This window comes from Limnohabitans sp. Rim11, from assembly GCF_001269365.1.
Taxonomy (GTDB): domain Bacteria; phylum Pseudomonadota; class Gammaproteobacteria; order Burkholderiales; family Burkholderiaceae_C; genus Limnohabitans_A.
This window is the reverse complement of sequence record NZ_CXOM01000004.1, coordinates 1-54943: the sequence shown is the minus strand read 5'-3', so window position 1 is coordinate 54943 and position 54943 is coordinate 1. Positions and strand designations below refer to the sequence as shown.

Here is a 54943-nt window from a genome sequence, read left to right as displayed (position 1 = left end):
ATGGCCAACGTCAAGAAGTTCACAGAACTCACTGGCGTTGAAGTTCGCGTTGACAACGAAGGTTGGGAAGACGTGCGCCCCAAGGCTGCTGTGGCAGCCAACACTGGCGCTGGTCCCGACATCATTTTGTCGACCAACGACGATGCCAACTTGTATCCAGAAAAACTTCTGGACGTCACAGACCTCTGCGAATACTTGGGCAAAAAATACGGCGGTTTCTTCCCTTCATGCCACGCTTACCTTAAGCCCGATGGCAAAAAATGGATTGGTGTGCCCCTGGGTGCAGCAGGCGCCATGATGGTTTACCGTCAAAGCCACCTCAAGGCTGCAGGTTTTGACTCATTCCCCAAAGACACAGACGGCTTCTTGAAGATGCTCAAAGCTCTTAAAGAAAAAGGCACGCCCGGTGGATTCGCCCTTGGCAATGCCACAGGTGATGGCCTTTGGTGCAACTGGCTCGTTTGGGCTTTTGGCGGCAAATTGGTCGATGCCAACAACAAGGTGGTCATTGACAGCCCAGAAACCATCAAGGCTTTGGAATACGCCAAAGAGATGTACGCCACGTTCCCACCAGGCACATTGTCTTGGCTCGACCCCAACAACAACAAAGCATTCTTGGATGGTCAAGTTAGCGTTACCAACAACGGTATTTCCATTTACTACGCCACCAAAACATCTCCTGATGAAAAAGTGCGCGCATTGAATGCTGACGTTCACCACGCTGCTTACCCCGTTGGCCCTGTTGGCACGCCTACCGAGTCACACCTGTTCTTCAACCAAATGGTCATGAAGTACACCAAGTTCCCCAATGCAGCCAAAGAATTCTTGCGCTTCATGATGGAAAAAGAGCAATTCGATCCATGGCTCACAGCAGCCGGTGGTTACATTGCGCCTCCATTGGACTTCTACACCAAGTCTGCCATCTGGACTTCAGATCCAAAGCACACCGCCTATCGCGATTGCGTGAAAAACATGCGTCCTGCAGGCTATGCAGGCAAGCTGGGTTATGCCTCAGCTGGCGCCGGTGCTGACTTCATTGTGGTCAACATGGTTGCTGAAGCTGCCAGCGGTTCTAAAACACCGAAAGAAGCTGCAGAACGCGCACAGAAACGTGCAGAGCGTTACTACAAAGTTTAATCTTTGCTCTTAACTGAAAAGAACCCATGACACCCTTGCTCGAGAGAATTCAGAACAGCCGCAATGTACTCGGCCTGATCTTTATGATGCCGGCAGCGCTTTTGTTGCTGCTGTTTCTGACATACCCTCTCGGCTTGGGTGTTTGGCTTGGTTTTACGGATACCAAAATTGGCCGCGGCGGCCAATGGATTGGACTGGAAAACTATATTTTCTTGTTGGGCGATAGCGTCACCCAGTTGGCGCTGTTCAACACCATGTTCTACACCACTGTGGCCAGTGTGCTCAAGTTCTTCTTGGGACTTTGGTTGGCATTGCTGTTGAACAAAAACCTTCGTTTCAAATCGTTTTTCCGTGCAGTCATTTTGCTGCCCTACATTGTTCCCACGGCCTTGTCGGCCATCGCCTTCTGGTGGATTTTTGACTCGCAGTTTTCCATCATCAGTTGGGCACTGGTCAAAATGGGCTGGATTGACGGCTACATTGATTTCTTAGGTTCACCTTGGAATGCCCGCTTTTCCACTTTGGCTGCCAATGTGTGGCGCGGTGTACCTTTTGTGGCCATTACCTTGCTGGCTGGTTTACAGACCATCTCTCCCTCTTACTATGAGGCGTCTGCCATCGATGGCGCTACGCCCTGGCAGCAGTTCTGGCACGTTACTTTGCCATTGCTCACCCCCATCATTGCGGTCACCATGACCTTCTCTGTGCTGTTTACCTTCACAGACTTCCAGCTGATATATGTGTTGACACGAGGCGGCCCGCTCAATGCAACCCACCTCATGGCCACTTTATCGTTCCAGCGCGCCATTTCTGGCGGCGCATTGGGAGAAGGCGCGGCCATTGCCATCGCCATGGTGCCCTTCCTGTTGGCGGCCATTCTCTTCAGTTATTTCGGACTTCAACGCCGCACATGGCAACAAGGCGGCAGCGACAAATGAGCAAAGACACACAAGACAACGTGGGCATGTCCTATTTGGACAGCAATGCCACCAAGGTTTTCAAAACTTACTTACCGCTATTGCTATTCTTATTCGTCTTGCTATTTCCGTTTTACTGGATGGGCATCACAGCCTTCAAGCCCGACAACGAACTGCTCTCGCGTGATGGCAATCCTTTCTGGATTGTGGCCCCTACCCTGGCTCACGTCGAAAAGCTTCTGTTTAAAACGGCCTATCCACAGTGGATGTGGAACACCGTGGTGGTTTCTGTCACGGCCACCTTCTTTTCTTTGTTTGCATCAGTGTTAGCGGCTTACGCCATTGAACGCTTGCGCTTCAAAGGTGCCAAGCACACCGGCCTGGCCATCTTCTTGGCTTACTTGGTGCCACCCTCTATTTTGTTCATTCCTTTGTCATCGGTTGTGTTTCAGTTGGGCTTGTTTGACACCCGTCTGGCACTCATTCTGACCTACCCCACCTTCCTCATTCCGTTCTGTACTTGGCTGCTCATGGGTTACTTCCGCTCTATTCCATTTGAGCTAGAAGAATGCGCCATGATTGACGGCGCCAATCGCTGGGAAATTTTGGTCAAAATCATTTTGCCTTTGTCAGTGCCAGGCCTTATTTCGGCAGGTATTTTTGCCTTCACCTTGTCTTGGAATGAGTTCATTTACGCACTCACATTTGTGTCGTCCAGTGAAGTCAAAACCGTGCCGGTGGGCGTGGTCACTGAATTGGTCGAGGGTGACGTCTATCACTGGGGCGCCCTGATGGCCGGTGCTCTCTTTGGCTCCTTGCCCGTGGCATTTATTTACTCATTCTTCGTTGAGTACTACGTGTCTGGCATGACCGGATCGGTCAAAGAATAAACCCCAGCCAGTAGTTCCGAATCCGACAGCTTAAGGGCTAGTCGGACGGGCTGGCACACTGACGGCGCGTCCTAGGTGCATGCCAGAGTCTAGCAAGATGGTCTCGCCAGTGACGGTGCGAGCACCATCCACCAACCAAATGATCGATTCGGCCACGTCCTCTGCTGTGCAGGCGCGCGCAAGCGGCGTGGTTTGTTCATACTGCGCTTTGAGTTTTTCAAAGTTTTCCTGACCCACACCGTCTACAAACCAGCGTGTTGTGATCATGCCAGGGCACACGGCATTGACACGCACTTCTGGCGCCAGGGTGCGCGCCAAATGAAGCGTCATGGAATTCATGGCGCCTTTGGAGGCGATGTAAGGAATGCTAGACCCAATGCCCAAGGCGCCCGCAACCGAGGACACATTGACAATGCAACCTTGTGAGGCTTTGAGGTTTGACACACAAGCGCGCACCATTTGAAACGTGCCCAGCACATTCACTTCAAAAATGCGTTGGAAAATTTCAGCATTCAGTGCATCCCAATTGCCTGCGCCCGAAAAAGTGGTGATGCCCGCGTTGTTCACCAGGGCATCCAAGCGTTGCCACTTGGCCATTGTGGCGGCCACTATGTCTTTGCAATCTTGATCATTTGAAACATCGCCCTTAAGCAGCAATGTGTCTGCACCTGCTGCGCGGCACGCAGCTTCAGACGCCAATGCTTCGGTTTCGCTTTTGGAATAGTTGATGACGACGTTGTAGCCGCGCTGTGCTAAACCGAGTGCCGTTGCTGCGCCCACACCCGTGGCCGAGCCTGTGACCAATGCTACTTTTTTGTCAGACATCTGTTTACTTTCAAAAAGCGAAGAACTTGATTTGGATCAAGCCCTTCAAAAATCAACTGTCTAAGATTAAACAACACTTTGAAAGGTTTGTATGAAATTATTGGTCACCACCGATGGCTCAAAAGCTTCAGAAGGCGCCGTCAAATACGCCGCCAGATTGTTCAGTAGTTTTAAAACTGACAGCCACATCACGCTCATCACTGTGCTTGATGACAGCTCCCTTCGTTTGTTTAAAAAACAAACTCCCAAGGGCGCGGTCGAGGATTACCTGCGCGAAGAAGCAGACAAAAACTTGGCATGGGCCATTAAATATTTGAACAAAACAAAGTTGCCGCACGACATGGCCATTCGCTATGGTCATCCCAGTGAGCAAATCCTCAAAGAAGCTCAATCAGGTAAGTTTGACATGATCATCATGGGCACCAAAGGCCGCTCTGCTTGGGCAGATACCTTCATGGGTTCTGTGGCGCAGCGGGTAGTTGGTACTTCTAAAATTCCGGTGGTTTTGGTCAAATCTTAATTGCCCCAATAAGCCCCAGAATCAGAGGATTTGACAGTTGAAGTAAGCTTTGGAAATGACCACTCAAGACTTGGCTTGATTCGTCAGACGAACAAGCCAAGTTCAATCATTGATGAAATTTTCAAGACTTTTCCAACCGCGAAATCCTCTATTCTGGATTTTGGTCGCGCTAAATTTACTGTCTACCGTTTTGTCTCATGTTGCGCTCAATTTTGAACTGAAGACCTTGGGCACTGTCATGGTTGCTTTGACGGCCCTAGTCAATGCTGTGCTGAGTGCTTTTTTGGCCTGGCGCTTGGTCAACTCTTAGTTTTGCGGGACTTCTTTTTCTCTTTGTTCAGGGCTTCTTTTTTGGCAGCGCGATCTGCATCAGCCTTAAGTCCTGAAGCCAGCCAAGCGGCAAACTGGTCGGGTGTTTCTAAAGTCAAGCGACCCAAAGCTGCCGACCTGAAATCGTGAATCACAATTTCTGCAGCCTTGGTAGTATTGACCCTGCCGCCCGATTGAATGGCCCCTCGATATCGAGCCACTGCCTCCAACAGCGTTTCGTCCGTGTGCTCAGACACGTTTTCAATTTTGTAACGCGCCGTGATGACACCGGGGTAATGTTCAATCAAATAGTTCAACAACTCTAGCGCCACCTCTTCATCGTCAAAAGCATTGACACCAATCGCGCCACTGGCGGCCAGGTTGTAGCCACTCTTTTCCACAATGATGCGCGGCCACAAAACACCGGGCGTGTCGTACAAATAAAAATCATCGGCCAAGGTGATGCGCTGTTCTATTTTGGTCACGCCCGCTTCATCGCCCGTCTTGGCTGCTTTTTTGCCTTTGAGGGTGTTGATCAAGGTGGACTTGCCTACGTTGGGAATGCCACAAATGAGCACGCGCATGGGCTTGGCCATGCCGCCTCGGTTGGGCGCCAACTGATGGCAGGCTTCAATCAATGCCTTGGCGGGTGACACCATACTGGTGTCTAGGCCAATGGCTTTCACGTTGGTCATGGCGTTGTAATGCGCCAACCAGCTTTGGGTTTGAACAGGGTCAGCCAAGTCTTGCTTGCTCAGAATCTTCAAGCCAGGCTTGCCCTGAATCAGCTGTGCCAACATGGGGTTGGCGCTGGAGCCTGGCAAGCGAGCGTCCAGCATTTCAATGACCACATCAATGTCTTTGATGCGCTCCTCAATCGCTTTGCGCGTGAGGTGCATGTGCCCCGGGAACCACTGAATTGCCATAAAACTAAAATTAGCCTATAAATGTCTAAGCCGTATTGTCATGCAATTCGGCACGATTGAATTCAAGCGCATTATTTTTGGAGTCGTCATGGAACAAGCCAGCCCGCATTTATCAAGTCTGATTGCCATTCAATGGCTCAAAAAAGGCTGGCAAGACATGGCTGAAACTGGGTGGCGCGGTTGCTTTTATGGCGCTGTTTTTGCCCTGATGGGCTACTTTATTTCATTCATTTATGGCAATCTGTGGCAAGCCACCATGGGGGTCACCGCAGGCTTTTTTCTGATGGGGCCCTTTGTGTGTTGCGGCATTTATGAGTTATCTAGGCAGCACGAACGCGGCGAAGACCTCAGCCTTTTCAAAAGTTTTTTTGCTTTCAAACGCAACTGGAAAGCGGTGGCCTTCTTTGCCGTCTTACTCACCTTCATGATGATCGTGTGGGCCCGCGTGTCCATCGTCACCTTTGCGCTGTTTGCCGAGCACAGCTATCCTACCGTTCAGGCCATGTTTGAACAAATTTTTGCGCTGCAAAACATCGAATTTTTATTTGTGTGGACCTTGGTCGGATTTGTCTTTGCCAGTTTGGTATTCTCCATTGCCTTGGTCACCGTGCCCACCCTGATTGACCAAGACACCGACCTCTTTACGGCGGCCTTTGCCAGCGCCAACGCACTGTGGACCCACACCCTCACCTGCTTTGTGTGGGCCGTCCTCATTGTGCTCATCATTGGGACTAGCCTGCTGGTGTTCAAACCCCTGTTGATCATCACCGCGCCGTGGATAGGGCACGCCACTTGGCATGCCTACCAATCACTTGTAACGCCTATTGAACATGAGCAACATGCGCCGTGCCCATCATGATGGGCTTGACCAATATTTTGTAGGTATCTAGGTCAAACGATTTTTGAACGTTCACGGGGTAGGCACTCGACTTAGAACACGATGTTCCTAAGTAGCGCCAGTTCTGAATGCGATGACGTTGCGTCCAATCGCCCTGCGTTTCAATCAATTCGATGGCATCGGCAAAGGGCCATGCATGGACTTTCATATCGGCCAATGCATTCAACAGTCTGTTGTCGTGTACGGCTCTGGATTCACGCCCCACACATGCGCCTAAGCATGTTTTAACTTGTAGGCCAAAACAGCCACGGGCGCCTATTTTTTCCAATCCCAACAGGCCTAAACACAAGCGGTTCGGATCCGCCAATTCACGGAGTTTATTTTGGGCTGCTCGCACTGAACCAAACAAGCCATAAAGGCCATCAACCTCGCCCACACCCAAGTCTTTACCCGTCACCACAAGGGGTTGAAGAAAGTCAGCGACCTGAGACAGCTGAATGCTGCAAAGATTTCGAATTCGCCTCAAACGAATGTTAAAAAGCGGGCTCATTTGCTTGATTAAATGAGACTCCAACAACAGTGCACCAATTTCGCCAGCGGTTTCAATGAATTCAACGCGGGTGGCCTGCGACATCATTTCCGCTTCGTCTTCGGCGCGCAGGTGCGCCATCACACGACTTCGGATGTCCACGCTTTTGCCAATGTAAAGGGGCAAACTGCCTTCGCCCTTGAACAAATAAACCCCTGAGCTGCGAGGCAATGCTTTCAGCATTGAAGGATCGATGGGCATGTTGATCGACAAGTGCCTTCAAGCTACGATTTTGGCTTTAGCTCAAACACCAAACAAGTCGATGTCGCGTGCGCGTAAAGCGTGCCATCTGGGCCAACCAATCGCCCTTCCGTGGTCGCCAGTTGTCGACCACAATGCACCACGGTGCCAATCGCCCTGAGTCGAATCACTTTGGGCGTAATTGCGCGAACCAAATTAAGACTGAGTTCGGCTGTGGTGTAGCCCCGTCCAACGGGCATCTTGCTGTGAACTGCGCAGCCCATGGCCGAATCCAAGAGCGTGGCATACCACCCCCCATGAACCGTACCCATTGGATTTAAATGCCCCACACTGGGTGCTCCCTGAAAGACGGCCTGTCCATCCTCAACATGAATCATGTGGAAATCCATGGTCTTGCCAATGCCAGCGTAAGGCAGGGTACCGTTCAACATGCCCTGCATGGCCTGTAAACCGGTTAAATGCTTGACCTCTTGAGGATCGGCCACGCCTGGACCTCGGCCATTTTGAAGATTTTTAAATACGACGGCCTCTTCTGCCAACCATTGTTCAAGGATTAAATCTGTCGTCATAGTCATGTTCTTTATATTGATATGACATTGTGGGGCCAATTGATTTGATGACCTGACATACACTGTCACTTGGGTTTATTTAACGGAGCCAGCAGCATGACATTCAAAGTGCCACCCAGCGATTTAGTAGATCGTTTAGTTTATGCCAATCGCATTTTGTACGACCAAGGCATTGTGGATGGCTTGGGCCATGTCAGTGTCCGTCACCCTGATCAAGATGGGGTGTTTTTGCTTTCATGCAATCGGGCACCCGGATTGGTCAAACGCCAAGACATAGTTTGCTACGACCTCGATGGCAATGCCGTCTCAGAAACCACTGAGCGTCCTTACCTTGAGCGCTTTATCCACTCAGAAATTTACCGTGCACGGCCCGATGTGGTGGCCGTGGTTCACAGTCATTCCCCCAGCGTTATCCCTTTCGCAATTACGCACAACCCCCTCAAGCCAGTGTTTCACATGTCTGGTTTTTTGGGTTCTGGTTCTGCTCATTTTGAAATTAGGGAAGCTGCTGGTAATTCAGACATGCTCATAAGAAGCGCCTACTTGGGCGAAGCTTTGGCCAAATCATTAGGCAAGCACAATTGCGTTTTAATGCGGGGCCATGGTTCCACTGTGGTCGGCACATCCCTCGAGCAGGTGGTTTACCGCGCCATTTATGCAGAAGTCAACGCCAAATTGCAATTGGCCGCCAATGGCTTGGGTGCGATCAGTTTCTTGAATGAAGAAGAGGCGAAATTGGCTTCAGACATGAACGATGGACAAATTCCAAGGTCTTGGAATCTTTGGGTCACCCGATTGGGACAAGTGGACATTGGCGCTTGAGTTCAGCATGTCAGACTGGTTAATTTGGGACACTTAGAACCTATTTGGTTAAGAGAACCAACGCAAAGGCTGCAAAAATGACGACCCAAATTATTTTGGAATTGCGGCCAATGAATTTCAGGCCTTTTTCTTCCATTGAAATTTCTCTGGGGCCGGTTGGTTTGAAAGGTACTAGAGATTGAACTTCTGCCGGTGCTTCACCCCAAACTGTGGCTTGAGGGTCTAAAAACTCTTTCACAAGCTGGTTGTTGGGTATTTCTCCAAGCGAGCCGCCCTGAAGCAACATCAGCCTCTGAGTTAGCAAGTAAGCCGCGTAAGGTTGCGTTCGGAAGGCTTCTGCAATGAGTTTGGCGGCCGTTTCGTCATAAATACGGGGCTTGGTTTGAATCATTTCGCGTAAAAACTGCATCAATGCATCGCGCTCACTACCCGTCATATGGCTTCCTTGGCTGCTAAATTAGTTTGCAAGCGTGCACTGAATTGGCTAGAATTTTTACTAGGTCTAACCCCAAGACCTTGCCACCAGCCCTGGGCTTACATGCAACACTTGCAAGGAGACAAGCATGCCACACGTCATGGTCATCATTGACCTGTTTATTTTGGTCGCCATTGTTTGGGCGTTTTCTGAAAACAACCGTCAATTGAAACTGCTCAAAAAAGCAAAAGAAGCAAAGCAACACTGATTTGCAAATTCTTCAAAATGGCTCACTCGTTCAGTGGGCCATTTTTGTTTTCAGACTCTTGTTCCGCCAATTTGCGTTCGCGCTTCTTCTTTTCTTGCTTCAAGTCATGAAATTGATGGATGGCAAACACAAAGACCAGCGCAAATACACCTAATTCAATCCAGATTCCCAATTTGTACTCCTCTAGAATGAAGCAATGACGAATCTCAACACCTCCAAGGTCTTCAAGACCTTTTTCTTAGTGGTACTGGGCGCCCTTGCCTTGTTTGCACTTTACATCTTTATTGCTCTCAACTGGAGCTACTCTACGGGTGAGCGCGCCGGGTTTTTGCAAAAAGTTTCCAACAAAGGTTGGATTTGCAAAACTTGGGAAGGCGAACTTTCACTGGTGGCCATGCCAGGTGCAGCGCCTGAGAAATTTCTATTCACGGTTCGCGATGAAGCGATTGTCCAAAAAATCACAGCTGCTGCTGGCAAGCGCGTGACGCTTAACTATGAACAGCACAAAGGATTGCCAACCTCATGTTTTGGCGATACCGATTATTTTGTAACAGGAGTGACTGAAATTGAATAAGACTCTTTCTAAGCGCAAATTTGCTCAGTGGACCTTCAGTACCATCGCCGCCACTGGTTTGGGCATGACCACCCTGGGCGTTGCTGCACAATCGTGGCCCACCAAACCCGTCAAAGTGGTGGTGCCCGCCCCTGCCGGCAGCTCATTGGACGTCATTGTGCGCGGCATGTCCGAGACCCTCAAAACTCGCTGGGGCCACGCCTTGGTGGTAGAAAACAAACCGGGTGCGGGTGGCACAATTGGTATGGACGCTGTTGCCAAAGCGGCACCGGACGGCTACACCCTGGGCATTGGCTTCAACGGCCCTGTGGCTTTTGGACCCTTCATGTTCAAGAAAATGCCTTATGACCCAGCCAAAGACCTCATGCCTGTGGTCTTAACCAGCTCACAACCCAACGTGTTGGCGGTACCTGCCAATCACCCTGCCCAAAATTTCAAAGAGTTTGTGGCATGGGCTAAATCACAAGGCGACAAGGTCAGCTATGCCTCGGTGGGGCTGGGCAGCTCATCGCATTTGTCGATGGAATTGCTAAAAGGTGCGGCAGGCTTTGAAGCTACGCATGTGCCTTTCAATGGTTCACCGCCTGCTGCCTTGTCTGTGGCACAAAACGAAACACAGGCTTTGTTGGCTGTTGAGCCTGCTTTGTTGTCTTTGGTGCAAGGTGGCCGATTAAAGTTGTTGGCGGTCACCAGCCCACAGCGTCTTAGCGCCAGGCCCGATTTGCCCACTGTGGCTGAGGCGGGTTATGCCGGTTTTGATGCCCTGGCATGGAACGGTTTGTTTGCGCCTGCGGGCACACCGACCGATGTCATTGCCCGCATCAACGCCGATGTCAACGCCGCTATGGCCGACCCTGCCTTCAAACAAAACATGCTAAAGCAAGGCCTGATCATTGGTGGCGGCACGCCAGCTGCCTTCAAGTCATTCATCGATGCCGAAACCCGTAAATGGGGCGCCATCATTACCAAAGCCAACATCAAACTTGATTGAATAAATGGGGTCAGATCAACATTAATTTAGTCAATCAAAGGGGCTAAAGGCTAAGGGGGGCTCAATAAATGGGGTCAGCCCCCTTAGCCTTTAGCCCCTTTGATTGGGAATTAATGTTGATCTGACCCCAATTATTTAAGGGAAACTATGCTCATTCGACTTTTGTACATCAGCCGCGCCACTGGGGCCATCACGACCACGGTCACGGGGTCTATTTTGGAATCGGCCAGGGTGCACAACCGAGTGGCTGGTATTACGGGGGTTTTGTGCCAGGGGCAAGGTTTGTTTATTCAGGTGCTTGAGGGCGAGCGAAGCACCGTCAATCGTTTGTACAACACCATCATTAAGGACAAACGTCACCAAGATGTGGAGTTGGTAGCCATTGATGAAATTCAAGAACGCAAGTTTCCCAATTGGTCGATGGCGCATGTCATCATTTCAGAGAGCGACCCCATCATTCAATTGAAGCACCCAGAGTTTGATCCGTTTGAAGCTTCGGGCGCACAGTTGAGTTCACTGATCGACGATTTGCTCAAGCTGTCTACGCCCATCAACTGACATTGAACTCACGCTGCAAACCGCCAATAATTTGCAGCGTGATGATGAAGCAGGAGTTAGGCAGCCTGCAAGTTCATATAGTTTGACAAATCAAATACCGAGTTGGGTGCCACTGGCATAACGGCTTTGGGCAATGGCTTGAAGTTCATCAACATTTTGTTGATGGAGGCGCCAGGTGTTGGCACTGTGCGCTTCTCCACCAAACGGCTTAGGGGAGATTCTTTGAGGAACTTTTGCTCCATGGCCCAGCAATCATCTAATAGGCTTTGAGCCAACTTGGCCTCGGGGCTGGACAGTTTTTCTTCTTGCTTGGAAGATGCGTCTTCGTAGGCGCTGACCACATCCCAAACCGACAAGCTGTCTAAGGCTTGAGCCAATTGGTAGCCGCCACCAGGTCCACGGATTGACTTGATGAGGTGGGCTGCCTTGGCGTCCTTCAGCAGGCCCTCCACATACGAGACCGAGAACTCTAGCTTTTTGGCAATTTGATCTGCGGTTGCAGGCGCGTGCAGAGGCGCACTCGCAATGTAAGAAACGACCTTCAATCCTTGCATCGAACGCTTATTCAACATGTTGAACCCCTTTATTAAACTGGGGTCAATTTAACACCATTACTCAACAAAACCTATTCTCAATAGAATAAAACAAATATTACCTATTCAAAATCTATTCAGGAATACCATGACTGTCAGCAAAACTATACAAAACCACCCCCACAAAATAGGGGCAGTGTCAAGTTTAAGTGGCGTTCCTACCCCTACCCTGCGAATTTGGGAGTCTCGGTACGACACTTTCAAGCCGCACAAAACAGAGACCAACCACAGGCTCTACACAGAAGACGATGTTTTAAAAGCCATCTTGTTAAAGCGACTGACAGAGCAAGGGCACGCCATTAGCGCCATTGCCCAAATGTCGACCACCGCCCTGAACAACTTGCTGCAGAAGCAACAATCTTCCAACCACACCAAATCTGCAGCCAGCCTGGCTTCTCAGTCTGTCTCTATTGCCATTGTGGGCTTGACGCTAGCAAGTCGAATTGAATCCAAAAAGTTCACGCTCGATTTCAACAATCACGCCATTCGTGTGACGGATATTTTCAGCTCTAACGCAGAAGCAATGGCGGGAAATTTTCAAGAGTCTCCGCAAATCTTGTTGATTCACACCAACTCATTGCATGCCGGCATTCAGTTTGAAATTCACCGCTTGGCTGAAAAAAATCAAGCGCTCCAAGTCATTGTTTTGTACAACTTTGGCCAAGAGCCCGTCATTCAATCGATGAAAGAGTGCGGCATGATTGTGCGCCGTGAACCCATCACCGACAGCGAGTTGGCAGACCTCATCAAGTCTGTCTTGGTGGTGGATACGTCAAGCAAATCGGGGCCCCTCAAATCGGGCACCCTGATACCGCAACGCAAATACAGCGACATGGCGCTTCTGAAGGTTGCTAACATTTCAAGCAATGTTTTGTGCGAGTGTCCTAAGCATGTTGCAGAAATTATTTCTCAGTTGGCAAGCTTTGAGCAGTACAGCCACGATTGCTTGAACAAGTCCAACGAAGACGCGCACTTGCATGCGCACCTGAGTGCCATTTCAGGTTCTGCTCGGGCATTATTTGAATCAGCCCTGGAGATGATTGCCAAACACGAAGGCATTGACCTCGACGCGCTCACCCAATAAAGCTGTGGAAGCACTGCGCGGATGAGTTATTCGGTTGTTTGGTTCAAGCGTGATTTGCGCTGGCACGATCACGCGGTCTTGGCGCGTGCTGCCAAGCATGGCCCCGTCCGCTGTATCTATGTCATTGAGCCATCTGCTGCGCACGTCAATAAATGGGGTCAGATCAACATTAATTTGGTCAATCATTGAGGGCAGAGGCAGAGGGGGGCTTCCTCATACTGGAGTACCAGAAATCGTTCAGCCCCCCTCTGCCTCTGCCCTCAATGATTAGAAATTAATGTTGATCTGACCCAATTTATTCGAAGAGGTCGTCCAGCAAAAAATCGTCTACAAGCAATCCTGCGGCTACGACACCTAAGGTTGTGCCTGCGGCAACTGTGCCTACTTGGGTTAAGAGGCCGGCGCCCCAGTTGGCGGGGTGGGGTTTGGATTGAACAGGTTCTTGGAGGGATTCTTGTTCTTTGAGCTTGTTCAAGGCGGCGTCTAAGGCCAATTGCAGGGCCATGCTTCGCTGCACCAATTGATACAGTGCGTCAGGTTGATGGCCCAGCGCATCACGAATCATGCTATCGGCTAGAACGTCTTTTGACTTGATGGGGGTTTGTCTGAGCGATGCCAAAAATTGCAGCAGTTGATCGCGTTCTTGAACGTTCATGAGCAGATCTTTCTGAATGAAGTAAGGCTTTTATTTTGGATGGCAACACCTAACGGGTCAAACCATTCTGGCTTTGGCCACCGCACTGACGCCCTGCTCATCTAACATCCATTGAACAGGTTGCGAAGCGATTTGCAAAGCCACTCTTCGCGCGTTGGTTTGCAGGCAGCCATCGGGGGTTCTTTGAAGTTTTTGCAATAGCCAATGGGGCATGATGTCAAAAGACGATTTCAGAATCAGGGCAAAGAATGGTTTTTCTGTGATGCCGACAGAATAGTTTTCAATTGACTGAAGTGTTTCGCGCGTGCGTTGGTCAAAACTCAGTACAGGTTCGTATTCTGAAATGGCTTGCAGCACATCTTGCAGGGTGGTGGGCAAGTTGGTCGCACCCAACATCTCCCCTACTTTGTTCATCTCCACCACATAACGGTTGCAGTCGGCAGCGGACAAGGGACGCATAGCCAAGTGTTGATAGGCATTCAGAAAAGACACCGTTTCTATCAAGTGAACCCACCTGAGAAGATCGGGTTCATTGGCTTTGTAGGGTTGCCCAAGCTGGTCGATCCCTTGTATTTTGGCGTGAATGGCATTCACTCGCGCAATGCTTTGGGTTGCCATCTCTACACTGCCGTACGTGGTGGAAGCCACAAACAAAGCCGTGCGCCCTAGCCTGGCTTTTAGCTGCTCCCTAAAATTGGAATGGTCCCAAACGGCGGCCAATGCGCGTGGGTGCAAGGCCTGAATCATCAAGGAAGACAAGCCTCCCACCATCATGGCCGAAAAATCGGCGTGCACTTTCCACACCACCGACTGAGGGCCATACAGGCCGGGGTCGCCCACGGGCATTTTGAATGCGTCCAAAGAAGAGGATGCACCCGTGATATTTTGAAGCCCCTTGCCGATGGCTTCAAAAGCGATAGGTTTGAGGATGGATTGGATGTTTTGCAGCACCAGGAAATTCTACGGTGCAGCGCCACATTGACCCAAACAACAACCCAACTCCATGCAATGACTAAGGTAATTCTTATACTGACCAAAACGCCAGACCCAAGGAATCAAAGCGATGACGACACAATTGAATGTTTTCGGCGATGAGCTCGTTCCCTGTTCGTATGATCCACTCACAGGTTATTACAGAGACGGTTGCTGCAAATTGGATGAACACGACCACGGCAGCCATGTCATTTGCGCCAAAGTGACCCAGGCATTTTTAGATTTTTCATTGAAGCGCGGCAACGATTTGATCACGCCCAGACCTGAATACAGATTTGCAGGATTGGTAGCGGGCGACCGTTGGTGCTTGTGCGCTTTGAGATGGAAAGAGGCTTATGAGGCAGGGGTTGCGCCGCCTGTTATTTTGGAGTGCACGAATCAGAAAGCACTTGAGTTTGTTAGCCTGGCGCAATTACAGCAAGCTCATTGATCAGCCTTAAACTCACTTCAGATTTGTTGATCCATTAAATTCTGCGGGCCAACACCACCGCGCCTGCTGAGCCTGTGCCCACCAGCCAGCACCAAGCTCGGATAAAAAAATGGGAAGCATTGTCAGCCAAACTGGCCGCTTCGTCACGGTGATGGCGCTCGTCAGCTTGGCATTCTTTCAACAAAGCCAGCAACTGGGCGTCGCCGCCATTCAGTTGAATGTGATCAATTTGCTGCTGGTAATGTTGATCCACAAAGGTTTCAACAGAGGCCACCGTGGCATAAGCGGCTTGACTGCCGAACAATGCAGGCAATGCGCCTGTTAACCAGCCTGCAATGCGCCAAGGCACCAACAGCATGCTGCGCTGAGATGCAGGCAGCCATGTTTCAATGGCCGCCAAATGTTTGGCTTCGGTTTCGCCATGGGCTTCAGCAAAAGCCATGAGCGCTTTGTCATTTTTCAACTTGGCAACTTGTTGCATGCCACGATAAATAAAGACCGCGCCCAATTCACCCGCGTGATCTGAGCGGAGTTCACGTTGAAGGTGAATGGACAATGCTGCGGTGGTCATAAAAAAGTCATATCTTGTAGGAAAATCAAAACTTCAAAAAGAAGCTCGCTGAAATGTGCTTTATTTTCAAAAACATACAGCCGAGAAGGTCATTGAAACGGTGAAAGAAATCACACAAGCAAAGCCTCCCGTCATGGCCTTAGTGATTGGCAGTGCACCCGATGCTATGTTGGCCAAAGATTGGAATTTATCGGCATTCAATTACCGCGTCGCCATCAACAATTCGTGGCAAATTACCCCCGAATGGGACCACCTGGTCTACCCCGAAGATCTCTTGCCAGAACGCTTACCTAAGAATCCCCTCAAAGAAAATCAAAAGCTGATTGACGCCGCTCAATTTGTACCAGAGCAAAATAAGTTGGGCGGCTTTGTCTATGCCGGGGGCACTATGGCATTCACGGCAGCCTATTGGACCTTGGGCGCCCTAAATCCAGACCTCATTGCCTTTATAGGATGCGACATGATTTATGGTGCAACAGTGGGCGAAAGCAATCATTTTTATGGACACGGCACATCAGATCCTTTGCGGGCCGATATTACTTTGCAATCGCTAGAGGCCAAGTCGGTGCGCTTCATGGCCATGGCCAATACTCTGAATTGTGCGGTGGTCAATTTGTCTGAATTGCCTGAATCTCGATTGTTGTTTCCCCGAGTTTCAAGGCATGAATTGGTGGGTGCTGATATTTGCAAGAGTTTGCTTGCGCAGCAAAACTCAAGACTCAATTCAGTCAAGGTTGCTGAGGCGTTGTCTACAGAAAAAACCCTTGCATACATGTGTACTTCTGGCAAATACTGGGAGCAGTTAGAAAACTTTGACGCGACCAAATTGAGTCACATTGATGATTTGTGGTTGGCGTCTGTGCAGCCTAACTGACCCGTTTAACGCCTTTCACCGCATGACCGATTCAATTCCCCTTTTTCCGCTCTCACACGGCGTCTTTCCAGATGGCATGTTGCAACTTCAGATTTTTGAGGTGCGATATTTGGATTTGATGAAGCGTTGCCATCAAAATCAAACACCTTTTGGTGTGGCTTGGATAAGGTCAGGTAAAGAGATTCAAGTGCCAGGCGAGGAACCTTCTCTGCACCAGTACGGCTGCATGGCGCACATTCGTGAGTTTGAACAAGTGCAGCCCAATTTTTTCAGGGTGGTGTGTCAAGGGGGCTTGCGTTTTGAACTTGAGTCTGTCGCTCCAGGTCCATTGGGTGTTTGGCAAGGCCGGGTTAAATACCTACCGCAAGACCCAGAAGTTGAGTTGCCACCCCATTTGCAAGCGCATGCCGATCGATTGGGCAAAGTCATTGCTTCTGCCCAAAAGCAAGGCGTGATTGACAGGCTGCCTATTTATGCGCCCTACCTTTTGGACCAATGCGGATGGTTGGCCAATCGCTATGCAGAAGCCATGCCGCTTGAAGCCGAAGTAAAGCTAACCCTCTTGAGCGAATCAGATCCCTTGAAAAGAATGGAAGCAGTTGCCTCGCTGATTGAAGAAAAATAAATGGGGTCAGATCAACATTAATTTGGTCAATCATTGAGGGCAGAGGCAGAGGGGGGCTTCCTCATACTGGAGTACCAGAAATCGTTCAGCCCCCCTCTGCCTCTGCCCTCAATGATTAGAAATTAATGTTGATCTGACCCCATTTATTTGACCTGCAGATTTAAGCCTGTCAGTGGTGTGTCGTAACGGCTTTGCCAGTGTTGTCCTTTTTCTAAAGGCCATGCGTCGGTCCAAGTGCCAGTGGTGATCACATCGCCGGCTTGAACGTCTGGCGCACCAGGGCAGCTTCTGAGGGCTTTCATGAAATAGAGAAGCGCCATCAAGGGGCTGTCTAGTACGTTTGCAGCAGCACCCTTTTCTATGCTCTGGCCAGATTGCATCAGTTCGAGAAACATACCGGACAGCAAGCTGTGCAGATCATCGCCATTGTCAGCAACTTCTTTGATGTTGATTGGCTTGCCCACAACCAGCTTGGCATGCAAGCCGCTGTCGGTAATGGTATCGGCCACTTTGAACTTCCAGTTTTCGGCGTGGGACTGAACCACTTCAAAGCCACTGGCCATCCATTCAATAGACTCATACAAACTTTGAAGCGTTAAGTTTTCGGACGGTGTGCAGCGCATTCCAAAAACCAATTCTGGCTCCAACCTGGGTTGGCACATCTTCGAAATATCCACATGACTTTCACTAGTATCGTTAGCAAAGCTGAGCGTTGTATTCCACACCGTTCCCCAGATAGGTTCAAACACTTGATAACGTTCCCAAATGCTTCGGTTGGTAAAACCAATCTTGAAGCCCTTAGGAATCTCTCCCCTTGCCTCTCTGAGTTTTCGAACCTGCAAGGCCTTTTGGTATGCCAACGCAACGTCATCAGGAATACTCGCCACCTCAGCAACTGGCCAAAGCGTGCCGTGATCGATATGATGCAGCAAAGTCTCGGGGGTCATCTAAACACTCCTTTTTTGCTAGTTTAAATTTAATTGAGGTCAAATCACAATTGTTTTTACTCGACTCAATTGCCCACCTTCGCAACGAACACTGCAACGCCGTCGTGATATCCGGCTCACACGGCGGCCGTTCGGCTGCTGAATTTGTCATCGCTTTAAGCCAAAAACCAAGCTGCGTTTTCTTTAACGATGCTGGTGGCGGAAAGGACAATGCTGGCAAGCTTGCTTTAGAAATGCTGCAAGCGCACAACGTTCCTTGCGCCTGTTATTCCCACTTGTCTGCTCGCATTGGCGATGCCCAAGACGGGTACGACAACGGCGTTGTATCTGGCACCAACGCACTGGCCAAAGCGATGGGACTTAACATTGGTATGCGAATCAACGAAGCCGTAAAATTATTTTGAACGCTAGCATTTTCTTTTCTGCCGTTTTATTGTTTGTAAGCTGCCAACTTCAAGCAGCCACATTGCAAGGCAAGGTTGTCAACGTGGCCGATGGCGACACGGTAACGGTACTGGACGAGCAGAAAACCCAACACAAGATCAGATTACAAGGCATTGATGCCCCTGAAAGGGCTCAAGCTTTTGGCAATCAGTCAAAGCAGTCATTGCATGAAATGGTTCACGGAAAAAAGGTGGCCGTCGATTATCAAAAGAAAGACAAATATGGCCGAGTTGTTGGCAAGCTAATGCTTGACAACACCGATATTTGCCTTGAGCAAGTTAAGCGGGGCATGGCCTGGCATTACAAGCAATATGCCAACGAGCAACCCAAACAAGACCAGGAACAATACGCACAAGCTGAAAAAAAAGCTCAAGCAGAGTCCATTGGAATTTGGAAAGACAAGTCTCCAACGCCGCCTTGGGACTTCAGAAAACAAGCCAATCAAAAATGATAACTTTAGGATGATCTTTTTACAAAGATCCCGATTCGTTTTAATAGACATGCGCCCTGCCTGTGTGGCAACATGATGTGCAATTGAAAGGACCGAAATGATCGAAGAAAACATTGAAATTCAAACCGCCAACGGATCTATGAATACCTTCGTTGTTTTCCCCGAAGAAAACGGTCCGCATCCGGTTGTGTTTTTCTACATGGATGCACCAGGCAAGCGCGAAGAGCTGCACGACATGGCACGCAGACTGGCCAGCGTAGGCTACTTTGTGGTGCTACCCAATTTGTACTACCGAAGAAGCCGCGATTTTTATTTGAAAGAGCGCACACCCGAAGCCATGGAGGTGATGTTTGCACACATGGCGTCTTTAAACGCTACCACCAGCCAAATTGACACGGCGGCCATGCTGAAGTTTGTAGACACTCATGCCATGGCAGATCAATCAAGAATTGGCGCTGTGGGCTACTGCATGAGTGGGCCTATCGTGATGTGGATTGCCGCACAGTTTCCAGACCGGTTTCAAAGCATTGCCTCCATTCATGGTGCCAACATGGCCACCGACGCACCCGATTCACCTCACCTCATGCCACCGCAAATTAAATGCGAAAGCTACTTTGCGTGCGCAGAAATTGACAAATGGGCACCGCCAGCAGATATCCAAAAATTGGAGTCTTCCCTGCTGCAAGCCACGTCAAAATTCAGAATTGAGTGGTATCCCAAAGTGGAGCACGGCTTTGTGTTTCCACAGCGTGCCGGTATGTACAACGCGCAAGCTGCAGAGCGGCACTGGGAGCGACTGTTTGATTTGTTTGGTCGCACCCTGAAATAATTGGAGTCAGATCAACAAACTTCAAGTCGAACTGGCAAGGATCATCAAGTTGCCAGACGTGCGAAGTTAAACTCTGTGCATCCTCACAGCCTGCCATGCAGGCTGTGACCATTTAACACCCAGTTAACGGAGCTTTCATGAACAAACGCTACTTACTCAGTGCCATCGCTTTAGCCACCACTGCCCTGTTCTTGCCCAGCTTGGCCAGTGCGCAAGATTTCCCGCCAAAGCGTCCGGTCACTTTGTTTGTTGGCTTTGCACCCGGTGGCGCCGCCGATGCCGCAGCCCGTTTAATTGCCAAAAAGCTCACAGAAAACATCGGACAAAACGTCGTTGTCGAAAACAAGGCAGGTGCTGGCGGCAACATCGTGCACCAGCAAGTCGCCAACGGCGTATCCGATGGCTCAGTCATTTTGCTGGGTTCGATTGGCCCCATGGCCATTGCACCTCACATGATGAAAATCGGCTATGAGCCCTTCAAAGATTTGGCGCCTATCTCTGGCGGTGTGAACTTTCCCAACATGTTGGTGGTCAATAAAGAATCTGGCATCAAAAATTTGGCTGACTTTGTGGCCTTGGCCAAGAAAGCACCAGACACCGTTTCCTTTGCCTCCACTGGCGCTGGATCAGCCTCTCACCTAACGGGTGAATTGTTTGCCATTCGTACCAACACAGAAATGCTGCACGTTCCCTACAAGGGCGGCGCGCCGGCCATGCAAGATCTTTTGGCCAACCGCTTCTCTGGTTATTTTTCTGCACCTCCCACCTCCATTCCGCACGTTGAGTCTGGCAAGTTAATCGCTATTGCCACCACGGGCCTCACCCGTCCAAGCTATCTGTCCAATGTACCCACCGTGGCCGAGTCGGGCTACCCTGGCTTTGAAGCGCTCAACTGGTATGCCTTCCTAGCGTCTGCCAAAGTGCCCTCGCCCATTTTGGACAAATGGAATATAGAGATTGTCAAAGTACTCAACGATCAAAGCACCAAGGACGCACTCACCAAATTAGGCCTGTCTGGCGCACCTTCAACCAGAGCTGAACTCACCAGCTTCATGCAGAAGGAATCAGACAAATGGGGCAAGCTGGTGCGTGAGAAAAAAATTACGGCCGACTAAGCCGATAACCAAAAAAATGGGGCCCTAGGCCCCATTTTTTATCGGATGAACTGATCGATGTAATCAGCCCCGAGGCCTACCTCGGTGTAGTGTTTTCGGCACATCTCGATCTTGGTAAACACATCTTCATAGCCCGTGGTCTGACCTTTGTCATCAAGGTAAATCATGGCGCCATGAATATTAAATTGAGTAATCATTTCTGGCTCGCCCACCACCTCATCAACCACCAAGGTGTGAATTTCACCTGGCGGCTCATAGACAAACGAGCCGGCCTTGGCCACCCAGTCGTGCTCTAAATAGCGCCAGGCGCCTTTGATGACATAGCCAGTGACCCATGACGGGTGGATGTGTCGTGACAGAACGCCAGACTTGCGCACCCGCAACAGATTGCACCAGCTTCCAGTAACTGTGTTCATGAGCAAGGGTCTAAACCAAACATCGGGGGCTTGAGGCACCCAAACACGTTCGTCGTCTGGAATGGCCTGAACGGCAATTTCAGCTCTGATGCCTGGATGCTGCGTAATGGGAGTCATCGCTCGAATCTTTCTGGTTTAAGAAATTAAATAGCCACCATCTACAGGCAACACAACCCCTGTGACAAACTGAGCTTGCGGGCTGGCCAAAAACAACACCGGCCCTGCTACATCGGCAGGCGTACCCCATCGTTTCATAGGCGTTCGCGCCAATATGGGTGCAGACCGCTGAGGGTCGTCTTGCAAAGCTTGCGTTAAGGGTGTGGCAATCCATCCGGGAGCAACCGCATTGACGCGAATGCCATCATCTGCATACGCAATGGCCAAGGATTTGGTCAGCTGCGCAACGCCGCCTTTGCTAGCGCTGTAACCTGGCACCAAACCACCGCCAAAAAAGCTGAGCATGGATGCCGTATTGATAATGCAACCGCGGCGAGCCTTCAGCCCCTCACGTGCTGCAGCACAAACTCTCATGGTGCCATTGAGGTTGATATCGATGGTGCGGGCAAAAGCTTCGGGCTCTAATTCGACTGAGCGTTGAATGATGCCAGCACAATTGACCACCACATCGATCTCGGCCAAAGAGCCCACTATGCCTTGAACGGCCGAAAGATCGCGAACATCTAGAACCCGAAAATCAATGCCGGCATTGGCAGATTTTTTGGATGCATTTTCAACTTCTAGCTCGGTAGCACCTGTTGCCACAACTTGGGCGCCTTCAGCTTGAAAGGCTTGCGCAATGGCTTCACCGATACCGCTGGTAGCGCCTGTGATGAATACTTGACGGACCATGTGGCGCATTCCTTTTAACTTCAAATTGTTGACCAATCAACTCAAGCAGCAAATTACTCTAACGTGATATTTCGTTCCTTGATCACACGCTGCCAAAGGCTGGATTGCTGATCAATGAATTTCTTGGCTTGCTCGGGGTTGCCTTTTTGAATTTCGCCACCCAGTTGTGCAATTCGCGCTTTGACTTCAGGTGACTCGAGCGCTTGTTGAAATGCAGCCGCCAGTTTTTTCATCGCAGGCTCTGGCGTGTTGGCCGGTGTAAAGACCGCATTCCATTCGTAAATTTCAGTGCCCTTCAATCCTGATTCGCTCAAGGTAGGCACATCGGGCAGGATGGGGGAACGAGTGCCTGAGGTCACGGCCAGCGCTCTGAGCTTGCCAGATTGAACGTGCTGCAACGTAGAAGCCAGGTTGCCAAAAAACAAAGGCACTTGGCCGCCGATCACATCGTTTAGCGCAGGACCGCCGCCTTTGTAGGGTACGTGAACCATGTCGACTTTGGCTGCAGACTCAAACAAGGCACCGGCCAAATGTTGGGCGGAACCATTACCTGAGGATGCAAACGACACTGCGTTCTTTGACTTGCCAGCGGCCCCCATCAGTTCGGCAATGTTTTTAGCCGGGAAATTTGCGTTGACCAGCACCACATTGGGAAACAAAGCAATGACGCCCACCGGCTGAAAGGCCTTGGCGCTGTCGTAGGGAAGCTTGGGATAAAGCGAGGGATTGACAGAAAAAGAAGAGGCATCAAGCATCAGGGTGTAACCATCAGGCGCAGCCTTTGCCACCGCGGCAGCACCAATTTGACCACCCGCACCAGGTTTGTTTTCGATGACGACGGTTTGACCCAGTGCTTCGCCCATTTTGGGGCCTATGAGCCTGGCCATGGCATCTGCACCACCCCCTGGCGGATAGGTCACAACGAGTGTAATTGGCTTGGTTGGGTATGCCGCTTGCGCCATCACAGACGGAGCGCCCACACAAGCGGTAATAGCGGCCAAGGTCATCAGCCGCAAAGCTTGACGATGTGCAAAGTTGATCATTGAAAGTCTCCAGAGAATAGGTGCGGTATGGCGCAGATGTCCAAGCCACCCAACTAGAATGCATTGTATGAATTTCTCAATGTTGAAAAATGGGGTTGATACCCATTTCCACGTCTTTAAAGCGGGTGTAGCCACTGAAGGCGCTAGGTATGTGCCCCGATACAACGCTCTGCTAGCCGACTGGACACAACAATCCCAACAGGTCGGTATCACGCGAGGCGTCTGGGTGCAACCCAGTTTTTTAGGCACTGACAACCAGCTCATGGTCGAAGCACTTAAAGCCCACCCAGACATGTTGCGCGGCATTGCTGTGGTTAGTCCGGATGTCAGCTTAGAGACGTTAACAGTGCTTCACGATGCTGGCGTACGCGGCATTCGTCTGAATTTGGCAGGTACCCCTCACGACATTTCTGAATGGACTCAAACCGATCGCCTATGGCAGGCAATCAACTCGATGGGATGGCACCTTGAGATCCATACCGATCAGGGAAAACTGCCTAGCGTGCTTCAACAACTGCCATCTGACATCGCCCTTGTAATAGACCACATGGCAAAACCGTCAGAGGCCGCATCGGATGACCCGACAATTTTGTCTATCAAACATCGGGCGAACTTAGCCCCTGTTTACGTCAAATTGAGTGGTGCCTATCGCTTAGGCCAAGTAGATTCAACGAAGCTAGCGACGCTGCTGCTAAACGAGTTAGGATCCGAAGCACTGCTATGGGGAAGTGACTGGCCGTGCACCAACCATGAAGCATTCGCTGACTTTAACGCCCTTATTGAGCAAGCACATGCTTGGATACCGGCAAACATCTTTGAACACGTTTTGTGGGCCAACCCTATGAAGCTTTACTGGGGCTAGCTTCAATATGAATTTGCAAGGCACAAAACGCAAGATCACTTACGTTGCCACCTACGAGACACTCGCACTTCTGTTCGGCACACTGGGCTTTTTTAGCTTCAGTGACAGCAGCCTTGAACGCTCCGGTGCATTGGCTGTTTTCGGATCACTCTTTTCTGTCAGCTGGAACTTTGTGTACAACAGCCTGTTCGAGCGCTGGGAAGCCACACGACTGACGCGAGGTCGCGGCTTTGGACGTCGCGTGCTGCACGCGGTTGGTTTTGAGATTGGGTTTTTGGTGGTGCTGCTGCCCATTGCAGCATGGTGGCTTGAGATCAGTTATTTGCGTTCATTCGCCCTCAACCTTGGCTTGAACATTTTCTTTTTAGCCTATACCTTTTCTTTTACTTGGTGCTTTGATCGGGTGTTTGGGCTGCCCTCATCCGCTGCGGCTACAAATGACTCAGCCAAAGTACTTTGACTGACCAAGAACCCACCCTCACCTCCCCCAGCGCTGTTCAACAAGAATTGCGCAATGTGCGTGCGCTCATGCAATTAGAGCAAAAGGAAGACCAAGCCCAATTCAAACTAAAAAATGCCGATGCCAGCATCAAGGAGCGAAGAAAGCGTGGCTTAGCTTGGTATCCCGTCACCATCACGCAAGAGGACATTGGGTTTGGCGGCAAGGTGATGCTGGAACTGGAGCGACCTGCGCACCGACAAGAACTTCACTTGTTTCAAGTGGGCAAGAACGCTTGTCTTTTTGGCGATGCCTCTGGCCATTCGGCAAATGATCGCCCCGCGCTTAGCGGCGTTATTACAAGTATGCGGCGCAATAAGCTCACGCTGACAACCTCCAAAGAAACCCTTCCTGACTGGGTCACGGAAGGAGGTACGCTGGGGATTGATCTCACCTTCGACGAAGTGAGCTACCGCGAGATGAACCAAGCCCTGACAGAAGTCATGGGCGCACACGACAACCGCTTGGCCCATCTGCGCGACGTGCTGATGGGCGCCAAGCAAGCCAGCTATCGAGAACACAAAAGCGACGACCTTTTTTATCCCAGCGCGCTCAACGATTCCCAGCTGGCTGCTGTACGCCATGTGATCACAGCACAAGACGTTGCCATCATTCACGGCCCTCCCGGTACCGGCAAAACCACAACACTGGTACAAGCCATTTTAGAAACAACCCGGCGTGAGCGGCGCGTGTTGGTGTGTGCACCGTCCAACACGGCGGTTGACCTGCTGACAGAAAAGTTAGCCGAGAGCAGTGTTAACGTCATTCGCTTGGGCAATCCCAGCCGTGTCTCAGAACTGCTGCTTAAACACACCCTCGATGCAGGTGTAATGGCCCACCCCAGTTACAGCAAGATGCATGCGATGCGCCAAACCGCCGAACAGCATCGCGAGACAGCCAATGAGTATGTGCGCGACTTTGGCATCGAAGCGCGTCACCATCGTCAATGGCTAAGGGAGGAAGCGCGGACGTTGCGTCAAACTGCCGATGATTTGGAGCGCTTCATTACTGAGGATGTTCTAGAAACAGTGCAGGTCATTACCTGCACGCTGGTGGGCGCAAGCAACCGCAACATCCGACAACTGAGCTTTGAGACGGTTTTCATTGACGAGGCCGCGCAAGCCTTGGAGCCAGGTTGCTGGATTGCGATTGCCAGGGCACAGCGCGTTGTTTTGGCAGGCGATCACCATCAACTGCCGCCTACGGTGAAGTCTGAAAAAGCGGCGCAAGAAGGTTTGCGCGAAACCCTTTTTGAGAAATGCATTCAGCGACAGCCGAACACAGCCCGCATGTTGAATGTGCAATACCGCATGCACGAGCACATCATGGCATTTAGCTCAGACAGGTTTTACGGCAACCAATTGACTGCGCATGCGAGCGTGTGTCATGCAGGATTGGCGGCTTACGATCCGTGTTTCGAAAATGATTTACCTGTTGAGTTTTTAGACACAGCGGGCTGCGGATTTTTAGAGGTCGCCATGCCTGAAACTCGATCGACAGCCAATCCCGACGAAGCCAACTTACTCATCAGTCGCCTTGAACAGTTGTTAGCGCCTTATGCGCATGGCGAACGTCACAACAAACCGCTTACCGTAGGTGTGATTGCACCCTACCGTGCTCAAATTAATTATTTGAGAGATTGCATCGAAGACAACGCTGCGCTTAACGATTTGATATTGCAACGCCATCTGAGCGTGGGTACTGTTGATTCTTTTCAGGGCCAGGAAAGAGACATCATTGCCATTTCATTAACCCGCAGCAACCCATTTGGCGAGATTGGTTTTCTGTCTGATATTCGCCGCATGAACGTGGGAATGACCCGTGCTCGGCGCAAATTGCTTATGGTGGGAGACGCCTCCACACTTTGCAGCAATCCCTTTTTCTCGGACTTGCTGGCTTATGTCAAGCGAACTGGTGGTTACCGGTTGAACGCTTAGCAAGCGATTCAAATGCTTGGTTAGCCTAAAATCTAGGTTCAAATATAAAAACGAGTGATGAAAGTGAACTTCACAACGTTGAATTCCAACACTTTGAAAGTTGATTGGGCAATAATATCAGTCGTTACTTATTTAAAGTGCGGTATGAAACAACATCTTTACTTCGTTTTGGCCTTTTTTCTGGCAATAGCACCTGCAGCAGCCAACGAGAAGGCCAAAATCATCGATGAAATCTCAGCTTACTTAGAGTTTGTCGACTATGGCGGCGGCACCATCTTTGCTGAACAGATTCCAAAAAGTGAGTATGCCAAGATGATGGTTATTGACGTTCGCGAAGGTGCTCAATTTGCAAAAGAGCACATTCCTGGAGCTGTCAACATTGAATGGCGTCAGATCATGGCTCAAAGTGAAAAAATTCCTAAAAATAAACTAGTGCTCATTTATTGCAACACTGGAACCCTTTCAGCTCAGGCTGGTTTTGCATTGCGAGTGTCTGGTTGGGACAATGTCCGCATTCTTCAAGGCGGTATTTCTGAATGGAAATCGAAGGGGGGTCTAGACGCCAATGCCAAAGCTGCAGGTGCCTTGCCTCGACATTGAATTAGCAGTCGAGTGCTGCTACAAACTAGTTAGAAATGTTTTCACTCAGTAACCTGAATGCCAAGGCTTTTGCGCTCAGTTCGGCATTGCACGTTTTGGTATTTGTTCTGCTAGGCAATGTTCAATTTACTAAACTCACCAAGACAAAGCCTCCACTCAAAGAACAGATTGTCTTAGCTCGTCTAATTACATTGCCCGCTGGCGATGTATTGGCTAAACCAAAATCGTTAGCCACGGAAACCGAATCGGCCAAAAAATCTGCCAGCATGGCTGCCCCTCCGCCACCCACAGCAGATGAGTGGGCCTTTGCAGCCCAATACACCAACAGAAATAGCAAAGGCTACCGACACAGTTGGGGCCAGCAAGTGCGCAGCATGATGGGTACAGCGGTGGAAGGACCCGACCAGGGCTTGGTACGATTCAGAATTGAAATTGCACCAGATGGAACCCTAACCAAATTGGAAACACTTTGGTCGACCTCACCTGTCGCTGAGAAACTTGCACGAAAAGCTATTGCAAGCTTGCCAAAGCTGCCAGCAACGCCCACAGGCAAACCCCTCATGTTTGAAAAAACGATTGCGTTCTCGCCCTTCGCATTCAACGACGTGCCAAGCTACAGAGATGACTGCTTGCCAGATCCCCCTGCATTTAGAAATCCATTTGTTTGGGATGGCACTTCGCCACAAACGCGAGAGGAGCCACCCGTTGCGACTAAGTTGGATCCTAAAGAAATGGAAGAATGTTTACGTCAACTGCCTAAAGACTCGATTGATGCCGAAATGGCCAAGGACAGGCGCGCAATGGAGCAATGGGGATGGGGCAAAGACACAAAGTAGCCAAACCATTGACGAAGTTAAGCTGCATTGATTTGAATCTGTTGTCTACTTGCAATTCGTTACATAGAGAGTCATCATTCAAAAAACCAACAGTTCATTCTTAAACCAGACAGCTAAGCACCCATGATTTCAAAGAGAATTAGCAGACGATCGCTTGTTCAATTTTCCGCGGCAGCGGGCTTATTTTCTATGCTGCCACACGTTGAAGGCAACAACCGAGTCAACGGAAAGTTGCTCATTATTGGGGGGGCTGAAGATCGTCAAAATGAGAAGGAGATCTTAAGAAACTTCATCGAATTATCTGGTGGCATCCATGCAAAGCTGAAATTTATTCTTGCAGCAAGCAGTGAGCCAGCTTCAGTTTGGGCAAGTTATTCAAATGCTTTTAAAAATCTTGGTGCAACTAACATTGAACCTATCGCTCTTTTATCTCGAGAAGACGCTCACAACCCCGATGTGGTGTCGAATATTCTTTCAGCTGACGGCATCTTCATGACAGGTGGTGACCAAAATAGATTAATGGCAGAGATTTGGGAGACACCAGCATTTCGCGCAATTCACCAAGTTTTCCACATCAAGGGTATTTGTATTGCTGGGACAAGCGCAGGCGCTGCAGTCATGTCCCGTCAAATGATCGCTCAAGGTCAGGCGCCGATCATCACAGAAAAAGATGTTGTTTCTTTTGATATTGGCTTAGGCTTAGTCAGTATGGCCATCATTGATCAGCATTTTTCTCAGCGAAGGCGCCTTACTAGATTGTTATCTGCGTTGGCCCAAAGACCTGACTTGCTTGGGGTAGGCATTGACGAAAATACAGGACTGGTAATTACGGTCAATGAGTCCATTGAGGTGATTGGTGCCGGCGCTGTCACTATTTTGGATGGCAGAGAAATGATTTCAAATTACGATCAAATTGAAGCCCAAGAAAAGTTGGAACTTCTTGGCGTCAAAATGCATTTACTACCTAGCGGAAGTAGGTACTCTGCAAAAATTCCTAGAGCTGAGGAAAAAAGAATCGCATCACTTATGAATGCCATCAGTTACTTGGTGTTGCCAGGTCCTGCTCGAATTTAAATTTTAAACCTATGAAACATCAGAATCTGCCCTTGCTGCATAAGGTTTCTACTTCTGACTCCTTCGCAAAAGGGGCGCATTACCGATGGACTTCTAAATTTCCACGTCATAGATCAAGGGTCCTACCCTCACCCATTTCCTCATGCGTCTCCCCATCGCGAATGTGATAGATGCGCTTGAAGGTAGGGATAATTTTTTCATCGTGCGTAACGACAATGATGGCGGTATTGGCTTGCTTTGCCATGGCATTCAGAATGCGCATCACCCCCAAAGCTCTTTCACTGTCCAGTGGCGCAGTGGGTTCGTCCGCCAATATGACGGGCGGACGGTTGGCCAACGCTCTGGCAATGGAAACGCGTTGCTGCTCCCCCCCAGACAATTGCGACGGCTCGGCTTTGGCGCGATGCGCCACATCCAACGCGCCTAGCAGCTCTAGCGCGCGTTGACGCGCTTGCGCATTGGAAACACCGGCCAACATCGGCAACAAAGCGACGTTGTCAGTCACATCCAAAAATGGAATGAGATAGGGAGCCTGAAAAACGAATCCAATACGATCTCTTCTTAAAGCACGCAAGTCTGGCAGTGTCCAGCCGTTGTCATAAATAAGTTCGTCACCGAGCGTCATTTTTCCAGAGCTTGGCTCAATGATGGCGCCCAAGCACTTTAACAAAGTGCTTTTGCCAGAGCCAGAAGGCCCCACCAGCCCAACGACTTCACCGGGAGCAACGTACATGTTGACGTTTTTCAAAGCTTCCACAGCCGTGTCGCCATGGCCATAAACCTTGCGCAAATTTTCAATTTTGATACCCCCCTGAGCAGTCGTCATTGTTTGTCCTTAACCAATGGCTTGAGCGGGGTCGACGCTTAGGGCTGCTCGAATTGCCAAGGTACTAGCGAGCGCACAAATGAGCATGGTGAGCGCAAAACCAAGCACGGCATCTTGATTCAAGAGCAACACAAACTTTGGAAAGATGGGTGCCCAAATGGTTGCAGAAATCTTGCCCACAACAAAACCAATAACGCCAAGTCCTAATGCCTGCTGCAAAATCATCCAAGCAATAGTGAGGTTTTGGGTTCCAATTAATTTGAGGACTGCAATTTCTCGGATCTTGCCCAACGTCATGGTGTAAATAATAAAGGCCACAATGGCAGCACTCACAACGGCAAGAATGACGAGGAACATGCCAATTTGTTTTGCTGACGTCGCAATTAGTTTTTTGACTAAAATTTCTTCCATGTCTGCACGGGTATAAACCGTCAGGTGTTTCCAACGTCTGATAGGCTCGGCTACTGAATGTGGGTCCAAGCCTGGCGCAATGCGAACCAATATGGCATTGACATTTCGACTGCTGGTTTGTAAATTTTGCACAGACTCAAGCAAGCCAGGCACTGAAGGACGATTGAAGCTTGGATTGAGAGACGTTCGGAGTCGATCGTTGACGATGGCATCGTTGTCCTTTAAAAACTGCGCTTCTTGTGCGTCTTTCAGTGGAATGAAAACCATAGGATCGCCGCCAGAGGACACCATCCTTTGCGTCACACCTACAACCCGGTAAACATGTCGCCTAATTTGAAGTTGATCACCCACGCGAAAGCCTGTTTTTAAATCAACAACAGCCTCGTAGTGGCTTTGATTCAGATGACGACCATCTACCAAGTGTGTAGGCTGACCGGGTAAAAGTGGCATGCCAGGTTCAATGCCTACCACCATGCTGCGAGTTTCTTGCTCGTTTTGCGCCCATTGCGCCTTCAACGGACTAACTTGCATCGTAAAGTAGGTAATGTTGGCAGCTTGAGACACGCCGGGCATACCAGCCACCCCACGCAATATGTCGTCCTTCAAACTTGAAGATTCAGCATAAGGCCCTTGCGTGTCTTTTTGCACAACCCACAAATCTGCACCGCTGTTTTCGAGCAAGGCTTGTGCATCATCCACCATGCCCCTGAACACCCCAGCCATGGTGAGGGTGACACCGATCAAAAGTCCTAGGCCAATGCCCGTGAGTAAAAACTTAGCCCAGTTGTGCCTGATATCGCGTGCGGCCAAGCTGATCATGACTGGGGCTTCTTGATCAGTGCATCAACAATTTGAAATCGAGTGGTGGCCTTGATTGTTTTTTCACTGTAAACAAGCACCTCATCGCCCTGCTTTAAACCACTGACAACCTGAACCCAACCATCGTGGCTGTATGCGCCCCAAATGACATCGGAAAAGGTAAGTTGCTTGCCATCTACTTTCCAAACACCCGTTCGCCCCTGATACTGCTGCACACTGGCTTGAGGAACGCTTAAAGCTGGCGTGGATGGTTTTAGGCTCAGGGTCACTTCTGCCATTTCACCCATCGATAAATTAGGGGGCAATTGATCAAATGCCACTTGTGCAATTCGCTCTTCTGTCACGGCATCGGACTGCCATTCAACACGCACCACTTTGCCGTTCAAAGACTGGTGCGGATTGGAACGCAAAACAATTTGAGCTGGCACGCCAATGGCCAGGCCTTGCGATCGACCTTGGTCAACTCGCATTTTGACCCATAGGCTGTTGGGCTGCGCCAATCGCAAAACAGCCTGGCCGGCAACCACTGTGCTTCCAGCTTCTGCGTCGCGACTGATGACCACTGCATCTGCAGGGGCTACAAGGCGCATCGAATTTCTTTGTAACAAAGCAGCCTGTTTGTCTGCCTGTATTTTCTGAATATCTTGTGCGGCTGATGCCAGGTTTGCTTTTGTTATTTTCAAGGCTGCATGGGTTGAAATGAGTTCTTGCTCTCGAATTTCGAGTGCCCCTTGGCTGATAAAGTTTTGACGGGCAAGTTCTTTTTGTCGTGCCAAATTGAGTGCTGCAACTGATTGACGCGATTGCGCATCTTCATTTTGGGCCTGTGCATTGTCCAAATAACTGAAAGCTTTGGCCAACGCGGCTTCTTGCGACGCAAGCCGCTGATCGAGGTCCAAGGGGTCCATTTCGGCAAGCAACTGCCCTGCTTTGACATGCTGTCCAACCTTGGCATCAATATGCAAAACTCGACCCGCTGACAGAGGGCCAAGGAGCCATGTTTGTTGAGCTTCTAGAACACCAATACCAAAAATAGAATGGGTTAAAGTTTTGTTTTCTACGCGAATGGTCGTTATTTTGACCGGCGCTAAAGGTCCTAGGCGAAATACGACAAACACCATACCAGCGATCAAAACCAAGGCGCTCAAGAGCACATAAAGCTGTTTTGAGCTAAGCAGAGAGGAAATTTTCATGAGCTTTCACAATACAAATTGAGTCATTCATTTGCTCTTTAAAAGCAAAGACTTATTCTCTGTTTTTACAAAGTGAAACAGTTGACCTATGTCAACTTAGGGTTTAGCTCATGAATTAACTTTAAGCTTCACCAAGCTCGATTGATGTGATCCTGGTGTGGGCCAATCAACAAGTACCTGGACTCATGGAACCAATCGGGTCAACAAGCCATCTGGGGTCAGCATAGCGCGGCGATGACCATTTGCGCTCAATGCCAACCAATCCATCGAAGTGACTTTGAAATTCAAGACAGCCAAATGATGCTCGGACAGAGACTCTGAGGACTTGAGAGCTGAGCCTTCGCAAGTCGATTGAATGTGTCCGGGTGGCAAAGCACTCAAATAGTCCGCACGAGAGGGCGATTGCTTGATGCGCTCCCAAGCGGCATTGACTTGCTCGCCTTCTAGCTCAACGGTGGTTAGCGCAGACACACGCAACTGCCAATTGAGCCGCTTGTTCCAAAAGGTCAATTGAGCCATGGGTTGCGCCACAAGTTCTGCACATTTCGGAGAACGTGCATCTGTGAAGACACGCAGGTTATACGCAGGCGCATCCGCTTGCCTGAGCACCCCACGGTTCGTGCCTGGGGACCATTATTGCCAAGGCCTTGTGTGGCCAGTGTAGGGGCACGCCATTCGTGATGCCTGTCGTGGGGAGCACGCGAAAGTTCTTGCCATAAACGATGAATCAATTGATCGTCAGGTATCTCAAAATTATTCATAGTCATGTAGATTTAGTTATGCATTCCAACATCAGAACCTTCCCTTACTGCGACTGCGTCTTGTCGGTGGATTGAAATCACTTGGTTTGTCCTGAACCCATTGAATGAACTTGGCGATTTCAGGATGTGCTTGAAGGGCTTGTGTGCTGGCGTATTGACGGGCCAATTCGGTTTCTGTGAACAAAGCATGAACTTGCTTATGACAAGCGCGGTGTAAAAAAACTGTCTCAACACCACCCCTGGATTTGGGCGTCAAATGATGTGCGTCTCTTAAAGCTGCAGGGATGGGGCGATCACAGAGCGCGCAGACAGCCAGCTCAGTTGCTTTGTCTGGGTATGAGTGAGTTCTAGCTGCAGACTGCAACCGTTTGATTCGACCTTGAGCCATTGCACTAAAGCTTGAATACTTTGACCAACATAGTCAGCACTTGCAGGGCTTGCATTTGTATAAGCATATTGCAACTGGTCCGCAAGTCGATATGACAAGAATGCCTTGTCCACTATTGTTACCGGGGAATGCTGAAAAACAGTGATCAATCTACCAGAGCAGTGTGGGCGGTTAGTGCTAATCTGAATGTAAAAAAAAGCGCTTACGAATGTTCGTAAGCGCTTTTTGAGGTTTTGGTGGGCAGTACAAGTTTCGAACTTGTGACCCCTGCAGTGTGAAGACTCCTTTAGACCACTACTTTCCTCAATGAATTCATTGACTTAGCTGCGTTCTGGTAACTCAAAGTAGTATAGAAGTAGTATGGTTGTGAAATTAAAATTCAAATCAATTTGCTTGATTCAAGTTTGATTTTTTAAGATTTCTTAACAACTCTTTGAATCGTGTTTGAAAAGTGATCATTCACGGCTTTCTTAATCGCCTTCATGTCGCGCCTTCTAAGGGCCGTCGCAATTTCTTCATGATCTTCTAACGCACCTCGCCAGTTATCTGGTGTGCTGTTGCCACTGTAGCGCAAGCTGCGCATACGCTTACTGAGAATGCTGTGAACCATCATCAACGATTCATTTCCGGACATTTCAACCAACGCGTCGTGTATTTTTTGATTCAATTCAAAATATTCTGGTCGCTTGCCTTTAACAAACAAGGTCTTCATTTTCTCGTGCATGGCAAGCACATGGTCAATGCGCTTTTGATCCGCCTTACAAGCCTTTTGGGCCGCAAAACTTTCGAGCATGCCCATCACCTCCAGCATGTCGGCAGCATCTTTTGGACTAAATGACTTGACCACGGCCCCCCGCAAAGGCAGCAGCTCAACCAAGCCTTCTGAGGCCAAGACCTTCAATGCTTCGCGAATAGGCGTTCTGGAAACTCCGAGTTCCTTGCTGATTTCCAACTCCGGCACCTTTTCACCAGGCTTGATTTGGGATTCCACAATCAAACTTCTCAAACGGGCTGTGACCTCTGAATGCAAAGAGGTTCGGGCGATTGGGTCCATGTTGGCCATTGGCTGCAATTCAAAAACTGAGGGTATTAACGGATATTGTGAATTCTACGAGATTCACTATACTGCAATCCGTAATTACAGATTACCAATTTATTTGATGTCCACCGCAACTGCGCTTCATCCTGCCAAACGATTGATCGTTGACGCCCATCATCACTTCTGGGATCTGTCAAAAAACTACCATCCTTGGCTGCGTGATGAACCGCCTATCGCTTTCAGATACGGCAGCTACGAATCCATCAAGAAGAACTATTTGATGACGGATTACCTTCACGACTCAAATAAATACCAAATACAAGGTTCGGTTTACGTAGAAACAGAATGGGATCCAAGCGATTCAAAAGGGGAAGTTCAATACATTCATGAACTTCGTCAATCACAAGCACTCCCCACCGTTGCAGTCATGCATGTCCGCTTGAATGACATTGATGCGGCGCAGAAATTAGAATTTCAAAGTACCTTCGATTTCGTGAAGAGCATCCGCCACAAACCCAAAGCAAATGCCAAGCCTGGCATGGCTGAAGAAGGCGGCATGATGGACAAAGCCTGGCGTCAAGGGTTCGAAGCACTTAACAAATTTGGCTTGCGTTTCGATTTGCAAACGCCTTGGTGGCATATGCATGAAGCACAGTCATTGGCTCAAGCCTACCCCAATACCGCGATCATCATCAATCACTCAGGATTGCCAGCCGATAGAAGCACAGAAGGTATTGAAGCTTGGTCGAAGGCCATGAAAATGGTCAGTTATTGTCCCAATGTTTCAGTCAAAATTTCAGGCATTGGTGTTCAAAACAGCCGATGGACTGCGCAAGCCAACGGGCATATTGTTAAAACCCTGATCGATTTATTTGGCATTGATCGGTGCATGTTCGCCAGCAATTTCCCGGTTGACAAAATATGTGCAAGTTATGAAGAAATATTCACGGGGTTCGAGGAAATGGTCTCGGACCTGACCGTTGGCGAACAAGACAAACTGTTCAGACTTAACGCCATCCGAACATACGACATGGGACTCGTATGAACAGCCGACCCACTATTGCGTACATCGGCTTGGGCTTAATGGGACTCCCCATGGCCAAACACTTAATAAGCAATGGCTATGAAGTACATGGCTACGACATCCATCCAGACCAGATGGCAAAGGCTCAAAGCGCAGGCGTTGTCACACATTCAAATTTACAATCTGTAGCACAGTCCGGCCAAGTAATTCTGCTTAATTTGCCAACCTTCACAGCCATCAAAGACGTAGTGTTTGGAGAGAACGGTATTGCTAAGGTAGTTGATGCCACACAATGCGTGATTGATTTTTCGACCAATCCTGTAATTGAAGGATGTGAATTAATCAAGAAATTTAGAAACCAAACCCACTGCGCTTGGTTGGATGCACCTGTATCGGGCGGCCCCGCTGCGGCAGCCAGCGGCAACTTAACAGTCATGCTGGGCGCACTGCCCGATGAATACTCAAAAAATGAAGATTTGTTAAAGACAATTTCGGGGCAATTAACCCTGATAGGTCCGCCCGGCAGTGGCTTGGTTGCCAAGACGCTCAACCAACTAATTGTGGGGTGCTTGCATGCTGTGATTGCAGAGTCGGTGTCTATTGCCAAAAAATCGGGCATCGACGCCAATTTAATTCCAACAGCTTTAGCGGGTGGCCATGCTGACGGCGTGTTGATGCAGCAAATTTTCCCACGAATGATGGCTGCCGATTTTGCACCGCGCGGCTATGCCAGGCAACTGCTCAAAGACTTGGAAATGGTCAACAGCTATGCAACCGATTTGAAGGTGCCCGTTCCCATGACATCGCAAGCACTGACCCTCTACCGCATCTTGATTGAAATGGGTCATTCCGAGCTAGACACCAGCGCCATTCTTAAAGTCATTCAACGTTAATTTCTGCAACCCAAAAGGAGACAACTATGAAGTTCAAATTGAAAAGCTCAATGTTCTTGGCACTTGCTTTTGCAAGTTCATTGGCATGTACCTCAGCATTTGCCCAAACAAAACTACGATACGCCCACGTAGGCGTTGCCAACGCGCCGCAAACCATTTATGCAGACGAAGTTGCCAAACTTGTCAAAGAAAGAACAGCTGGTCGAATTGAAATTCAGGTTTTCCCTAACTCTCAATTAGGGGGTGTGGGTGAAATGGTTGACGGCATTAAAGCAGGCGCCATTGCAATGGGCCACCACGATTTTGCGTCATTAGGCAAGATTGTGCCCGCCACCGCGGTATTCAATACGCCCTTTGTTTACCGTGATCCAGAGCATAGCCTGCGAGCCACTGACTCAAGAAGCTCCAAGGCTTTGCAGGAAATTAACAAGCAATTGGTTGACAAAGGCGGCATGAGAATTGTTGGTAGTTTTTTCCAAGGCACAAGGCAACTCACCTCCAAAGAAAAGGTATTGTCGCCCAAGGACATGGCTGGCAAAAAATACCGTGGCGTGCCCGTCAAGCTGTGGTCATCCATGTTGACAGGCATGGGCGCTGTAGCAACGCCCGTTGAAGTGTCCGAATTGGCAACAGCCCTTGCAACAGGCTTGGTGGTTGGACAAGAAAACCCCTTGCCCAACATTTTTAATTTGAAACTCTATGAGGGTCAAAAGTACGTGATGATGACAAGTCACATGCAGTCTGTCTTGTCTGTGTTTGTCAATGAAAAGATTTGGCAAGGTATTTCGGCCGCTGATCGCAAAATTATGGAAGACACCATGGCTGAGGTGGGCCGCAAAACCCTGGACTGGGACAAAGAAACATCAGCGAAATACAGAAAAGATTTGGAAGCCAAGGGCATGATTTTTGTCGAAAGCAAAGATGGCCTTGACTTAGAAGCATTTAGAAGATCTGTACTGGCCCAAGTAAACAAAGATTTTCCTGAATGGACAACTTACATCGAAGAAATTCGTAACGTGAAATAAACAAGATGACGCGACTCCTCGAATTGATCAGAGCCTCCGTACGGGGATTGAGCGTCTTCTTGCTGCTCATGTTGATCCTAACGCCGCTTGCGCAAATTGTGATGCGCGGTGTCTTTGGGGTCCCCATGAGCGGCGCTGAAGAATTGGCCAGATACTTTTTAATCTGTCTGTCTTTTTTAGCGGCTTCTTATGTCACACGCGATGGCGGACAAATTTGCATGGAAGAACTACAAGCCATGCTGCCAGAAAAGCTACGCTGGCTCATTCAAATGCTGATTGAATTTTTAGGCATTGTATTTTTTGGTTCCATTTGCGTAGCATCTATCGTGACAATTTCAAGAAATTTAGAGAATCAAACTGCAACTTTAGAAATGCCGTTTTACATCTTTATGGCCCCTCTGGCATTGGGCATGTTTTTACTTGCGTTGGAAACCTTGATGGTCCTCATTCACCTCGTTCAAACAGGACGAGCCAACGACAAAACAACCAATTTAACCTAAGGAAGCACAGTGGCTGGATATCTCGTAATTGCTTCGTTCTTGACGCTTTTTCTGCTCGGATTTCCGGTTGTTCTTGCGATTGGCCTCCCCTGCTTGGCCTATCTTTTTATCAATGGAATTCCCGTTGATCTTGTTGCGCAACGAATGCTGTACTCCCTGGATTCGTTTCCGCTAATTGCAGTTCCAGTCTTTCTGTTTGTCGGCAGTGTGATGAATTGCTCTGGCATTTCACACTACATCTATCAATTTGCAAATACGGCTGTTGGCCGATTACCTGGTGGATTGGCGCAGGTCAATATTTTTGGAAGCCTGGTTTTTTCTGGCATTTCTGGCTCGGCACTGGCAGATATTGGTGGACTGGGCAGAATTGAAATTGATGCCATGCGCCAAAAAGGATTCAATGTGCCTTTTGCCTGTGCAGTGACCAGTTCATCGGCCATTATTGGTCCCATTTTTCCACCCAGCATTCCACTCATCATTTACGGCACAGTCACAGGAGCATCTGTCTTGCAGCTTTTGCTGGGCGGCATATTGCCGGGACTCATTTGCACAGCCATGCTGATGGGAACCGCGGCCTGGCTGGCCAAACGAAGAAACTATCCAAGGGCTGAAAGGTGGCCAACTGCCAAAGAGTTCTTGACTGACATGTGGCCTGCCATTCCTGCACTTGCGGCGCCTGTTTTGCTAACTGCTGGCATGTTGGGTGGGTGGTTTACACCGACAGAGGTTGCATCGGTTACGGTTGCTTACACAGTTTTTATTGGCTTTTTCTACTACAAAAAACTCACCTTAGATGGATTGCGTATTGCCGCATTTGAGACCATTCGAGCCACCTCGGGTATTTTGATCATCGTCGCTGTTGCAGCACTCTTTGGTTGGATTTTGTCAGTTGAACAAATTCCCCAACAAATTACAACAGCAATGCTTTCAGTATCCAAAGATCCTTATGTATTGCTTTTCATTGTGAACGTGATGCTGTTAATTGTGGGCATGTTTTTAGACAGTACCACCGCCATTTTGGTCATTGCCCCCATCATTGCCAAACCCCTTATTGCCGCTGGCGTCGATCCAGTTCATCTTGGCATGGTGGTTGTGTTCAACCTGATGATTGGCTTGGTCACACCGCCCATGGGTCTGTCACTTTATTTGGTTGCAGACATTGCCAAAGTAAAGATGCGCGATGTCTTAAAAGAAATGCTTCCGTTCTACGTGCCGTTGGTTGGCACCTTGATCTTAATCACGTATGTGCCATGGATCACCACCGTGGTACCACGCTATTTCATTCAGCAATAACATCCTAAGTGTTCAAGTCACTCCTTCATTTAAACTCAATATGACTCAACCCACCATCGCTCTATTTACCGGCGATCCTGCCGGCATCGGCCCCGAACTGGTTCAAAAACTCTTGAATCACAGCACGGCCCAACAAGCCGCCAAAATTATTCTGATTGGCCAAAAAGACAGCGTCACTGCAACGCCCCATGCCAGTTGGCACAATTGGTCAGGCTTCAATTCTCCTCCCTTTCCAAGGGCTGTTTACGATGCCAACAATGGCGCCTATATGATTGCGGCGCTGGCAGAAGGTGCAGCATTGGTCCGTGACGGCAAAGCCGATGCATTTTGTTTTGCACCGCTTAACAAAAGTGCACTTCGAATGGGTGGCATGCATCAAGAAGATGAGTTGCGCTGGTTTGCAGAATTCCTAAATTACGACGGTGTATGCGGGGAACTCAATGTCTTGCAAGACCTTTGGACTTCTCGCGTGACATCGCATGTGGCGCTTAAAGAAGTGAGCAGCTTGCTCAGCAGCCAGAAAGTGTTTGAATCGATTGAAATGATTACAAAGGCTTTAAAGGCCTCGGGCAAAACTTCGCCACGGCTGGCTGTTTGCGGCCTCAACCCCCACAACGGCGACAACGGCAACTACGGTGATGAAGAAATCAAAATCATTGCCCCCGGTATAGAAATGGGCATCAAAGCCGGCATACCCGCCGACGGCCCCTTCCCTGCCGATACCGCCTTTGTACGCGCCATTCGCAAAGAAGGCGGCTACGACGGCGTCGTCACCATGTACCACGATCAAGGCCAAATCGCCATGAAGCTCATGGGATTTGAAAAAGGCGTCACTGTTCATGGTGGCTTGCCCATCCCCATTACAACGCCCGCGCACGGCACCGCCTACGACATTGCAGGCCAAAACTTAGCCAACCCACAAGCCATGTTCAACGCATTTGAATTGGCATGCCGCATGGGTCAGCACCACCGCCAATCCAAATAATCGATCACTTAATCGTTTTTAAATAGAAGGACGGACTTCATGAAAAAATACATTGCTTATTTGCTGACCGCCACACTCTGCAGCTTAAGTAGCCTTACTAGCCTAAATAGCTTTGCACAAAGCACCTACCCCACCAAGCCCGTTAAGCTCATGGTGGGTGCTGGCGCTGGTGGCGGCACCGATATCATTGCACGCATGCTGGCTGAAAAAATGACAGAGTCTCTGAAGGGCTCTTTCATTGTGGAGAATAAACCCGGTGCCTCTAACACCATTGCGGCCGACTTAACTGCCAAGGCTACACCCGATGGACATACACTTTTAGTTGCGACCAATACAGGACAAGCCATTGCGCCGCATTTGATCAAATTGTCGTTTGATCCCATGAAAGATTTAACACCTATCGGATTGGTAGTGACTGTTCCCAATGTATTGGTGGTGGGCTCAAACGTGCCGGCTAACAGTGTGAAGGAATTGGTAGCACTGATGAAAGCAAAACCTGAAGACTTTAAATATGCATCTTCTGGTGTCGGCAGCACTCAACACATCGCAGGGGAAGGCTTTGACATAGCAGCTGGCGTTAAAAGCGTTCACGTACCCTACAAGGGCAGCGCGCAAGCTCACTTAGACATCATTGCAGGCAATGTGCAGATTATGTTTGATACCACCTCATCTGCAATGGGGCAAATCAAAGCTGGAAAATTTAAACCTTTGGCTGTGACCACTGCACAGCGCTCCGCTGAATTGCCCAATGTACCCACATTGTCGGAAGCTGGGGTCTCGGGTTTTGAGATGAGTACTTGGTATGGTGTTTTTGTTACTGCGGGAACGCCACCTGATGTCGTAGCTAAGTTGCAAACTGAACTGGCGCGAATCATTAAGTTGCCTGATGTTCAGACCAAACTCAAGGGTTTGGGGGGAGAACCAGGAAATATGAGCCCAGATGAATTTAGCAAAATGAACAAGCAAGATTTTGAAAAATTCGGAAAGTTGATCAAGCAAGCTAATATCAAGATGTGAGAAGTTCAAAAGGGCAACTCTCGGGATTTTAAAAAAACTCTCTAAGTACTAATTAATTTCAAAAATTTGTACTTTTATAGGGTCAAGCGTAAAGAGTCTTTGCGCTTGTACGTTTTAAATTTTTATCGATGGATCTCCACTGGGTAACTCAGACAATTTTTGATTGAAAACATATTCTTAAAAATTGCATGCACGCACCATGTCTGCGACATGAATTTCAAACCAACCAATTGGATAATTTAATGTAGTCATAGAGGTCACAAGTTTGGGTAACTTGAAATCTGTGTTGCTCACGTAGCGTGAGCATATTCATTTTCGTAAGCGAAAGTTATTCTGTTTTCCCTTCAAAACTGAACTGAAGAATCAAGAAAATTTGAGACGAAAAAAATGCTTCCATGGGAAGCATATAGAAAAGATCCAGAAATGGAAACCTGAAGACTACCTAAGGTATTGATAGTCTTCAGGATTTTGAGTTGTGGTGGGCAGTACAAGTTTCGAACTTGTGACCCCTGCAGTGTGAAGACTCCTTTAGACCACTACTTTCCTCAATGAATTCATTGAGTTAGCTGCTTCTTGGTAACTCAAAGTAGTATAGAAGTAGTATGGTTGTGAAATTTAATTACTGCTGATTTCTCTCGGTAATTTTCAACGCATTTGAAATCAGCAATCCTGTATTGAAGCACAATGAAAATTCTAAAGTTCTAATTAATTTCAAAAATTTGTACTTTTATATGGTCAAGCGTAAAGAGTCTTTACGCTTGTGCATTTTGAATTTTTTATCAAAGCCACCAAAATCGCTCCGATTGGGCCAAAGTATATGGAGTTTTCTCATCCGCCGATAGAGTAATCTGCGTCAAGCCAGTGGAGATTTGTATGAACAATTCCGAATCCAAAAAGCGACTGTTGGCACTTCAGAAGTCCAAATTTTTATCCATAGAAATTCAGGACGCTTTGCGCTTTGCTATCGAGAAGCTTTCCGACGCTGAATACCATGATGCGCAAATTTCAAAGCCTGTCATGGCAAACAAACGATGGAGTCAAGCTGAAGAAAATCAGCTTGTCGAATCTCTGCTAGCTGGAAACTCCATAGAACTTATCGCAACCAATCTATCCCGAAGCACCAACAGTGTCTTCAGCAGGCTACATCTTCTTGGTGTCATTTCGATCAACAGTTCCAAGGCGATTGATATCAAGTATCGCGATGATGGCTCCAAGGAAAAAAACATAGACATTGATCTCAACCGAAAGTGCATTGAATGCGCTGAACTGGTTGGCCCAAAGCGCCTGAAAAAGAATCCAAACTTCTATCGTTGTGAGCCGTGCCAATTGCAGTTTGAGGCAAGTCGAAAAAGTGTATAGAGTTTTCGCTGTAACTTCTATGGAGAACAGCGATGGAAAAAACAAGACAAGAACTATTCGAATTGGTCTGGTCAATGCCCATGACCAAACTCTCCAAACAATTCGAACTTAGTGATGTTGGGCTGAGAAAGATTTGCATCAAAAATCAGATCCCTCTGCCACCTCGAGGTCACTGGATTAGAAAGCAATTCGGTAAAGAGGACCCTACCCCTGACTTACCTAAAAGAAATTTTAATCCTACGATCAAGTTGAACGACGAGTACAAAATTCAGTTCAATCGTGAGATTTCTGAAGCAAAAAAAGTCGCCAAACAATTGGCACTAAATCCTCCAACTACAACTCTTCGAAAGCCTGATCAACTTAACCACGAGAGATGCATTACTGCATATGAAGAGGTAAAAGAATTTATCTTAAGTATGGAAGCAAAACAAAGCATAGTGAAATTTTCTTCAATCAAAGACAAACCACCAAGCTTTCCTCCAACAAATATTTTTTCATTAGCATATTTCCGATCTTCTAAAGAAGGATTCCCGCTTTACGCGACAGCAAGAAACGCAATTCGTGCAATCTGTTGAATGGCAACGCAAAGTGAGCCACTTTGAAGAGAATTTGCATCCAAATTTGAGCCACCCCAATCGCCTATCCTGCTTAATTTTTGAGCAAGGATGGGCAAGGAGTGATCAACGTGGGAACTTTGAGCAAATTACGCAGACTTGTCCTTCGCGACAAGGTCTCCATCCGACAAGCTAGCCGTCAACTTGGCATCTCTCGCAACACCGCAACTCGGTGGCTTCAACAACCAAGGCGGCAATGCGCCCGATCAGCTCCAGAGGTGTGAGGGTGAGCTCGTTTGCCCTAGGGCCGCGCGGATCACTGGCAGGCTCGCTATGCTGTTTGGCACAGCGGTACACCAAATCGTTGCCCGCCTTGCGCAGCCGCTCTATCGAAAACGGCGGCCGGGCGCAATAGCGCAGCAAGCGCTCTAGGCCAGCGCGGTCGTACGCCTCGATGCGCACGCTGGTGACTCTGCGGGCAACTGCCTGATCCGTTACTGGTCAAAAATCAGCTCGCCAAGTTTTGCGCAAAGTTGAGGGTGTACTGAATAAAGTCATCGCGGCGCTCAATTTGTACCCAGTGCCCGCAATTGGCAAAAATGTGCAGGTCTGCGTTCGGGCAGCTGTTTGCAATGCGGATGCCGCACTCCAATGGCACACGCTTGTCGTGTTGCCCGTGCAACGCCAGGATGGGCGTAACAATGGTGCGCAAATCTTCTTCAGGAATGCCCTTGACCTCACGCGTCTGCCCACCCTGAGCCGGCTCGGGAAAGAGCTTGCGATACGCCTCCATGCCACCATCCAGTTGCGTGACCTCGTGTCGCAGACGCACCATTTCGTCGGTGACAAACGAGGTGTCGTAAGGAAAGGTGCGTAGCAGCTCGGCCATGTTATCCAGTGAAGGCTCGTAATACCAGGAGCGCGCCATCGTGGAATTTTGTGTGAAGCTGCCTGCAGGCGTGCCCATCAGTACCATACGGTCAACGCGGTGCGCATTGCGCATCGCCAGCGCCAGCGCCAAAGCACCACCGAACGAATTGCCGACCAGTACGGCTTTCTCAACATTGACTGCATCCATGAAGCCGAGTAGGTGCTGTACCCACAGCTTGATGCTGTACTTTGTTCCTTCAGGTCGTTCCGTGAACCCAAAGCCAATGATGTCCGGTATCAGCACGCGAAAGTGTTTGGCAAAATCGTGCATCACATCATGCCAATTTTCCCATCCAGTCACGCCTGCACCCGAACCGTGCAACAGGATCATAGGATGACCTTTCCCAAGCTCGTGGTAGTTGGTACGCACACCGGCCGCAACAATGGACTTGCCAACGGCCGGGTGATTGCTGGATGCGGTAGTCATCATGCAGTCTCCTCAAATAAGTCAAACCGAACGAGAACCGGTACCACCGTCGCTCATAAAAATTTCGCCCGTCACAGCGCGGGCGTTGGCGGCACTGGCCAGCAACACATAAAGGCCGGTGTGGTCTTCGGGCTGTTGTGCAAAACCGAGCGGTACACCAGCGGCCATTTTTTCGTGGAAAGCCGCAGGATTGGCATTGATACTGCGCTCAGTCTGACCCAATGCATCGGTTCCACTGAGCCCTGTGAGCGTGCCACCGGGGCCGACGCCGTTGACGCGGATGTCGGGTGCCAATTCGAGCGCCAGTTGTTTGACCATGCCGACCACCGCATGTTTACCCATTGTGTAAAGGATGCCGCCGCCTCCTGCGTTGAAGCTGGCCACGGATGCGGTAAAAATGATGCTGCCCCGGCTGGCGATGAGTGCCTCTCGCCCAGCCATTGCCGCATACAGATAGCCCCGGAGGTTGATGGCAAAGAGTTCGTCCATGGTGGCAGCCATTGATTCGCCGGTATAGCTTCGCAGTGGCCGGCGGAAGTCGAACACTCCGGCATTTCCAACAACCGTGTCGAGCCTGCCAAAGAGCGAAAGTGCCAGCTTCACAGCCTCTTCATTGCAAGCGTAGGATCGAACATCACCAGTTACAGTGGCAATGCGGCATCCATACGTTTTGGTCAATGTACTGAGCCCTGACGCATCACGATCCAGTGCAACGATGCCCCTTACGCCTTCTTTCAGATACCGTTCGGCAACCGCACGGCCTATGCCATCTCCTGCACCAGTGATGAAAGCCACCTGTCCGTCAAGCCAACCGCTCATGATTGCATTCGCCTAAAGAAAAACATTGAGGTTCTTCGCCAGAAGCACGGTCTGCGTGATGACAATCTCTCGCGAGGCAATACGTAACGTGCCGTCGTTGCTGCGCCGAAGAATATCGCTTCGCCGTCCTGTTAGCCAGAACTCTTCAGCCTCACCACGGCCACGGCAGTTGATGAAGGCAGAGTACGCCTTGAACTCATCCGGTTTGTCTGTCATCTCCACCTCGATGTTGGAGATGACATGACATGCACGCGTCGGTGGATCTTCTGCCCAGGCAGTCGGGTCCATAAAACGGGTCACACGTCTGCGCAAGTTGAGCATGTCATCGTCAAAAAACGCCATGCGTTTAGGATCTAGCCGTGGCGTCTTGTCCTTGCGGTGTCTGGCCTGTATGCCTGGCATCCAGTAGTGAATATCGTCGGTCATCATGCCTAGCCACTCTTCGTAGCGTTCTTCGTCGAGAATACGCGCTTCTCGATACAAAAACTGGCTGACTTCGAATACCAGCGCCATGCTTGGCATCGGAGCTAGTTGTGGCGCAATGGGTTTCTTGAGAGCAGGCGTTTCTCCCATGGCGAATTTCATGATGCGCCCACCCTTTCGTCGCACATCAGTTCCAGCCATTTGCGGTAGAAGGCCAACTGGTTGGAGTCGTTGTATTTGCGCAGATGTACATTGCCCTTTAGTTCGCCGTGCTCAATACGGCTGTCCATGCCCAAGCCATAGTGCAGTTTTTGCCGCCGTGTGACGACGCCCTGGTTGGTGGAGGTCGCGTTTTCCCAGTTGTCACCATCATCCATTTCCAGCACACCCGATGGTGAGAAACTGCGCATCACGCCCTTCATGTACATGTTTTTCAATGCATCAGGCGCAGACTTGTTGACCAGTACCCACGTGTGCAGCTCAATCTGCGATGGTCCTTTGGGATGCCAGGTGCGAAAAGTGTTTTGCCCTGGAAGAAAGGAAGTATGTGGAAACAGGTTGGCTGAACTGATGGAACCAATCATGCGCGAGCGCAGCTTGCCCAGCCTCAAAGCGACCTTCGCTTCGTTCTCCTTCAGATAATCAAGGATGTCCTGCTCACCAAGCACCATCGCGTTTCCTATCATGTCCAGACCGAACTGCCAGCTGTGGCCATTCATGTTCGCTTGGTAAGCCTTGGTTTGATCCGACTTGGCCACGCCCTGGCCGAAAAGTGCCACCGCGCCCGAGTTGTGTGTCCATGCGGCGTGATAAGAGTCTCCAGCGAAATTTTCAGCGGGGTACTTCCAGTTGCACTGCATGCGTGACTTGATATTGCCAGGTAAAAATTCTGTGCCGCCTACGTCGTTGTCCAGCAAAACATCCAGGTACCAACGGTAGTCACCGAGGAACTGCTCCAGACTTTCTGCCTCCTCGTTGAAGGTAGCAAAAACCAGCCCCTTGTAGCTCTCAACGCGCGCCCTGCGAATGCCCAGTTGCGTCTTGTCGAAGTCTTTACAGGTGTTTTTGTAGACCTCTTCCTGTGGCAGTCCGACCAGCGAGCCGGCACTGTCAAAAGTCCAGCCGTGGTAGTTGCAGGTAAATCGCCGTTTGTTGCCGGCTTCGGCCAGACAGATCTTGTTGCCTCGGTGTGTGCACGAATTGAGGAAGACATTGACCTTGCCATCTTGAGCGCGTGTCACGATCACGCCGTCTTCGCCCATGAATGTGGTGAGGAAGTCGCCGTAATTGGCGACTTGGCTGTCGTGGGCGACAAACAGCCAGGTGCGCGCAAAAATGCGCTCCAGTTCCAAGCCGTAAATCTCGTCGTCCCAATACAGGCGGCGGTCAATGCTGCCGCACTCAAAATCAACAAGCTTGCGTAGGGTCTGCGTATCCAGCGGCTGCTTCTGGATCGACTTTTGCCTCATAGGGATGATGGGAATGGTTGTAGGCATAAATATAAATCCGTATTTGTTTGAGGTCAGACTGCTGTCATTTCCGGTTCACCAAAAACTTCTGCAAAGCCCAGCCCGGTGACCCATTGCGGACCGTGCTCATAGGCAATAACACGGCCTTGGTGGCCGGGTAGTGCGCCCATCATGCAAAGAAAGTTACGTATTTCCCAAGCACCGTTGCCGCCCTGCTCAAAAACTTCGGCGTCGCTCAGTTTCAGCATCGCCTCTGCATTACCGCTTGAGACGCAGCCAAGCACCCACCTGTCAAAGGTTTCATTTACCTTGCCCATCTCAGGCAGGCCAACCCAGTGGCTGATACCGCCCGAGCCTATGACCACAACGCGTTCATCTTCAGGCCAAGCCTCAACTGCCAAGCGGATCATCCGACCCAATTCGTAAGCACGGCGCATGGGCAGAAGAGGTTCGACACCACTGGCCAAGTAAACAGGAACAACGCCCTTCACGTCCGCATTCGGCAAGGCGCACAACCGTGCGGGCACACCTATTGAGTGGTCAACCCGCAGTGTCTTGGCAACTGCCCAGTCAAAGCCATGGGTGCGCCCGTATTGAGCGATGTGCAGGGCGAGCGCGGTGTTATTGGGAATGCTGCCTTGGGAAATGTCGGGGAAGCGTTCATACGGACCGCTGACATCGCCTATGCCGATAAGGTAGCTAGGCAGGCAGCTCGGCCCGAAGAGCACATAGTGGTCAGCGCCGATGACGATCACCGATGTCGCGCCCAGCTCGCCAATGCGGTTGCCGATGTGGTCATAAGCCGCGCGTACGCGTTTTTGTGCGTCGTTCCATTTCTCCTTCGGCATGTAGAACACGCCGGGTTCGTGCGGCATGGTGAAGCCGCCAACAATGTTTGCCATCTTGTATCTTTCCCTGAGTTCAAGCAGTTTCGCGGCTGCGCTCAAGGTAGGCAACGCGAGTCTTGACTGGTGCATTCATCATCCAAAAGCCATAAGTGAGCAGGGGGCTGACACCGGCTTTCAGCAGACCTGCCATGTTGAAGCTGCGGATCATCTCAGATTCTGAAGCATCGACACCATAGCGCTTTAAAAAGGCAGCCGCGTCTTCACCAAATGCCGTACGTGCTTCGCGCTTAACGCCCAAGTCGTACAGCACCAGCTCCATGGCATGTGCGCTCATGCTGTAACCTCAATCCACTTCGACGCCTGCGCCGCGGACGATCTTGCCCCAGCGCTCATGGTCGCGTTTGATGTAGTCGGCAAACTCGGTTGGCGAGAACTTGCGCGGCACAGACCCTTCTGTCGCCATGCGTTCTAGCAAAGCCTTGTCATCCATGGCCTTGTTCAGTGCGGCAGCCAGCGTGGCGATGATATCTGGCGCAGTGCCCTTGGGGGCCGACAGGCCGAACCACGAGGTGGCCACAACTTCAGGCAGGCCCTGTTCGGTGAAAGAAGCGATGCCCGGGGCTGCAGGTGAACGCTCTATCGATGTCACGCCATAGGCGCGCAATTTTTCGGACTTCACGTGAGGCAGGGTACCGGGCATGCTACCAAAGTAAAGCGGCACCTGGCCAGTCAGCAGGTCCTGTAGGGCAGGTGCTTCGCCGCGGTACGGCACGTCGCGGAACTTCGCGCCAATAGCATTGAAGAACATGGCTGCCGTGAGGTGCGAGAAGCCGCCCTTGCCGGTGGTGGCCACAGGCGTTTCCTTGTCCTTAAGGGACCGTACCAGTTCCTGCAGGTTTTTGGCCGACGCGCCGAAGGGTGCCACTAGCACAATCGGTGCTTCGCTGATGAAGCCGATGGGCACGAACTCGTCGATTTTGTAGGGCATCTTTTTGAAGAGATGCGGGTTCACCGAGAAAGTGGTTGCTGTCGCCAGCAGTATGGTGTAACCGTCCGACGGAGCCTTCGCGACTGCATCGACGCCAATGATAGTGGCTGCGCCGCCCCTGTTGTCGACGATAACTTCCTGCCCAAGCAGGGTCGACATGTTGCGCGCGACCTGACGCGCCACTACATCGGTGGTACCACCTGCTGGGAACGGCACAACCAGCCGGATTGGCTTTTCGGGGTATTTGGCCCATAAGGTTGCGGGTGCTGTAAATGCAATTATTGCGCTGGCAAAAGCCATGCAGGCCATCAATCGGCTTTTCATCGCTGTCTCCTAGTTAAGGTTTTCAAATCATCCGGCTGCGTCCGGCCCAGTAAGGGTCGCGCAGCTTGCGCTTCATTAATTTTCCAGAGTCATCTCGCGGCAGTTCTTGCATAAACAAATATTCTTTGGGTACCTTGAGGCTGGCGAGCTTACTGCGCAAAAAAATGTTGATTTCAGTTTGCGATGGCTCTAAGCCGGGTGAGGGTTTGATGAAAGCCAACAGCCTTTCGCCAAACTCCTCATCCGGAATACCTATGACAGCACAGTCGGCCACACCAGGATGCTCAATCAATGCACATTCAATTTCCGCAGGATAGATGTTCACACCACCAGAAATGACTATGTCCTTTTTACGGTCAACCAAGAAGAGGTAGCCTTCGCTGTCGAGGTAACCAACATCACCGTTGGTGACCATGCCCTCGCGGCCAATGTCCACTCGCTGCGATTCGGCATTCTGATATGTGAAGTTGGGCACACCCTGTAGTCCGACATAGATCTCACCGGTCTGGTTGGGACCTAATAGATCTCCGTTTTCGGCATAGATGCAGATGCTCCTTCCGGGCCAGGCTCGCCCCAACGTACCGGGGCGGTCAAGCCAGTCCCGCGTGGAAGCACGGGTAACCATGCCAGTTTCGGTAGCCGCATAGTATTCATGTAGCACAGGGCCCCACCAGTCAATCATGCCCTTTTTAGTCTCAAGGGCGCAGGGAGCCGCACCGTGAATGACGAATTCAAGAGAACTGAGATCGTATCGTTCGCGAACTTCCCTGGGCAAGCGAAGCAGTCTGACCATCATGGTCGGTACTATGTGCAGGTGTGTGATGCGGTCCTGCTCTATCAGTGCGAGCAACTCTTCGGCATCAAAGCGCGGCATGAGAACAATGCTACCGCCTGAACTAAGCACTGAGCGTGTGTAGGTGTTGGGCGCGCTGTGATACATAGGCCCGGCCATGATGGTGCGTACACCGGGCTTGAGGTCAAACCATTGCTTCGACAACTCGCTGAACTTGCGCGCTTCCTCGGGCGGTAAAGCAAAGCGTCGCACACCCTTGGGGCGACCTGTGGTGCCGCTGGTGTAGACGATGCTGCCTCGGCTCCCTACACGCGAGCGGTCATGTAGGGGCTGGGACCCATCGATCACTACATCTATGTCCAGTGCTGTTGCGGGCACAATGCAAGCGTCGACAGAAACTTCATATGCGCTACGGATGGATTCAGGTGTGCTAGCGACGATTGTGGCTACCCCTGTCGGCACCACATGAGCAATTGATCGGTAAAGATCAGCGTGTGCGATCAGGGCTTTGGCACCAGAGTCGCGAAGGATGTATTCGACCTCTTGTGGCATGAGATGCCAGTTGATGGGTACCGCATACGCACCAAGGATAGAGGTGGCAACCATGGCCTCCAGAAACGGAAGGTCGTTCCGCAATAACAGCGCTACGGCGCTGTCTTGCGTGACGCCCTTGTCGCGGAGTGCAGACGCCAGGCAGCTGCCGCGATGCCACAGGCTTTCAATGCTGAGCTTGCGTTTTCCTGCGGAGGCATACCCTGTAGAGGTTTCTGCTTGTTTGATAGCGCTATTCATATTGTCGAGGTTGTGGATCTGTTGTAACATACCGGCCAGTACTGATAACAATTTAACCCTAGCTAACGACATGCGTCAACCCCCGCATAAACCCTTGTTCAAAAATTCAGACTTTGTGGAGCGCCTGCGAATACCCGTGATCGGCTCGCCGATGTTTATCGTCTCTTCAAAAGAGCTGGTGGCCCGCCAGTGCTGCGCGGGCATTGTTGGCGCCTTTCCTGCGCTCAATGCAAGACCGCAGGAAGAACTCGCTATTTGGCTTGATTACCTCAACACGCAAATCGCGACGTGGAATGCCACTTCTCCGCCATGGCCTGCTGCGCCATACGCCGTCAATCTCATCGTGCATCCGTCCAATGAACGGCTGGCGCATGACCTGGATGTGGCGTGCCACTACCGTGTGCCGGTGGTGATCACCAGCCTCAACGCGCCTGGTGAAGTGGTTGATCGTGTGCACTCTTACGGGGGCATCGTCATCCACGATATTTCTTCAATGCGCCACGCACACAAGGCCATTGAAGCAGGCGTCGATGGGCTTATTCTTGTATGCGCAGGGGCAGGTGGACATACCGGCACGCTCAACCCGTTTGCATTCACACAGGAAGTACGCCGCGTATTTGACGGTCTCATCGCCGTGGCGGGATGCATTACGCAAGGACAACAGGTGCTGGCCGTGCAGGCAATGGGGGCAGACTTGGCTTATGTGGGTACTCGTTTTATTGCTTCAAATGAGGCACAGGCCGACCAACGTTACCAAGACATGATCGTGAACGCGGCAGCTAGCGACATCGTCTGCACCAACGCCGTCACGGGACTTCCTGCCAACTACTTGCGTCCCAGCTTTATGGCGCTCGGTATGGACGTTGATGCGTTACCAGCGCGTCAGAGCTCATCGTTTGGGTTTGGCAAGCGTGGTGACGGAACAGAAGCCAAAGCGTGGCGCGATGTATGGAGCGCCGGGCAAGGTGTCGGTGGAATTGAATCAATAATGCCAGTTTTGGAGATTGTGAATCGTCTTGCAACTGAATATGCATCTGCGGTTCATAAGGTTGATCGACATCACTGAAGCCCAAGACTACATAGAATGCCCCGAAAAAAATATCTGATCCAGTGCCGCTTGGCGCATTGCAAGCTTTTGCTTTTCAGGATATGCAAAGATAAGGCGCAAACCAGCAGAGAAACAATAGTGCAAGCAAGCAAGGAGTTCGGGATCAACGCTGGAGCCAACCTGCTGATACAGCTGGGTCAAATAGTTCAAACGCTGACGATCAACATCCGCAACTACTTTTCTGACATCGGGGTTGACTCGCGCCCAGTTGCGGACGGCCAATTCAACTGCACCTCCGAATTCATCAATAGGAGAGTTGGTGCCAATAAAAGCGATCAAACGAATTTTTTCATGCGGAGATACGTCAGCACTCTCCACAATTTCGATAACGCGAAGAGTGGCATGTTGCTTCCATGCCTCTATCAAGCCGTGCAACAATTCTTCACGCGAGGAAAAGTGCCAGTAAAAACTTCCTTTAGTGACGCCAAGCGCTTTGGCCAACGGAGGAATCAACACCATGTCTATGCCTGAGGTGGCCAAAATTTTCATGCCTGCGCGTATCCAGTCTAAGGGCTGTAGATCAGGTTTGGGAAGTGACTTAGCAAAATCGCTAATCGCCGTTTTGCGACGAGAGGATTTTGCAGCCGTGGCTATTTTTTTGGCTGGAGCTATCTTTTTTGAAGCGGGCATATTGCTCTTAATGATCTATGACTAATTCCTGCGATTCAGGCGTACTTTCGGGCATCCGTGTGGTGGACATGGGCCGCTTCATCGCTGGCCCTTATTGTGCAACATTACTAGCAGACCTTGGCGCAGATGTCGTTCGGGTTGAACGTCCAGGCGGCGGCGAAGACCGTTACGTTGTGCCGGTTGCGCCTTCAGGCGAAGGTGGAAGCTTTTTGCAGACTGGACGCAACAAACGCTCGGTATGTCTTGACCTGTCCTCGGACTGTGGCAAGGAAGCGCTGCATGCGCTTATAGCCAAGGCAGATGTACTTGTGGCAAACCTGCCTGCCAGGCAACTACAAAAGCTTGGCGTGGATTACGACACACTTTCGGCTTTGTACCCAGCGCTAATCGTCACCACGGCAAGTGCTTATGGAGAGACGGGCCCGCTCGCAGGAAAGACCGGTTTCGACGGCATTGGACAAGCCATGTCCGGGGCGGCTTTCCTGTCGGGAAAGCCGGGAGCTCCTGTTCGATGGGCTGCAACTTACGTCGACTTTGGCACGGCCATCGCTTGCGCGTTCGGCACAATGGCGGCCCTTCGGCACAGAGACAAAACAGGCTTGGGGCAGCACGTACAAGGATCGCTGTTGCGCACTGCACTGACTTTTTTCAATTCTAATCTTATGGAATCATATGCCCGAGGTAAGGACCGTACACCCAGCGGCAACCGAGGTCAGCAAATGGCACCTTCCGATATATTTGCCGCACTCGATGGTCACGTTCTCATACAGGTTTTAGGTGATGACCAATTTCATCGACTAGCAAAACTTTTAGGCCGTCATGACTGGATTCACGACGCGACGTTGCTTGGCGATGCCGCGCGTGGCGAAAATGCCGAAATGATCTGTGAAGCGGTTAGCTTATGGACAGTAACGCGAAGTTGCGAGGAGGTGTTGAATGCCATGACCATCGCGCGCATCACTGCCGAACGGGTACTCACACCGCTAGAGGCGTTGGCGCACCCACACATGGCAGCAGCTTGTCTGTTTCAACACATGAGCTATCCGTCAATGCCGGGCACGGCACCTGTCGTTGCGCCACAGGTTGAACTGTCACGCTCGCCCGCAAGTTACAGACTTCGCGCACCCACACCCGGCGAACACACGCACGAGATACTTGCAGAGTTAGGCTACAGCGAAATGCAAATTGAGAAGGCAAGCCGCCCACGTCGGTAGCCTAGTTTCTGCACGGGTTGCCCCGTCAAGTCTGTTGTCGCCGACACTAATTTGCCACCTTTACCGATTTTTGCTAACCAGGGTTAGTGATCGTACAAGCGGCATAAGCATTCAGAACTCTCCACACAATGGGTGGCCACCGTTTTTCGGCACGCTTGGTCAACCTGGCGCCGGCGACAACACTCCTGGGAATCTGCGGGCCCGTCTTCTATCAACGACGGCTTTAGGGCACACATCAACCACTCATCGCGAAATTTTTAGTACTTTGCAGCATTCTGACTATTTTTACTATGCCTCTCATCCCCATGACCATGAAATTTAAAAACACAGTATTTCTCGTCATAAATCCACGGTTTTGAGCCGTTAGAAGGGTTTTTGTGCCGAATAAGATTGCCCTGCACCCAGAGCCTGCTGCTGCATGCCATGCAAATCAGCCTGGCTAAAACTACTTGACTGGGTAGGCCTGAGCACGGGTTGGGAGGTGGGTAATTGTGAGGGCCTGCCTGGGGCCACCGATCTTGGTTGAGGGGGTACCGAACTTTTAGCTGGGGGTGGCTTGGGGGTTGGTGGTTTTGGCTTTGGGGCTGGGGGTGCCTTAGGTATGGCTGTTGAATGGCATCCAAAACTGAGCCACTTTGAAGAGAATTTGCATCCAAATTTGAGCCACCCCAATCGCCTATCCTGCTTAATTTTTGAGCAAGGATGGGCAAGGAGTGATCAACGTGGGAACTTTGAGCAAATTACGCAGACTTGTCCTTCGCGACAAGGTCTCCATCCGACAAGCTAGCCGTCAACTTGGCATCTCTCGCAACACCGCAACTCGGTGGCTTCAAGAGGCAGAGGTTACGGTGCCCAGATACCCTAAGCGTCAGCAGACCTTCGGTGTTCTGGATCCCTTCAAGGATCAATTGAGCAATTGGCTCAAAGCCGACAGCTATCGAAACAAGCGAGAGCGCCGCGGCGTCAAAGCTTTGTATGAAGCGCTCCAGGCCATGGGGTACTCGGGCAGCAGCAC

64 protein-coding genes and 3 pseudogenes (1 of these 67 cut by a window edge) are annotated in these 54943 nt (G+C 50.1%); 37 read left to right on the top strand and 30 right to left on the bottom strand.

Annotation, left to right across the window (positions count from 1 at the left end; genetic code table 11):
* The 3 genes in view from AMM03_RS11360 to AMM03_RS11350 are tightly spaced (at most 35 nt apart) and all read left to right on the top strand, a layout consistent with a single transcriptional unit that may run on beyond the window.
* Positions 1-1137 carry the 3' portion of an ABC transporter substrate-binding protein gene (locus AMM03_RS11360; RefSeq protein ID WP_090131717.1) on the top strand. 195 nt of this gene lie to the left of the window's left edge, so 1137 of the gene's 1332 nt are visible here — the last part of the coding sequence; its start codon lies off the left edge, out of view; the stop codon is at positions 1135-1137.
* Between the two features lie 35 nt (positions 1138-1172).
* Entirely contained in the window at positions 1173-2075 is a 903-nt protein-coding gene (locus AMM03_RS11355; protein ID WP_090132103.1) for a carbohydrate ABC transporter permease, read from the top strand.
* A gap of 26 nt (positions 2076-2101) precedes the next feature.
* The gene (locus AMM03_RS11350; protein ID WP_369793710.1) at positions 2102-2944 is read left to right on the top strand and encodes a carbohydrate ABC transporter permease; all 843 of its coding nucleotides are present in this window, start codon (positions 2102-2104) and stop codon (positions 2942-2944) included.
* 30 nt (positions 2945-2974) lie between these two features.
* On the opposite strand, the gene AMM03_RS11345 is transcribed toward AMM03_RS11350, so the two are convergent.
* Complete coding sequence (locus tag AMM03_RS11345) at positions 2975-3769, bottom strand: SDR family NAD(P)-dependent oxidoreductase (protein ID WP_090131714.1); 795 nt, start codon at positions 3767-3769, stop codon at positions 2975-2977.
* Between the two features lie 91 nt (positions 3770-3860).
* Here AMM03_RS11345 and AMM03_RS11340 point away from each other — a divergent pair, with 91 nt between their 5' ends.
* Positions 3861-4289: a universal stress protein gene (locus AMM03_RS11340; RefSeq protein ID WP_090131712.1), complete on the top strand. Its 429-nt coding sequence runs from the start codon at positions 3861-3863 to the stop codon at positions 4287-4289.
* A gap of 299 nt (positions 4290-4588) precedes the next feature.
* Here AMM03_RS11340 and ylqF read toward each other — a convergent pair whose 3' ends face one another.
* On the bottom strand, positions 4589-5524 hold the full coding sequence (gene ylqF / locus AMM03_RS11330) for a ribosome biogenesis GTPase YlqF (RefSeq protein ID WP_090131709.1): 936 nt from the start codon (positions 5522-5524) through the stop codon (positions 4589-4591).
* Between the two features lie 40 nt (positions 5525-5564).
* Here ylqF and AMM03_RS11325 point away from each other — a divergent pair, with 40 nt between their 5' ends.
* Entirely contained in the window at positions 5565-6383 is an 819-nt protein-coding gene (locus AMM03_RS11325; RefSeq protein ID WP_090131707.1) for a DUF2189 domain-containing protein, read from the top strand.
* Here AMM03_RS11325 and AMM03_RS11320 read toward each other — a convergent pair.
* Together AMM03_RS11320 and AMM03_RS11315 are read right to left on the bottom strand one after the other, a co-directional pair.
* Positions 6346-7164, bottom strand: a complete 819-nt coding sequence (locus AMM03_RS11320) for an endonuclease (protein WP_228764684.1) — start codon at positions 7162-7164, stop codon at positions 6346-6348. The genes AMM03_RS11325 and AMM03_RS11320 overlap by 38 nt on opposite strands.
* 11 nt (positions 7165-7175) lie before the next feature.
* Positions 7176-7721, bottom strand: coding sequence for a PaaI family thioesterase (locus tag AMM03_RS11315; RefSeq protein WP_090131703.1), 546 nt, complete (start codon positions 7719-7721; stop codon positions 7176-7178).
* 96 nt (positions 7722-7817) lie between these two features.
* On the opposite strand from AMM03_RS11315, the gene AMM03_RS11310 reads away from it, so the two are divergent.
* Positions 7818-8543 (top strand): class II aldolase/adducin family protein, encoded by a 726-nt coding sequence (locus AMM03_RS11310; protein WP_090131701.1) that lies wholly within the window; start codon positions 7818-7820, stop codon positions 8541-8543.
* Positions 8544-8583: 40 nt separating this feature from the next.
* Here the strand turns inward: AMM03_RS11310 and AMM03_RS11305 are convergent, their stop codons facing one another.
* Positions 8584-8979, bottom strand: a complete 396-nt coding sequence (locus tag AMM03_RS11305) for a DUF2076 domain-containing protein (RefSeq protein WP_090131699.1) — start codon at positions 8977-8979, stop codon at positions 8584-8586.
* A gap of 269 nt (positions 8980-9248) precedes the next feature.
* Positions 9249-9398 (bottom strand): hypothetical protein, encoded by a 150-nt coding sequence (locus tag AMM03_RS14185; protein WP_194942868.1) that lies wholly within the window; start codon positions 9396-9398, stop codon positions 9249-9251.
* 24 nt (positions 9399-9422) lie between these two features.
* On the opposite strand from AMM03_RS14185, the gene AMM03_RS11300 reads away from it, so the two are divergent.
* The 3 genes from AMM03_RS11300 (at position 9423) to AMM03_RS11290 (ending at position 11349) form a co-directional block, all read left to right on the top strand.
* A complete protein-coding gene (locus tag AMM03_RS11300) occupies positions 9423-9800 on the top strand; it encodes a hypothetical protein (RefSeq protein ID WP_090131697.1) in 378 nt (125 codons plus the stop codon).
* Positions 9793-10791 carry a Bug family tripartite tricarboxylate transporter substrate binding protein gene (locus tag AMM03_RS11295; RefSeq protein ID WP_369793701.1) on the top strand — a complete coding sequence of 333 codons (999 nt, stop codon included), beginning with the start codon at positions 9793-9795 and terminating at the stop codon, positions 10789-10791. Before AMM03_RS11300 ends, AMM03_RS11295 begins: the two co-directional genes overlap by 8 nt.
* A gap of 147 nt (positions 10792-10938) precedes the next feature.
* Entirely contained in the window at positions 10939-11349 is a 411-nt protein-coding gene (locus AMM03_RS11290; protein ID WP_090131696.1) for a BLUF domain-containing protein, read from the top strand.
* A gap of 56 nt (positions 11350-11405) precedes the next feature.
* On the opposite strand, the gene AMM03_RS11285 is transcribed toward AMM03_RS11290, so the two are convergent.
* Positions 11406-11921: an Rrf2 family transcriptional regulator gene (locus AMM03_RS11285; RefSeq protein ID WP_090131693.1), complete on the bottom strand. Its 516-nt coding sequence runs from the start codon at positions 11919-11921 to the stop codon at positions 11406-11408.
* A gap of 109 nt (positions 11922-12030) precedes the next feature.
* Between AMM03_RS11285 and AMM03_RS11280 the strand changes: the two genes are divergently transcribed.
* Both AMM03_RS11280 and AMM03_RS11275 read left to right on the top strand, forming a co-directional pair.
* Positions 12031-13026, top strand: coding sequence for a MerR family transcriptional regulator (locus AMM03_RS11280; RefSeq protein WP_090131691.1), 996 nt, complete (start codon positions 12031-12033; stop codon positions 13024-13026).
* Positions 13027-13047: 21 nt separating this feature from the next.
* Positions 13048-13215 carry a deoxyribodipyrimidine photo-lyase gene (locus AMM03_RS11275; RefSeq protein ID WP_090131689.1) on the top strand — a complete coding sequence of 56 codons (168 nt, stop codon included), beginning with the start codon at positions 13048-13050 and terminating at the stop codon, positions 13213-13215.
* 106 nt (positions 13216-13321) lie between these two features.
* On the opposite strand, the gene AMM03_RS11270 is transcribed toward AMM03_RS11275, so the two are convergent.
* The gene (locus AMM03_RS11270) at positions 13322-13681 is read right to left on the bottom strand and encodes a DUF2076 family protein (RefSeq protein ID WP_090131687.1); all 360 of its coding nucleotides are present in this window, start codon (positions 13679-13681) and stop codon (positions 13322-13324) included.
* Between the two features lie 57 nt (positions 13682-13738).
* Positions 13739-14632 carry an oxygenase MpaB family protein gene (locus AMM03_RS11265; RefSeq protein WP_090131685.1) on the bottom strand — a complete coding sequence of 298 codons (894 nt, stop codon included), beginning with the start codon at positions 14630-14632 and terminating at the stop codon, positions 13739-13741.
* A 112-nt stretch (positions 14633-14744) separates the two neighbouring features.
* On the opposite strand from AMM03_RS11265, the gene AMM03_RS11260 reads away from it, so the two are divergent.
* Positions 14745-15104, top strand: coding sequence for a DUF2237 family protein (locus AMM03_RS11260; RefSeq protein ID WP_090131684.1), 360 nt, complete (start codon positions 14745-14747; stop codon positions 15102-15104).
* A 34-nt stretch (positions 15105-15138) separates the two neighbouring features.
* Here the strand turns inward: AMM03_RS11260 and AMM03_RS11255 are convergent, their stop codons facing one another.
* Positions 15139-15675, bottom strand: coding sequence for a demethoxyubiquinone hydroxylase family protein (locus AMM03_RS11255; RefSeq protein ID WP_090131682.1), 537 nt, complete (start codon positions 15673-15675; stop codon positions 15139-15141).
* Between the two features lie 55 nt (positions 15676-15730).
* Between AMM03_RS11255 and AMM03_RS11250 the strand changes: the two genes are divergently transcribed.
* Both AMM03_RS11250 and AMM03_RS11245 read left to right on the top strand, forming a co-directional pair.
* Positions 15731-16549, top strand: a complete 819-nt coding sequence (locus AMM03_RS11250; protein ID WP_228764683.1) for a hypothetical protein — start codon at positions 15731-15733, stop codon at positions 16547-16549.
* Positions 16550-16571: 22 nt separating this feature from the next.
* Positions 16572-17174: an LON peptidase substrate-binding domain-containing protein gene (locus AMM03_RS11245; protein WP_194942866.1), complete on the top strand. Its 603-nt coding sequence runs from the start codon at positions 16572-16574 to the stop codon at positions 17172-17174.
* A gap of 143 nt (positions 17175-17317) precedes the next feature.
* On the opposite strand, the gene AMM03_RS11240 is transcribed toward AMM03_RS11245, so the two are convergent.
* A complete protein-coding gene (locus tag AMM03_RS11240) occupies positions 17318-18121 on the bottom strand; it encodes a 2-keto-4-pentenoate hydratase (RefSeq protein WP_090131678.1) in 804 nt (267 codons plus the stop codon).
* 50 nt (positions 18122-18171) lie between these two features.
* Here AMM03_RS11240 and AMM03_RS11235 point away from each other — a divergent pair, with 50 nt between their 5' ends.
* From AMM03_RS11235 to AMM03_RS11220, 4 genes are all read left to right on the top strand, one after another.
* On the top strand, positions 18172-18525 hold the full coding sequence (locus AMM03_RS11235) for a hypothetical protein (protein WP_090131676.1): 354 nt from the start codon (positions 18172-18174) through the stop codon (positions 18523-18525).
* Complete coding sequence (locus AMM03_RS11230; RefSeq protein WP_228764682.1) at positions 18522-19016, top strand: thermonuclease family protein; 495 nt, start codon at positions 18522-18524, stop codon at positions 19014-19016. Before AMM03_RS11235 ends, AMM03_RS11230 begins: the two co-directional genes overlap by 4 nt.
* A gap of 97 nt (positions 19017-19113) precedes the next feature.
* Entirely contained in the window at positions 19114-19845 is a 732-nt protein-coding gene (locus AMM03_RS11225; protein ID WP_090131674.1) for a dienelactone hydrolase family protein, read from the top strand.
* A 137-nt stretch (positions 19846-19982) separates the two neighbouring features.
* Positions 19983-20960, top strand: a complete 978-nt coding sequence (locus AMM03_RS11220) for a Bug family tripartite tricarboxylate transporter substrate binding protein (protein ID WP_090131672.1) — start codon at positions 19983-19985, stop codon at positions 20958-20960.
* A 38-nt stretch (positions 20961-20998) separates the two neighbouring features.
* Here the strand turns inward: AMM03_RS11220 and AMM03_RS11215 are convergent, their stop codons facing one another.
* From AMM03_RS11215 to AMM03_RS11205, 3 genes are read right to left on the bottom strand one after another with little or no spacing between them, the layout of a single operon-like run.
* Positions 20999-21493 (bottom strand): 2,4'-dihydroxyacetophenone dioxygenase family protein, encoded by a 495-nt coding sequence (locus tag AMM03_RS11215; RefSeq protein WP_090131670.1) that lies wholly within the window; start codon positions 21491-21493, stop codon positions 20999-21001.
* A gap of 18 nt (positions 21494-21511) precedes the next feature.
* On the bottom strand, positions 21512-22225 hold the full coding sequence (locus tag AMM03_RS11210; protein WP_228764681.1) for an SDR family NAD(P)-dependent oxidoreductase: 714 nt from the start codon (positions 22223-22225) through the stop codon (positions 21512-21514).
* Between the two features lie 53 nt (positions 22226-22278).
* The gene (locus AMM03_RS11205) at positions 22279-23268 is read right to left on the bottom strand and encodes a tripartite tricarboxylate transporter substrate binding protein (RefSeq protein ID WP_369793700.1); all 990 of its coding nucleotides are present in this window, start codon (positions 23266-23268) and stop codon (positions 22279-22281) included.
* Between the two features lie 67 nt (positions 23269-23335).
* Here AMM03_RS11205 and AMM03_RS11200 point away from each other — a divergent pair, with 67 nt between their 5' ends.
* From AMM03_RS11200 to AMM03_RS11175, 6 genes are all read left to right on the top strand, one after another.
* Positions 23336-24130 carry an amidohydrolase family protein gene (locus AMM03_RS11200; protein ID WP_228764680.1) on the top strand — a complete coding sequence of 265 codons (795 nt, stop codon included), beginning with the start codon at positions 23336-23338 and terminating at the stop codon, positions 24128-24130.
* 13 nt (positions 24131-24143) lie between these two features.
* Positions 24144-24590, top strand: a complete 447-nt coding sequence (locus AMM03_RS11195; RefSeq protein WP_090132095.1) for a PACE efflux transporter — start codon at positions 24144-24146, stop codon at positions 24588-24590.
* Positions 24587-26566 carry an AAA domain-containing protein gene (locus tag AMM03_RS11190; RefSeq protein ID WP_090131664.1) on the top strand — a complete coding sequence of 660 codons (1980 nt, stop codon included), beginning with the start codon at positions 24587-24589 and terminating at the stop codon, positions 26564-26566. Before AMM03_RS11195 ends, AMM03_RS11190 begins: the two co-directional genes overlap by 4 nt.
* A gap of 57 nt (positions 26567-26623) precedes the next feature.
* Complete coding sequence (locus AMM03_RS11185; RefSeq protein ID WP_228764679.1) at positions 26624-27166, top strand: rhodanese-like domain-containing protein; 543 nt, start codon at positions 26624-26626, stop codon at positions 27164-27166.
* Positions 27167-27201: 35 nt separating this feature from the next.
* The gene (locus tag AMM03_RS11180) at positions 27202-28002 is read left to right on the top strand and encodes an energy transducer TonB (protein WP_090131659.1); all 801 of its coding nucleotides are present in this window, start codon (positions 27202-27204) and stop codon (positions 28000-28002) included.
* A gap of 189 nt (positions 28003-28191) precedes the next feature.
* On the top strand, positions 28192-29076 hold the full coding sequence (locus AMM03_RS11175) for a cyanophycinase (protein WP_194942864.1): 885 nt from the start codon (positions 28192-28194) through the stop codon (positions 29074-29076).
* Between the two features lie 106 nt (positions 29077-29182).
* Here the strand turns inward: AMM03_RS11175 and AMM03_RS11170 are convergent, their stop codons facing one another.
* The 6 genes and pseudogenes from AMM03_RS11170 to AMM03_RS14405 all read right to left on the bottom strand — a co-directional run.
* Complete coding sequence (locus AMM03_RS11170; protein WP_090131655.1) at positions 29183-29902, bottom strand: ABC transporter ATP-binding protein; 720 nt, start codon at positions 29900-29902, stop codon at positions 29183-29185.
* A 9-nt stretch (positions 29903-29911) separates the two neighbouring features.
* On the bottom strand, positions 29912-31132 hold the full coding sequence (locus AMM03_RS11165; RefSeq protein ID WP_090131654.1) for an ABC transporter permease: 1221 nt from the start codon (positions 31130-31132) through the stop codon (positions 29912-29914).
* Positions 31129-32325: an efflux RND transporter periplasmic adaptor subunit gene (locus AMM03_RS11160; RefSeq protein ID WP_090131652.1), complete on the bottom strand. Its 1197-nt coding sequence runs from the start codon at positions 32323-32325 to the stop codon at positions 31129-31131. The genes AMM03_RS11165 and AMM03_RS11160 overlap by 4 nt, the downstream gene beginning before the upstream one ends.
* Positions 32326-32508: 183 nt before the next feature.
* A complete protein-coding gene (locus tag AMM03_RS11155; protein WP_194942863.1) occupies positions 32509-32844 on the bottom strand; it encodes a hypothetical protein in 336 nt (111 codons plus the stop codon).
* Positions 32845-33886: 1042 nt separating this feature from the next.
* Positions 33887-34351 (bottom strand): GntR family transcriptional regulator, encoded by a 465-nt coding sequence (locus AMM03_RS11145; protein WP_228764677.1) that lies wholly within the window; start codon positions 34349-34351, stop codon positions 33887-33889.
* Positions 34352-34375: 24 nt separating this feature from the next.
* A pseudogene (locus AMM03_RS14405) lies at positions 34376-34453 on the bottom strand (GntR family transcriptional regulator); the annotation flags it as partial.
* On the opposite strand from AMM03_RS14405, the gene AMM03_RS11140 reads away from it, so the two are divergent.
* The 10 genes and pseudogenes from AMM03_RS11140 to AMM03_RS11095 all read left to right on the top strand — a co-directional run.
* Positions 34416-35558, top strand: coding sequence for an amidohydrolase family protein (locus tag AMM03_RS11140; RefSeq protein WP_369793709.1), 1143 nt, complete (start codon positions 34416-34418; stop codon positions 35556-35558). The pseudogene AMM03_RS14405 and the gene AMM03_RS11140 sit on opposite strands and share 38 nt — an antisense overlap.
* Complete coding sequence (locus tag AMM03_RS11135) at positions 35555-36430, top strand: NAD(P)-dependent oxidoreductase (RefSeq protein WP_090131644.1); 876 nt, start codon at positions 35555-35557, stop codon at positions 36428-36430. Before AMM03_RS11140 ends, AMM03_RS11135 begins: the two co-directional genes overlap by 4 nt.
* Before the next feature lie 26 nt (positions 36431-36456).
* Entirely contained in the window at positions 36457-37455 is a 999-nt protein-coding gene (locus tag AMM03_RS11130) for a TRAP transporter substrate-binding protein (RefSeq protein ID WP_228764675.1), read from the top strand.
* A 5-nt stretch (positions 37456-37460) separates the two neighbouring features.
* The gene (locus AMM03_RS11125) at positions 37461-37955 is read left to right on the top strand and encodes a TRAP transporter small permease (protein WP_090131641.1); all 495 of its coding nucleotides are present in this window, start codon (positions 37461-37463) and stop codon (positions 37953-37955) included.
* Positions 37956-37964: 9 nt separating this feature from the next.
* Entirely contained in the window at positions 37965-39248 is a 1284-nt protein-coding gene (locus AMM03_RS11120; RefSeq protein ID WP_090131639.1) for a TRAP transporter large permease, read from the top strand.
* Between the two features lie 40 nt (positions 39249-39288).
* Complete coding sequence (locus AMM03_RS11115; RefSeq protein ID WP_090131638.1) at positions 39289-40233, top strand: 4-hydroxythreonine-4-phosphate dehydrogenase PdxA; 945 nt, start codon at positions 39289-39291, stop codon at positions 40231-40233.
* A gap of 39 nt (positions 40234-40272) precedes the next feature.
* Positions 40273-41250, top strand: coding sequence for a Bug family tripartite tricarboxylate transporter substrate binding protein (locus AMM03_RS11110; protein ID WP_090131636.1), 978 nt, complete (start codon positions 40273-40275; stop codon positions 41248-41250).
* An 873-nt stretch (positions 41251-42123) separates the two neighbouring features.
* Positions 42124-42609, top strand: coding sequence for a hypothetical protein (locus AMM03_RS11105; RefSeq protein WP_090131635.1), 486 nt, complete (start codon positions 42124-42126; stop codon positions 42607-42609).
* Between the two features lie 32 nt (positions 42610-42641).
* A complete protein-coding gene (locus AMM03_RS11100) occupies positions 42642-43184 on the top strand; it encodes a hypothetical protein (RefSeq protein ID WP_090131634.1) in 543 nt (180 codons plus the stop codon).
* A gap of 110 nt (positions 43185-43294) precedes the next feature.
* A pseudogene (locus AMM03_RS11095) lies at positions 43295-43444 on the top strand (helix-turn-helix domain-containing protein); the annotation flags it as partial.
* Here AMM03_RS11095 and AMM03_RS11090 read toward each other — a convergent pair.
* From AMM03_RS11090 to AMM03_RS11050, 9 genes and pseudogenes are all read right to left on the bottom strand, one after another.
* Positions 43407-43625: pseudogene (locus tag AMM03_RS11090) on the bottom strand (transposase); the annotation flags it as partial. The pseudogenes AMM03_RS11095 and AMM03_RS11090 overlap by 38 nt on opposite strands.
* Before the next feature lie 46 nt (positions 43626-43671).
* The gene (locus AMM03_RS11085) at positions 43672-44523 is read right to left on the bottom strand and encodes an alpha/beta fold hydrolase (protein WP_228764674.1); all 852 of its coding nucleotides are present in this window, start codon (positions 44521-44523) and stop codon (positions 43672-43674) included.
* Between the two features lie 18 nt (positions 44524-44541).
* Positions 44542-45339, bottom strand: coding sequence for an SDR family NAD(P)-dependent oxidoreductase (locus tag AMM03_RS11080; RefSeq protein WP_090131632.1), 798 nt, complete (start codon positions 45337-45339; stop codon positions 44542-44544).
* Between the two features lie 12 nt (positions 45340-45351).
* On the bottom strand, positions 45352-45924 hold the full coding sequence (locus AMM03_RS11075; protein WP_228764673.1) for a 3-phenylpropionate/cinnamic acid dioxygenase subunit beta: 573 nt from the start codon (positions 45922-45924) through the stop codon (positions 45352-45354).
* The gene (locus AMM03_RS11070; RefSeq protein ID WP_228764672.1) at positions 45921-47258 is read right to left on the bottom strand and encodes an aromatic ring-hydroxylating oxygenase subunit alpha; all 1338 of its coding nucleotides are present in this window, start codon (positions 47256-47258) and stop codon (positions 45921-45923) included. Before AMM03_RS11070 ends, AMM03_RS11075 begins: the two co-directional genes overlap by 4 nt.
* A gap of 26 nt (positions 47259-47284) precedes the next feature.
* Positions 47285-48133 (bottom strand): DODA-type extradiol aromatic ring-opening family dioxygenase, encoded by an 849-nt coding sequence (locus tag AMM03_RS11065; protein WP_090131630.1) that lies wholly within the window; start codon positions 48131-48133, stop codon positions 47285-47287.
* Between the two features lie 19 nt (positions 48134-48152).
* A complete protein-coding gene (locus AMM03_RS11060) occupies positions 48153-48413 on the bottom strand; it encodes a hypothetical protein (RefSeq protein WP_090131628.1) in 261 nt (86 codons plus the stop codon).
* A gap of 9 nt (positions 48414-48422) precedes the next feature.
* On the bottom strand, positions 48423-49391 hold the full coding sequence (locus AMM03_RS11055; protein ID WP_090131626.1) for a Bug family tripartite tricarboxylate transporter substrate binding protein: 969 nt from the start codon (positions 49389-49391) through the stop codon (positions 48423-48425).
* A 22-nt stretch (positions 49392-49413) separates the two neighbouring features.
* The gene (locus tag AMM03_RS11050) at positions 49414-51006 is read right to left on the bottom strand and encodes an AMP-binding protein (RefSeq protein ID WP_228764671.1); all 1593 of its coding nucleotides are present in this window, start codon (positions 51004-51006) and stop codon (positions 49414-49416) included.
* Positions 51007-51046: 40 nt separating this feature from the next.
* Here AMM03_RS11050 and AMM03_RS11045 point away from each other — a divergent pair, with 40 nt between their 5' ends.
* Positions 51047-52042: an NAD(P)H-dependent flavin oxidoreductase gene (locus AMM03_RS11045; RefSeq protein ID WP_090131625.1), complete on the top strand. Its 996-nt coding sequence runs from the start codon at positions 51047-51049 to the stop codon at positions 52040-52042.
* A 9-nt stretch (positions 52043-52051) separates the two neighbouring features.
* Here the strand turns inward: AMM03_RS11045 and AMM03_RS11040 are convergent, their stop codons facing one another.
* Entirely contained in the window at positions 52052-52714 is a 663-nt protein-coding gene (locus AMM03_RS11040) for a TetR/AcrR family transcriptional regulator (RefSeq protein ID WP_090131623.1), read from the bottom strand.
* A 17-nt stretch (positions 52715-52731) separates the two neighbouring features.
* Here AMM03_RS11040 and AMM03_RS11035 point away from each other — a divergent pair, with 17 nt between their 5' ends.
* Together AMM03_RS11035 and AMM03_RS11030 are read left to right on the top strand one after the other, a co-directional pair.
* Positions 52732-53928, top strand: coding sequence for a CaiB/BaiF CoA transferase family protein (locus tag AMM03_RS11035; protein WP_090131621.1), 1197 nt, complete (start codon positions 52732-52734; stop codon positions 53926-53928).
* 722 nt (positions 53929-54650) lie between these two features.
* Positions 54651-54943, top strand: a 293-nt coding sequence (locus AMM03_RS11030; RefSeq protein ID WP_194942861.1) for a helix-turn-helix domain-containing protein, incomplete at its 3' end; no start/stop codon positions are given.

Bases quoted from the DNA above. Each gene is read 5' to 3' on its own strand.
- AMM03_RS11350 (WP_369793710.1), top strand. From the start codon at position 2,102: ATGTCCTATTTGGACAGCAATGCCACCAAGGTTTTCAAAACTTACTTA.
- AMM03_RS11345 (WP_090131714.1), bottom strand. From the start codon at position 3,769: ATGTCTGACAAAAAAGTAGCATTGGTCACAGGCTCGGCCACGGGTGTG.
- AMM03_RS11340 (WP_090131712.1), top strand. From the start codon at position 3,861: ATGAAATTATTGGTCACCACCGATGGCTCAAAAGCTTCAGAAGGCGCC.
- ylqF (WP_090131709.1), bottom strand. From the start codon at position 5,524: ATGGCAATTCAGTGGTTCCCGGGGCACATGCACCTCACGCGCAAAGCG.
- AMM03_RS11325 (WP_090131707.1), top strand. From the start codon at position 5,565: ATGCAATTCGGCACGATTGAATTCAAGCGCATTATTTTTGGAGTCGTC.
- AMM03_RS11315 (WP_090131703.1), bottom strand. From the start codon at position 7,721: ATGACGACAGATTTAATCCTTGAACAATGGTTGGCAGAAGAGGCCGTC.
- AMM03_RS11310 (WP_090131701.1), top strand. From the start codon at position 7,818: ATGACATTCAAAGTGCCACCCAGCGATTTAGTAGATCGTTTAGTTTAT.
- AMM03_RS11305 (WP_090131699.1), bottom strand. From the start codon at position 8,979: ATGACGGGTAGTGAGCGCGATGCATTGATGCAGTTTTTACGCGAAATG.
- AMM03_RS11300 (WP_090131697.1), top strand. From the start codon at position 9,423: ATGACGAATCTCAACACCTCCAAGGTCTTCAAGACCTTTTTCTTAGTG.
- AMM03_RS11290 (WP_090131696.1), top strand. From the start codon at position 10,939: ATGCTCATTCGACTTTTGTACATCAGCCGCGCCACTGGGGCCATCACG.
- AMM03_RS11285 (WP_090131693.1), bottom strand. From the start codon at position 11,921: ATGTTGAATAAGCGTTCGATGCAAGGATTGAAGGTCGTTTCTTACATT.
- AMM03_RS11280 (WP_090131691.1), top strand. From the start codon at position 12,031: ATGACTGTCAGCAAAACTATACAAAACCACCCCCACAAAATAGGGGCA.
- AMM03_RS11275 (WP_090131689.1), top strand. From the start codon at position 13,048: ATGAGTTATTCGGTTGTTTGGTTCAAGCGTGATTTGCGCTGGCACGAT.
- AMM03_RS11270 (WP_090131687.1), bottom strand. From the start codon at position 13,681: ATGAACGTTCAAGAACGCGATCAACTGCTGCAATTTTTGGCATCGCTC.
- AMM03_RS11260 (WP_090131684.1), top strand. From the start codon at position 14,745: ATGACGACACAATTGAATGTTTTCGGCGATGAGCTCGTTCCCTGTTCG.
- AMM03_RS11255 (WP_090131682.1), bottom strand. From the start codon at position 15,675: ATGACCACCGCAGCATTGTCCATTCACCTTCAACGTGAACTCCGCTCA.
- AMM03_RS11245 (WP_194942866.1), top strand. From the start codon at position 16,572: ATGACCGATTCAATTCCCCTTTTTCCGCTCTCACACGGCGTCTTTCCA.
- AMM03_RS11240 (WP_090131678.1), bottom strand. From the start codon at position 18,121: ATGACCCCCGAGACTTTGCTGCATCATATCGATCACGGCACGCTTTGG.
- AMM03_RS11225 (WP_090131674.1), top strand. From the start codon at position 19,114: ATGATCGAAGAAAACATTGAAATTCAAACCGCCAACGGATCTATGAAT.
- AMM03_RS11220 (WP_090131672.1), top strand. From the start codon at position 19,983: ATGAACAAACGCTACTTACTCAGTGCCATCGCTTTAGCCACCACTGCC.
- AMM03_RS11215 (WP_090131670.1), bottom strand. From the start codon at position 21,493: ATGACTCCCATTACGCAGCATCCAGGCATCAGAGCTGAAATTGCCGTT.
- AMM03_RS11210 (WP_228764681.1), bottom strand. From the start codon at position 22,225: ATGGTCCGTCAAGTATTCATCACAGGCGCTACCAGCGGTATCGGTGAA.
- AMM03_RS11205 (WP_369793700.1), bottom strand. From the start codon at position 23,268: ATGATCAACTTTGCACATCGTCAAGCTTTGCGGCTGATGACCTTGGCC.
- AMM03_RS11200 (WP_228764680.1), top strand. From the start codon at position 23,336: ATGAATTTCTCAATGTTGAAAAATGGGGTTGATACCCATTTCCACGTC.
- AMM03_RS11185 (WP_228764679.1), top strand. From the start codon at position 26,624: ATGAAAGTGAACTTCACAACGTTGAATTCCAACACTTTGAAAGTTGAT.
- AMM03_RS11180 (WP_090131659.1), top strand. From the start codon at position 27,202: ATGTTTTCACTCAGTAACCTGAATGCCAAGGCTTTTGCGCTCAGTTCG.
- AMM03_RS11175 (WP_194942864.1), top strand. From the start codon at position 28,192: ATGCTGCCACACGTTGAAGGCAACAACCGAGTCAACGGAAAGTTGCTC.
- AMM03_RS11170 (WP_090131655.1), bottom strand. From the start codon at position 29,902: ATGACGACTGCTCAGGGGGGTATCAAAATTGAAAATTTGCGCAAGGTT.
- AMM03_RS11165 (WP_090131654.1), bottom strand. From the start codon at position 31,132: ATGATCAGCTTGGCCGCACGCGATATCAGGCACAACTGGGCTAAGTTT.
- AMM03_RS11160 (WP_090131652.1), bottom strand. From the start codon at position 32,325: ATGAAAATTTCCTCTCTGCTTAGCTCAAAACAGCTTTATGTGCTCTTG.
- AMM03_RS11155 (WP_194942863.1), bottom strand. From the start codon at position 32,844: ATGGCTCAATTGACCTTTTGGAACAAGCGGCTCAATTGGCAGTTGCGT.
- AMM03_RS11135 (WP_090131644.1), top strand. From the start codon at position 35,555: ATGAACAGCCGACCCACTATTGCGTACATCGGCTTGGGCTTAATGGGA.
- AMM03_RS11130 (WP_228764675.1), top strand. From the start codon at position 36,457: ATGAAGTTCAAATTGAAAAGCTCAATGTTCTTGGCACTTGCTTTTGCA.
- AMM03_RS11125 (WP_090131641.1), top strand. From the start codon at position 37,461: ATGACGCGACTCCTCGAATTGATCAGAGCCTCCGTACGGGGATTGAGC.
- AMM03_RS11115 (WP_090131638.1), top strand. From the start codon at position 39,289: ATGACTCAACCCACCATCGCTCTATTTACCGGCGATCCTGCCGGCATC.
- AMM03_RS11110 (WP_090131636.1), top strand. From the start codon at position 40,273: ATGAAAAAATACATTGCTTATTTGCTGACCGCCACACTCTGCAGCTTA.
- AMM03_RS11105 (WP_090131635.1), top strand. From the start codon at position 42,124: ATGAACAATTCCGAATCCAAAAAGCGACTGTTGGCACTTCAGAAGTCC.
- AMM03_RS11100 (WP_090131634.1), top strand. From the start codon at position 42,642: ATGGAAAAAACAAGACAAGAACTATTCGAATTGGTCTGGTCAATGCCC.
- AMM03_RS11085 (WP_228764674.1), bottom strand. From the start codon at position 44,523: ATGATGACTACCGCATCCAGCAATCACCCGGCCGTTGGCAAGTCCATT.
- AMM03_RS11080 (WP_090131632.1), bottom strand. From the start codon at position 45,339: ATGAGCGGTTGGCTTGACGGACAGGTGGCTTTCATCACTGGTGCAGGA.
- AMM03_RS11075 (WP_228764673.1), bottom strand. From the start codon at position 45,924: ATGAAATTCGCCATGGGAGAAACGCCTGCTCTCAAGAAACCCATTGCG.
- AMM03_RS11070 (WP_228764672.1), bottom strand. From the start codon at position 47,258: ATGCCTACAACCATTCCCATCATCCCTATGAGGCAAAAGTCGATCCAG.
- AMM03_RS11065 (WP_090131630.1), bottom strand. From the start codon at position 48,133: ATGGCAAACATTGTTGGCGGCTTCACCATGCCGCACGAACCCGGCGTG.
- AMM03_RS11060 (WP_090131628.1), bottom strand. From the start codon at position 48,413: ATGAGCGCACATGCCATGGAGCTGGTGCTGTACGACTTGGGCGTTAAG.
- AMM03_RS11055 (WP_090131626.1), bottom strand. From the start codon at position 49,391: ATGAAAAGCCGATTGATGGCCTGCATGGCTTTTGCCAGCGCAATAATT.
- AMM03_RS11050 (WP_228764671.1), bottom strand. From the start codon at position 51,006: ATGTTACAACAGATCCACAACCTCGACAATATGAATAGCGCTATCAAA.
- AMM03_RS11045 (WP_090131625.1), top strand. From the start codon at position 51,047: ATGCGTCAACCCCCGCATAAACCCTTGTTCAAAAATTCAGACTTTGTG.
- AMM03_RS11040 (WP_090131623.1), bottom strand. From the start codon at position 52,714: ATGCCCGCTTCAAAAAAGATAGCTCCAGCCAAAAAAATAGCCACGGCT.
- AMM03_RS11035 (WP_090131621.1), top strand. From the start codon at position 52,732: ATGACTAATTCCTGCGATTCAGGCGTACTTTCGGGCATCCGTGTGGTG.